This window comes from Mucilaginibacter sp. (genome assembly GCF_028288205.1).
Lineage (GTDB): Bacteria > Bacteroidota > Bacteroidia > Sphingobacteriales > Sphingobacteriaceae > Mucilaginibacter.
In genome coordinates this window covers 57,672-105,233 of sequence record NZ_JAQBOD010000055.1, presented here as the reverse complement: position 1 = coordinate 105,233, position 47,562 = coordinate 57,672, and the positions used below count along the sequence as shown (strand labels likewise).

General features: G+C 39.2%; 45 protein-coding genes (1 of these 45 cut by a window edge). 29 read left to right on the top strand and 16 right to left on the bottom strand.

Annotated features, from left to right (window positions below; all coding sequences use genetic code 11):
* The first annotated feature begins 232 nt into the window (after positions 1–232).
* Complete coding sequence (locus JWR23_RS12870; protein WP_299516556.1) at positions 233–1,585, top strand: GH1 family beta-glucosidase; 1,353 nt, start codon at positions 233–235, stop codon at positions 1,583–1,585.
* Here the strand turns inward: JWR23_RS12870 and JWR23_RS12865 are convergent.
* A complete protein-coding gene (locus JWR23_RS12865) occupies positions 1,553–3,346 on the bottom strand; it encodes an ATP-binding protein (protein WP_299516555.1) in 1,794 nt (597 codons plus the stop codon). The two genes, JWR23_RS12870 and JWR23_RS12865, sit on opposite strands and share 33 nt — an antisense overlap.
* Positions 3,347–3,761: 415 nt before the next feature.
* A complete protein-coding gene (locus tag JWR23_RS12860) occupies positions 3,762–4,943 on the bottom strand; it encodes an acyl-CoA dehydrogenase family protein (RefSeq protein WP_299516554.1) in 1,182 nt (393 codons plus the stop codon).
* A 131-nt stretch (positions 4,944–5,074) separates the two neighbouring features.
* Between JWR23_RS12860 and folB the strand changes: the two genes are divergently transcribed.
* Complete coding sequence (folB, locus tag JWR23_RS12855) at positions 5,075–5,428, top strand: dihydroneopterin aldolase (protein WP_299516553.1); 354 nt, start codon at positions 5,075–5,077, stop codon at positions 5,426–5,428.
* A gap of 401 nt (positions 5,429–5,829) precedes the next feature.
* Positions 5,830–7,239 (top strand): FAD-linked oxidase C-terminal domain-containing protein, encoded by a 1,410-nt coding sequence (locus JWR23_RS12850; protein ID WP_299516552.1) that lies wholly within the window; start codon positions 5,830–5,832, stop codon positions 7,237–7,239.
* Positions 7,240–7,400: 161 nt separating this feature from the next.
* On the opposite strand, the gene JWR23_RS12845 is transcribed toward JWR23_RS12850, so the two are convergent.
* Positions 7,401–8,030, bottom strand: a complete 630-nt coding sequence (locus JWR23_RS12845) for an MEDS domain-containing protein (protein WP_299516551.1) — start codon at positions 8,028–8,030, stop codon at positions 7,401–7,403.
* Between the two features lie 105 nt (positions 8,031–8,135).
* Between JWR23_RS12845 and JWR23_RS12840 the strand changes: the two genes are divergently transcribed.
* The 3 genes from JWR23_RS12840 to JWR23_RS12830 all read left to right on the top strand — a co-directional run bounded on the left by JWR23_RS12840 (position 8,136) and on the right by JWR23_RS12830 (position 12,875).
* Complete coding sequence (locus tag JWR23_RS12840; RefSeq protein ID WP_299516550.1) at positions 8,136–9,122, top strand: hypothetical protein; 987 nt, start codon at positions 8,136–8,138, stop codon at positions 9,120–9,122.
* A gap of 127 nt (positions 9,123–9,249) precedes the next feature.
* Positions 9,250–12,027 carry a PKD domain-containing protein gene (locus JWR23_RS12835; RefSeq protein WP_299516549.1) on the top strand — a complete coding sequence of 926 codons (2,778 nt, stop codon included), beginning with the start codon at positions 9,250–9,252 and terminating at the stop codon, positions 12,025–12,027.
* Between the two features lie 122 nt (positions 12,028–12,149).
* A complete protein-coding gene (locus JWR23_RS12830; protein ID WP_299516548.1) occupies positions 12,150–12,875 on the top strand; it encodes a hemerythrin domain-containing protein in 726 nt (241 codons plus the stop codon).
* 3 nt (positions 12,876–12,878) lie between these two features.
* On the opposite strand, the gene JWR23_RS12825 is transcribed toward JWR23_RS12830, so the two are convergent.
* A complete protein-coding gene (locus JWR23_RS12825; RefSeq protein ID WP_299516547.1) occupies positions 12,879–13,118 on the bottom strand; it encodes a hypothetical protein in 240 nt (79 codons plus the stop codon).
* Positions 13,119–13,712: 594 nt separating this feature from the next.
* Between JWR23_RS12825 and JWR23_RS12820 the strand changes: the two genes are divergently transcribed.
* Positions 13,713–14,621, top strand: a complete 909-nt coding sequence (locus JWR23_RS12820) for an alkaline phosphatase family protein (RefSeq protein WP_299516546.1) — start codon at positions 13,713–13,715, stop codon at positions 14,619–14,621.
* Between the two features lie 6 nt (positions 14,622–14,627).
* Here the strand turns inward: JWR23_RS12820 and JWR23_RS12815 are convergent, their stop codons facing one another.
* The 4 genes from JWR23_RS12815 to JWR23_RS12800 are packed head-to-tail and all read right to left on the bottom strand — an operon-like array spanning position 14,628 to position 17,188.
* On the bottom strand, positions 14,628–16,004 hold the full coding sequence (locus tag JWR23_RS12815; RefSeq protein ID WP_299516545.1) for an MATE family efflux transporter: 1,377 nt from the start codon (positions 16,002–16,004) through the stop codon (positions 14,628–14,630).
* A 31-nt stretch (positions 16,005–16,035) separates the two neighbouring features.
* Entirely contained in the window at positions 16,036–16,248 is a 213-nt protein-coding gene (locus tag JWR23_RS12810; RefSeq protein ID WP_299516544.1) for a hypothetical protein, read from the bottom strand.
* 4 nt (positions 16,249–16,252) lie between these two features.
* Positions 16,253–16,750 (bottom strand): DinB family protein, encoded by a 498-nt coding sequence (locus JWR23_RS12805; protein WP_299516543.1) that lies wholly within the window; start codon positions 16,748–16,750, stop codon positions 16,253–16,255.
* 12 nt (positions 16,751–16,762) lie between these two features.
* Positions 16,763–17,188: a VOC family protein gene (locus JWR23_RS12800; RefSeq protein WP_299516542.1), complete on the bottom strand. Its 426-nt coding sequence runs from the start codon at positions 17,186–17,188 to the stop codon at positions 16,763–16,765.
* Positions 17,189–17,331: 143 nt separating this feature from the next.
* Between JWR23_RS12800 and JWR23_RS12795 the strand changes: the two genes are divergently transcribed.
* Positions 17,332–18,303: a GlxA family transcriptional regulator gene (locus tag JWR23_RS12795; protein ID WP_299516541.1), complete on the top strand. Its 972-nt coding sequence runs from the start codon at positions 17,332–17,334 to the stop codon at positions 18,301–18,303.
* Between the two features lie 110 nt (positions 18,304–18,413).
* Here the strand turns inward: JWR23_RS12795 and JWR23_RS12790 are convergent, their stop codons facing one another.
* A complete protein-coding gene (locus JWR23_RS12790) occupies positions 18,414–18,836 on the bottom strand; it encodes a secondary thiamine-phosphate synthase enzyme YjbQ (protein ID WP_299516540.1) in 423 nt (140 codons plus the stop codon).
* A gap of 81 nt (positions 18,837–18,917) precedes the next feature.
* Between JWR23_RS12790 and JWR23_RS12785 the strand changes: the two genes are divergently transcribed.
* From JWR23_RS12785 to JWR23_RS12760, 7 genes are all read left to right on the top strand, one after another.
* Positions 18,918–19,145, top strand: coding sequence for a PLD nuclease N-terminal domain-containing protein (locus JWR23_RS12785; RefSeq protein WP_299516538.1), 228 nt, complete (start codon positions 18,918–18,920; stop codon positions 19,143–19,145).
* A 157-nt stretch (positions 19,146–19,302) separates the two neighbouring features.
* Positions 19,303–19,431 carry a YqaE/Pmp3 family membrane protein gene (locus JWR23_RS17775; RefSeq protein ID WP_367277555.1) on the top strand — a complete coding sequence of 43 codons (129 nt, stop codon included), beginning with the start codon at positions 19,303–19,305 and terminating at the stop codon, positions 19,429–19,431.
* Positions 19,432–19,628: 197 nt separating this feature from the next.
* Entirely contained in the window at positions 19,629–20,495 is an 867-nt protein-coding gene (locus tag JWR23_RS12780; RefSeq protein WP_299516536.1) for a fumarylacetoacetate hydrolase family protein, read from the top strand.
* A gap of 24 nt (positions 20,496–20,519) precedes the next feature.
* Positions 20,520–21,293 (top strand): alpha/beta hydrolase, encoded by a 774-nt coding sequence (locus tag JWR23_RS12775; protein ID WP_299516534.1) that lies wholly within the window; start codon positions 20,520–20,522, stop codon positions 21,291–21,293.
* A gap of 145 nt (positions 21,294–21,438) precedes the next feature.
* Positions 21,439–22,698 (top strand): amidohydrolase family protein, encoded by a 1,260-nt coding sequence (locus JWR23_RS12770; RefSeq protein WP_299516532.1) that lies wholly within the window; start codon positions 21,439–21,441, stop codon positions 22,696–22,698.
* 217 nt (positions 22,699–22,915) lie between these two features.
* The gene (locus tag JWR23_RS12765) at positions 22,916–23,347 is read left to right on the top strand and encodes a DUF1801 domain-containing protein (protein ID WP_299516530.1); all 432 of its coding nucleotides are present in this window, start codon (positions 22,916–22,918) and stop codon (positions 23,345–23,347) included.
* 98 nt (positions 23,348–23,445) lie between these two features.
* Positions 23,446–24,792 carry a hypothetical protein gene (locus JWR23_RS12760; protein ID WP_299516528.1) on the top strand — a complete coding sequence of 449 codons (1,347 nt, stop codon included), beginning with the start codon at positions 23,446–23,448 and terminating at the stop codon, positions 24,790–24,792.
* Between the two features lie 3 nt (positions 24,793–24,795).
* On the opposite strand, the gene JWR23_RS12755 is transcribed toward JWR23_RS12760, so the two are convergent.
* Positions 24,796–25,305, bottom strand: a complete 510-nt coding sequence (locus JWR23_RS12755; protein ID WP_299516527.1) for a hypothetical protein — start codon at positions 25,303–25,305, stop codon at positions 24,796–24,798.
* A 201-nt stretch (positions 25,306–25,506) separates the two neighbouring features.
* Here JWR23_RS12755 and JWR23_RS12750 point away from each other — a divergent pair, with 201 nt between their 5' ends.
* A complete protein-coding gene (locus JWR23_RS12750; RefSeq protein WP_299516525.1) occupies positions 25,507–26,196 on the top strand; it encodes a methyltransferase domain-containing protein in 690 nt (229 codons plus the stop codon).
* A 43-nt stretch (positions 26,197–26,239) separates the two neighbouring features.
* Here the strand turns inward: JWR23_RS12750 and JWR23_RS12745 are convergent, their stop codons facing one another.
* Positions 26,240–27,385 (bottom strand): dipeptidase, encoded by a 1,146-nt coding sequence (locus JWR23_RS12745; RefSeq protein ID WP_299516523.1) that lies wholly within the window; start codon positions 27,383–27,385, stop codon positions 26,240–26,242.
* Between the two features lie 127 nt (positions 27,386–27,512).
* Between JWR23_RS12745 and JWR23_RS12740 the strand changes: the two genes are divergently transcribed.
* Complete coding sequence (locus tag JWR23_RS12740) at positions 27,513–28,208, top strand: SIMPL domain-containing protein (RefSeq protein ID WP_299516522.1); 696 nt, start codon at positions 27,513–27,515, stop codon at positions 28,206–28,208.
* 383 nt (positions 28,209–28,591) lie between these two features.
* On the opposite strand, the gene JWR23_RS12735 is transcribed toward JWR23_RS12740, so the two are convergent.
* Positions 28,592–29,038, bottom strand: a complete 447-nt coding sequence (locus JWR23_RS12735; protein ID WP_299516521.1) for a thioesterase family protein — start codon at positions 29,036–29,038, stop codon at positions 28,592–28,594.
* Between the two features lie 134 nt (positions 29,039–29,172).
* On the opposite strand from JWR23_RS12735, the gene JWR23_RS12730 reads away from it, so the two are divergent.
* Complete coding sequence (locus JWR23_RS12730) at positions 29,173–29,610, top strand: Hsp20/alpha crystallin family protein (protein ID WP_299516520.1); 438 nt, start codon at positions 29,173–29,175, stop codon at positions 29,608–29,610.
* 198 nt (positions 29,611–29,808) lie between these two features.
* Here JWR23_RS12730 and JWR23_RS12725 read toward each other — a convergent pair whose 3' ends face one another.
* Positions 29,809–30,300 carry a YajQ family cyclic di-GMP-binding protein gene (locus tag JWR23_RS12725; RefSeq protein WP_299516519.1) on the bottom strand — a complete coding sequence of 164 codons (492 nt, stop codon included), beginning with the start codon at positions 30,298–30,300 and terminating at the stop codon, positions 29,809–29,811.
* A 180-nt stretch (positions 30,301–30,480) separates the two neighbouring features.
* Between JWR23_RS12725 and ppk1 the strand changes: the two genes are divergently transcribed.
* The 7 genes from ppk1 to JWR23_RS12690 all read left to right on the top strand — a co-directional run bounded on the left by ppk1 (position 30,481) and on the right by JWR23_RS12690 (position 38,018).
* On the top strand, positions 30,481–32,535 hold the full coding sequence (ppk1, locus tag JWR23_RS12720) for a polyphosphate kinase 1 (protein WP_299516518.1): 2,055 nt from the start codon (positions 30,481–30,483) through the stop codon (positions 32,533–32,535).
* On the top strand, positions 32,532–33,419 hold the full coding sequence (locus JWR23_RS12715; RefSeq protein ID WP_299516517.1) for an exopolyphosphatase: 888 nt from the start codon (positions 32,532–32,534) through the stop codon (positions 33,417–33,419). Before ppk1 ends, JWR23_RS12715 begins: the two co-directional genes overlap by 4 nt.
* A 163-nt stretch (positions 33,420–33,582) precedes the next feature.
* Positions 33,583–34,143 (top strand): UbiX family flavin prenyltransferase, encoded by a 561-nt coding sequence (locus tag JWR23_RS12710; RefSeq protein WP_299516515.1) that lies wholly within the window; start codon positions 33,583–33,585, stop codon positions 34,141–34,143.
* Between the two features lie 119 nt (positions 34,144–34,262).
* A complete protein-coding gene (gene mtaB / locus JWR23_RS12705) occupies positions 34,263–35,582 on the top strand; it encodes a tRNA (N(6)-L-threonylcarbamoyladenosine(37)-C(2))-methylthiotransferase MtaB (RefSeq protein ID WP_299516514.1) in 1,320 nt (439 codons plus the stop codon).
* A gap of 28 nt (positions 35,583–35,610) precedes the next feature.
* On the top strand, positions 35,611–36,783 hold the full coding sequence (locus JWR23_RS12700; protein WP_299516513.1) for a prolipoprotein diacylglyceryl transferase: 1,173 nt from the start codon (positions 35,611–35,613) through the stop codon (positions 36,781–36,783).
* Positions 36,776–37,261 carry a GtrA family protein gene (locus JWR23_RS12695; protein WP_299516512.1) on the top strand — a complete coding sequence of 162 codons (486 nt, stop codon included), beginning with the start codon at positions 36,776–36,778 and terminating at the stop codon, positions 37,259–37,261. The genes JWR23_RS12700 and JWR23_RS12695 overlap by 8 nt, the downstream gene beginning before the upstream one ends.
* Entirely contained in the window at positions 37,227–38,018 is a 792-nt protein-coding gene (locus JWR23_RS12690; protein ID WP_299516511.1) for an inositol monophosphatase family protein, read from the top strand. Before JWR23_RS12695 ends, JWR23_RS12690 begins: the two co-directional genes overlap by 35 nt.
* 111 nt (positions 38,019–38,129) lie before the next feature.
* On the opposite strand, the gene JWR23_RS12685 is transcribed toward JWR23_RS12690, so the two are convergent.
* Together JWR23_RS12685 and purB are read right to left on the bottom strand one after the other, a co-directional pair.
* On the bottom strand, positions 38,130–38,681 hold the full coding sequence (locus JWR23_RS12685) for a NifU family protein (protein WP_299498353.1): 552 nt from the start codon (positions 38,679–38,681) through the stop codon (positions 38,130–38,132).
* A gap of 174 nt (positions 38,682–38,855) precedes the next feature.
* Entirely contained in the window at positions 38,856–40,199 is a 1,344-nt protein-coding gene (gene purB, locus JWR23_RS12680; RefSeq protein ID WP_299516510.1) for an adenylosuccinate lyase, read from the bottom strand.
* Between the two features lie 149 nt (positions 40,200–40,348).
* On the opposite strand from purB, the gene JWR23_RS12675 reads away from it, so the two are divergent.
* The 4 genes from JWR23_RS12675 (at position 40,349) to JWR23_RS12660 (ending at position 46,982) form a co-directional block, all read left to right on the top strand.
* The gene (locus JWR23_RS12675; protein WP_299516508.1) at positions 40,349–40,960 is read left to right on the top strand and encodes a TetR/AcrR family transcriptional regulator; all 612 of its coding nucleotides are present in this window, start codon (positions 40,349–40,351) and stop codon (positions 40,958–40,960) included.
* A 93-nt stretch (positions 40,961–41,053) separates the two neighbouring features.
* Positions 41,054–42,412 carry a TolC family protein gene (locus JWR23_RS12670; RefSeq protein WP_299516506.1) on the top strand — a complete coding sequence of 453 codons (1,359 nt, stop codon included), beginning with the start codon at positions 41,054–41,056 and terminating at the stop codon, positions 42,410–42,412.
* Positions 42,413–42,439: 27 nt separating this feature from the next.
* Positions 42,440–43,543 carry an efflux RND transporter periplasmic adaptor subunit gene (locus JWR23_RS12665; RefSeq protein ID WP_299516504.1) on the top strand — a complete coding sequence of 368 codons (1,104 nt, stop codon included), beginning with the start codon at positions 42,440–42,442 and terminating at the stop codon, positions 43,541–43,543.
* A 25-nt stretch (positions 43,544–43,568) separates the two neighbouring features.
* A complete protein-coding gene (locus JWR23_RS12660) occupies positions 43,569–46,982 on the top strand; it encodes an efflux RND transporter permease subunit (RefSeq protein WP_299516502.1) in 3,414 nt (1,137 codons plus the stop codon).
* A 142-nt stretch (positions 46,983–47,124) separates the two neighbouring features.
* On the opposite strand, the gene JWR23_RS12655 is transcribed toward JWR23_RS12660, so the two are convergent.
* On the bottom strand, positions 47,125–47,562 hold the 3' portion of the coding sequence (locus JWR23_RS12655) for a hypothetical protein (RefSeq protein WP_299516501.1). The gene runs 108 nt beyond the window's last position; the window shows 438 of its 546 coding nt (coding positions 109–546); its start codon lies off the right edge, out of view — the gene reads right to left on this strand; the stop codon is at positions 47,125–47,127.

Sequence of the window (47,562 nt, the reverse complement as noted above, 5' to 3'; positions counted from 1 at the left end):
GGTTAACAATAACATAATATTAACGTCATCATAAACATATACAGGCAGCGTACCTTAGTATTGGACATAAAAATCACTGTTATGAAATTCATCGTCAATTTATTCAACAGCTTACGTGAATGGATGATCTTAAAAAGTATGAGATCTTCTTTTATACACTAAGTTTATTTTCACGAAATTTTTTCTATTACAATTATAATATACAATTTTGGGCATTGCGTAGCTCAATTTAATGGACTCTACTATTCAGGATACACCAATTAATAAACAACTTTTCGGCGAAGATTTTACGTGGGGGGTATCAACCGCGGCTGTACAAATTGAAGGCGCACATAATGCTGATGGCAAAGGCGAATCTATCTGGGACGTTTTTACAGCTAAAAAAGGTAAAATATTAAACGGGCACCATCACCGCATAGCTACCGACTTTTATAATCGTTATCAAGATGATATCGATCTGATCAAACAGCTTAACATTCCAAATTTCAGGTTCTCTATTTCATGGGCGCGTATTTTGCCTAACGGAACAGGTGCTGTTAACCAGGCTGGGATTGACTACTATAACCGTATAATTGATTATTGCCTGCAACAAGATATACAGCCCTGGCTAACTTTATATCATTGGGACCTGCCACACGCGCTCGAACTGCAAGGCGGCTGGACAAACCGGGCCGTGGTTGACTGGTTTACTGAATATGTAAAGATATGCGCCCATGCTTTTGGTGATAGGGTAAAGCACTGGATGGTAATGAACGAACCGGCGGTGTTTACAGGAGCGGGTTATTTCTTCGGAATACATGCGCCGGGTAAAACGGGCATTAAAAATTTCATGCCCGCTATTCATCATGCTGTTTTAAGTATTACGGCAGGGGCTAAAGTATTACGCGGCGCTTTGCCTGATGCGGAAATTGGCACTACCTTTTCTTGTTCATATATCGAACCCTATTCTGATAATCCTAAAGATGTTGCCGCGGCTGTACGTGTTGATGCTTTGCTTAACCGTTTATTTATTGAACCCATATTAGGTTTAGGTTACCCTGCCGAGCTTGCTGTATTAAAAGGCATGGAGAAATATATTTTGCCGGGCGATGAGGATAATTTAAAGTTTGATTTTGATTTTATCGGCATACAAAACTATACGCGCGAAATTGTAAAGTACTCTTTTTTTACGCCTTACATTCATGCCAGTCTGGTTAAAGCCGAAAAAAGAAAAGTACCTGTAACAGCCATGGGGTGGGAGGTTTACCCGGCCTCTATCTACCATATTTTAAAGAAGTATGATAAATACCCGCAGATAAAAAAAATATATCTTACTGAAAGTGGTGCCGCTTTCCCGGATGAGGTTATAAATAGCGAAGTTGATGACCCCAAGCGTGTTGAATACTTACAAAAGTACCTGCAACAGGTTTTAAAAGCTAAAAACGAGGGCTGTAAAGTAAGCGGTTATTTTATATGGACCCTTACCGATAATTTTGAATGGGCCGAAGGTTATAACCCGCGTTTCGGGATTATTTATGTTGATTTTGAAACGCAGCAGCGCATCATTAAAGCATCAGGACTGTGGTATGCTAACTTGCTGAGGTGATTTAGCAGGTACATCAGGATCGTGAAGCGGAAAGCTTATAAAAAATGTAGTTCCGGTTTTACTATCGCTGTCAAACCATATTTTGCCACCCGATTTTTCCATTATCTGCCAGCAAATTGACAGGCCCAGGCCAAAAGATTTTTCGCCTGCTGTACCCGGCCGTTGCGCTGTAGTAAACATATTGAAAACCTGGTCCTTTAATTTATCAGGTATGCCAATGCCATTATCTTTTACAGCTATAATAACCTCGTCATTCTGTGTAACAACCTTTACAAAAATTGATGCGCCGGTAGGGCTGAATTTTATAGCGTTACTGATAAGATTACTTATTACACGCCATATTTTTTCACGACAAATGTAAAGGTCCTGTGGTTTGCTTAGCGGTTCAAAGAATATTTTCTGGCCTTTTTCTGAAGCTTTAAATCGTAACAGTTCTACACTATTGCTCACAAGCGAGTTGATATCTATTTGCTCCAGGTTTAACTCTATCAAAGAGATATTTGTTGCTTCTAATATTTCTTCTATTAATTCTAACGAATTGTAGGAGGTTTCTTTAACCAGGTTTATTAATTCTTTCTGGTCATCAGTATATTCATCATCAGCCATTAAATTAGTTAATGATGCAATACCACCAATAGGGTTGCGCAAGTCATGAGCAACGGTACGTAATATCCTGTCTTTCTCCTGGCTGCTTATTTTAAGTTCATTTAAGGCGTTTTCTAAAATACTGTTTTGCTCATTTATTTGCTTGTTTAAAAGGTTAACAGTTTGTACATCTTTTTTAGACCTTATCCAGTTACGATAAATCAGCAATATAATAACCAGGGCCATTACAGCAAAAACTATTATTACGTATAATGATATTAGTTGTACCTTATTATTGCTGCTTAGTTTCTCAATTTGTTGCTGCTTTTCATAACTATCCAGCTGCTTATTTATATCGCTTTCTCTTAATAAATTAAGCTTTTTAATGTTCGAGTCTTTGAGTGTATTGTACGTTTGGAGATAACGTATTGCTTTTGGCAGGTTTTTTTTTCGAAGATAATACTTGCTCATTAAACGGTTCCAGTCTGTTTGAGCCTCCGCGTTTTTAACCTTATCCAATTGGGGCCGCATGGTATTTAATAAATCAATAAGAGCCTTATCCTTGTGGTGATCAAAATAAAGCTGGGCCAGTTTTACTTCTGTTAATTGGGCGTCGTTGTTGTCATATCCCTTTTGCAGATTAGTTTCAATACTCTTTTTTAATAGTTCAATGGCTTCTGTATACTTACCCTGTAAAACCAATACTTCGGCTTTGTTTCCACATATAACCCCTTTGGCCATATCAATCATTTTAAGCCGGTCTTTAAACTGAGAGCCATATTGATCCAGAAAATTTAAAGCCTTATTAAAATATACAACCGCACTATCCGGCTCATTATTGTGTTTGTAGCTTAATGCAATGTTATCCAGCAGTTCCTGTATATTATAAAAGGTTACAAACTCATTAGTAGTAGCGGAATGATAGCTATAACTTTTCTTAAAATAGTCTGTAGCAAATTTATAGTTACCCATCTTATAGGTTATCATACCCATACGATACATATATTCTGCAAGTGCTTTCCTGTTTAAATTATTTTTTCCAACAATATAGCCCCGGAAAAAATGCTTATAGGCCGCATTGTACTGCTGCATAGAGAAGTAGGCATCACCAATAGCAAAATTTGCTTCAGTATAAAGCGCCACGTATTGTTTTTTGGTTATGCTTTGGTTAGCCATGTTAAGCATGCTATCAGCATAAAGCAAAGCTTTTTTATTATCACCCTTTGTTTTGTGATTATAAACGTAATGAAACCCATACATTCTGAATTTATCTTCGATAGTGGGTTTACTGATTCGGTTTAGAGCTGAATCAAGAACGTGGAGCCCTTTATTAACCCTGTTGGTTGCAAATAAGGTATCTACTTTATTTAGTATAGATTTAAAACCGTCTGAATAACCTACAGAATCTGTTTTTTTTTGTTTGCAAGAATTTATTGCCAGTAATAAAACGCATAACCACAGCTTGTGAAAAGTGATTTTATAAGTAAAATATTTTTTCTGACTGATCAATGTATATTAACTATAGAGGACACAAATATAAGATTATCAGGCGTATATTTGGCTGTAAATGAATAGTCTTGTTGCCATTTTATTATTTAAATGCTTCTTCTCCGGTTATATCTAATCCTGTAATTAATAAGTGAATATCATGCGTGCCCTCATAAGTAACTACTGATTCAAGGTTCATCATATGCCGCATTATTGGATATTCGCCAGTTATTCCCATACCGCCAAGTATTTGCCGTGCTTCGCGGGCTACGTGCATAGCTGTTTCTACACTGTTACGTTTTGCCATTGATATTTGCGCAGGTGTAGCTTTGTTTTCATTCTTTAATGTGGCAAGCCGCCAAATCAGCAATTGTCCTTTTGTTATTTCAGTTATCATTTCGGCCAGTTTTTTTTGTTGCAACTGGAAAGCAGCAATTGGTTTGCCAAATTGTTTGCGTTCTTTGGCATACCGCAGAGCCGTATCATAACAATCCATAGCCGCGCCTAATGCGCCCCACGCTATACCATATCGGGCCTGGTTAAGGCACCCAAGCGGGCCTTTCAACCCGGATACATTCGGCAATAAATTCTTTTTAGGGATCTTAACATTATCAAACACCAGTTCGCCGGTAGCTGATGCACGTAATGACCATTTATTATGTGTTTCGGGCGTTGAAAAGCCTTCCATTCCACGCTCAACAATCAATCCATGTATTTTACCATGCTCGTTTTTTGCCCAAACAATAGCTATATCAGCAAATGGGGCGTTTGATATCCACATTTTTGCCCCGTTTAAAATATAATGGTCGCCGGCATCTTTAAAGTTGGTAGTCATGCCGCCGGGGTCAGACCCATGGTCAGGCTCAGTCAGGCCAAAGCAGCCAATTAATTCGCCGGACGCTAATTTGGGCAGGTATTTCATGCGTTGTTCTTCCGATCCGTAAGCATAAATAGGATACATAACTAATGAACCTTGTACAGATGCAGTTGATCTGATTCCTGAATCGCCCCGCTCAATTTCCTGCATTATTATGCCATAAGCCATATAATCTAAACCAAGCCCGCCATATTGCGCCGGAATAGTAGGCCCAAAGGCGCCAATTGCTGCCAGGCCTTTCAATAATTGTTTTGGAAACTCTGACCGCTGGGCATAGTCCTCAATTATGGGGCTTACTTCTTTTTTTACCCAATCGCGCACACTTTTGCGTATCAGTTTATGTTCATCTGTAAGCAGTTCATCTAATTGATAATAGTCTGGCGATTCAAAAAGATCAGTTTTTGGCATAAGGCATTTAATTAGTATTAAACAAATATAGCTGAATAGAAAATAGTGAGTAGTGAATGATGAATAAAAAAGTAAGCTAACTGCTCACTATTCACCACTCACTAAATCAACTAAAACAATTACTTTTGAAAATGATTGTAGCCTTGCACGGAGCGGAGTTTTTTGCCTATCATGGTTTTTACCCCGAAGAACAAAAAATAGGGAGTTATTTTATTGTTGATGTGGAGGTTGGCTTTACGCCAACCGGCAATATTAAAGAAGACAATTTAAGTAATACCGTAAATTACGAAAAGCTTTATGATATTGCCTGCGAAGAAATGAAGCTCCCCAAAAAAATAATTGAAACGGTGGCGCAGGCAATTATCAATGAGATAAAAAAACAATATGCCTTTGCAGATACTATACAGGTTGTTATTAAAAAGCTCAATCCGTTGGTTGGTGCCAAAACCAAATATTCAAGCGTTACAATTAATTACAGTAAATAATTATTTAGGATAATCTCATCATACCGGTAATTTTCTTTGGCCGGTTTGTTTTTGGTGAATTTTACCGCCACGCTGCTCATCCCGGTGATTCTTTCCGGTTGGAGTTTTATAAGTTAATGACATATAAATCAATTTATAATACATAAATCTATAATTTTGCAGGGCAGACGCATTAAAAAATCCACCATCCCAACCCTCTTTACCGCTTGCGGAAGAGAGGGTGATCGAGCGACTTAGCGATGATCGGGTGAGTACTAATAAAGCGACATTACCGCCAATGCACGGTGGCGATTACTCACCCCGACTACGCTACGCTGGTCGGCCCTCTCTTCGCTGCGCGGAAAGAGGGCAAAGAAATTTTAATACGTCTGCCCTGATAATTTTAGATTTTTTTAAATTTTATGACTTACAATAAAATAACCGAAGATATATTAATTGCAATTAAATTAATTGTAGGTGACGATGCGGTTATAATAACGCCTAATGACATGGAAAAATACAGCCATGACGAAACGGAAGATCTGCACTTTTATCCCGAGGTTGTTGCTAAACCCAAATCGCCGCAGGAAGTTGCAGCGCTGCTAAAACTTTGTAATGAGCATTTAATACCTGTAACACCAAGAGGTGCGGGTACAGGGCTAAGCGGTGGTGCCTTGCCTATAATGGGCGGCTTACTTATAGCCATGGAGCGATTTAACAAAATACTGAATATAGATGAGCAAAACCTGCAGGCCACTGTTGAACCGGGTGTAATAACAGAAGAATTTATGAACCAGGTTGCCGCTAAAGGTTTGCTTTACCCTATTGACCCGGCAAGCAAGGGCAGTTGTTTTATAGGTGGGAATGTATCGCACGGCTCTGGCGGGCCCAGGGTGGTAAAGTATGGTACCATACGCGAGTACATATTAAACCTGGAAATAGTTTTGCCATCGGGAGAGATAATCTGGACGGGTGCTAACACTTTAAAATATTCATCAGGATATAATTTAACCCAGTTGATTATCGGGTCGGAAGGCACATTAGGTATTGTTACCAAAATTGTGGTTAAACTTATTCCCGCGCCAACTACTGATGCCTTGATGCTGGCATCATTCAAATCGAATGAAGCGGCATGCGCCGCGGTACCGGCTATTTTCAGGGCCGGTATAGTACCATCGGCATTAGAGTTCATGGAGCGGAGAGGGGTAGAGTGGGTAATAGAGCATGACGGGATAATTTTTGATCTGAAAGATGATGTAGCCGCATTTTTGCTGATAGAAGTTGATGGTACCAATCCGGATGTAATATTTGGTGATTGTGAAAAGATCAATACTGTTTTAGAAGAATTTGGTTGTACAGATGTACTTTTTGGCGAATCGGCAGCACAAAAGGAAGAGTTATGGCGCATAAGGCGCACTATGGCCGTATCAGTAAAATCAAACTCCGTATACAAAGAAGAAGACACCGTAGTGCCCCGCGCGGCGTTACCGCAATTGATAAAAGGTATAAAAGATACGGGAGCTAAATATGGTTTTGAATCTGTATGCTATGGCCATGCAGGCGATGGCAACCTGCATGTAAATATTATTAAAGCCAACATGAGTGATGAAGACTGGAATACCAAACTGAAAGATGGCATACGCGAAATATTTGAGCTAACGGTATCTTTAGAGGGCACTTTATCCGGCGAACATGGTATTGGGCTGGTACAAAAAGATTTTATGCCAATAAAGTATTCGCCTATACACTTTGAGCTATGGCGTGGTATTAAAAAGGTTTTCGATAAAAATTACATATTAAATCCGGGGAAAATATTTGACCAAAAAAAGTAAAAACAGTGGATTGGACTTGTATATTTTGTAGGAGATCATTAAACATGAAGACGGAAAATATGGGTGACCAGCAGTATGGGAACGGGTTCAATATTTTGCTTCCCGCCGCCTTTCTTAATTATAAAACCAGTGATAATTAAGCAGTAATGTTTTTACTTTTTTTAAACAACATTTTTATATAGTATTTCTGAAGGAAATTTTTCGTCTGCTTCGATCAGTTTGGAGTGGGCGCTGCAAATATGCATTATTGCGGCGCTGGAGTCATTACTAAAACCACTTTTAGAGTAGGCACAAAACAGGCAAAAAGACTCTGTTGCACAAAACTTATTCCATAAGTGCTCCAGTTGTAGGGTAGCGCTACTGTTTCCGCGTTCCCACAATAATGCTACCATTTCGCCAAACGCACGTACCTGCCTTCCGTTTTTATTAGCTCTCTTCATAATAGGGCCTACCGTTTCCATGAAATATTTTTCATCGGGGTATCCATCTACCATAAACTTTGAAAGCGTTTCAACAGCATTTAATGGTATGTAGTCATCAGTAGCCATTAGTCTATTCAGGTCAAAGCCATATTTCACAAGCCGCGTGTTCAGTATATTCAAATGATTTGGAGTTGCAATAACAATTGCACAATTGTCCGCATTAAATCCCTCGATGACGTAATTAGTAAGTGTATTTAACAAAATGGAGTCGTCATCGTAAATTTGAACTATATGATTATCAGTTGCAATATCATTCCAGAAAATCTTGGTTTCACTACGGTACCACTCCCCAGTACTACTATTATCCATTTATTATCAGAAGTTAACTTGCATAAAACGCAAATCATCCGTAATTGTTTGTAATTATGTAAAATTTTATTCCTTTATATTAAACCAATTTGCACTGCCTCAATTATGAAAAAAATTAGTCTGATTATTTTTGTTATAGTTTGTTTGCTTGAGTTTAATGCTAATGCACAATTTAAAGGATACAACTGGGAAATTATAGCTACAAACGGCAACTTTATAGTAAGGGAAGAAGGGGATTTTGTAAATATTAAAGGGCTGTTTTACCTATTGGGCGGTCGGGGAATAAAAAATATTTCTGTATTTGATCCAAAAACATCCACCTGGACAAATGGTGCAAAACCGCCGATCGAACTAAATCATTTCCAAGCCATTGCATATAAAGATGAAATTTATATCTGCGGTGCCATGACGGGTGGTTTCCCGCACGAAAAGCCGGTTGCCAATATTTATATATATAATCCCGCATCAGACAGTTGGCGCGTAGGTGCAGAAATACCTAAAGACAGGCAAAGAGGATCGGGTGGGGTAGTTGTTTATAAAGATAAATTTTACCTGGTTAACGGGATATTGGACGGGCATTGGACGGGTAATGTTGCATGGTTTGATGAGTATAACCCGCAAACTAACCAATGGACCAAACTTAATGATGCCCCCAGGGCCAGGGATCATTTTAAAGCTGCCGTTGTTGGTCATAAATTATATTGTATTGCCGGTGTACAATCAAACGCAATGGAAAAGAAATTGTTAAATAATACTATTGCAGAGGTGGATGTTTATGATTTTAACACCGGTAAGTGGAGCACAGCAAATGCTAAGCTGCCCACGTTACGAGCGGGCAATGCCTTAGTAGTTATAAAAAATGAGATACTGATAATAGCAGGAGAAAGCACTGTCCAGAAAATATCGCATAACGAAGCGGAGGCCTACAATGTTAAAACCGACGAATTTAGAACATTACCACCGCTTATTGCGGGCAGGCATGCTACAGGAGCTATTTATTACGACAAGAAAATATATACCGCGGCAGGGGTAGGCAATAGCGGAGGGTCACCATTGTTAAATTCGATAGAGTGTTTTAGTCTCCGTCGTTAAAATTGCTTACGCTCATAAGTTGGTAATTGAATTGATAGCCAATAACTTTCAATTAATTCTATAGTGTATTTCATCTATTTATGATACTTTTAACATCCAAACCAAATTATGTTTACCGGGGATACCGATGTTTAAATACTTTAAAGGAATAGCTATTCGTAAAAATATTTACGCTGTTATCTTTATCAGTCTGATAATCTTGTTTTTTAGCAGTAAAGGATATACACAAAGTTTAGGCGATCCTATTGTTAATATAACTTTTGGCTCGGGCATAAATAAATATGCCGGCCCTTTACCAGCAGATTCGGGCTCAACTTCTTATACCTACAGCGCCGGTACACCTAACGATAATTATTATACCATTGTAAATACTTCAAGTAATACAAATGGGGGCTGGTGGATCACAACCGATCATACCGGAAACCAGGGTGGTTATTTTATGCTGGTGAACGGTAGTTATACACCCGGCATTTTTTATACCCGTACAGTTATAGGTTTATGCGGTAACACCAAATACCAGTTTGCAGCCTGGATGAAAAACCTGTTAAAAAACAACGGAATTTTACCTAATGTAACGTTTTCTATTGAAACTGCAGGCGGAGCTGTACTTGGCACGGGCAATACCAATGATATTCCGACTGGCGACGCATGGATACAATATCCTTTTACATTTACCACGCCGCCAGGTACCGACGCCATAGTTTTAAAAATGGTTAATAACGCTCCGGGAGGTATAGGCAATGATATTGCTATTGATGATATAACCTTTAGGCCGTATGGTGCCCAGGTGGCGGTAGTATTTGATCAATCTGTTACCTCACAAACGCTATGCTCGGGCACACCGCAAACGGTACATATTAATACAACCACAACATTGGCTGCTAACTATAATCAAAAACGTCAGATGCTGGTTAATGGTGTTTGGACAGACCAGGGACCGGCGGGTACTAATTCGTCCTTTAGTTTTTTATCACCAGCTATTGCCGGTACTTATTCTTACCGGATAGTTTCGGGGCAAGCGGATAATATTAATGTTTCCAATTGTGTAGTGTCATCAAACCAGCTCATATTAACGGTATTACCTTCGCCCGCGGCGGCACTATTAGCGCCCGATAATACCTGCTTTGGCGATTCAACGGCTTTTAAGGATAAGTCTACAGCAAACGTAAAAACATGGCTATGGAATTTTGGCGACGGTCAAACATCTGCCATACAAAATCCGTCGCACCTGTATGCAGCGCCGGGTACTTATATCGTACAATTAACGGTTACAAATAGTAATGGCTGTGCAGTGGCATCAACCCCTAAAAGTATACATATAGGGCAACCACCTGTTGCATCATTTAATTATTCAACACCCGATTGTGTTACTAAAGCCGTTACATTTAACGATGTATCAACCAGCGCGGAGGGCACAATAACCGCCAGCGCATGGAGCTATGGTGATGGCTTGACCGAAATCAAAACCGATAACCAGGCTTTTCGGCATATCTATGCTGCTACCGGTACTTATACAGTAAAATTGCTCATTACTAATGATAAGGGCTGTACATCAACCTTAATCAAAACCATTAAAATAAGCCCTCTACCCGTGGTGAAATTTGGTACGCCCGCGGTATGCCTGGCCGATTCATACGCTAAGTTTACAGACAGCACAACCATAGCCGATAATACCGCTGCCGGGTTTACTTATTTATGGGATTTTGGCGATGCAAACGCTACGGCTGCAAATCCTAATACATCAAACCTTAAGGACCCAACACATAAATATATACAGGCAAAACTATACCATGTTACACTCACTGTAACTTCGGTTAATGGGTGCCAGGTTACAACAGTTAAAGATTTTATGGTAAACGGCTCTACGCCAACCGCTATTTTTAATGTATTAAATGCCGCGGCGCTATGCAGTAGCCGGCCGGTGTATTTTACCAACGAGTCTGTGGTTGACTTTGGCAATATCACCAAAGTAATATGGTACTATGATAGCAGCGATATAACCATTCAAGAAACAGATAACAGCCCATATTCAGGAAAGCTTTATCAGCATACTTATCCCGAATTTCATACCCCACTGGCTACCCGGAATTACCAGGTACGTATGCTGGCTTATTCGGGTGGTACCTGTGTGTCAGAAATGGATAAAACCATAACCCTGCTGGCTACACCTGCTGTTTCTTTTAACACGCCCACTGCTGTTTGCTTAAATGCAGGTAAAATTCAGTTAAACGCGCAAGAGAACAGCGGCATTGCAGGATCGGGCGTGTACTCAGGTACGGGAGTAAGCAGTACCGGGTTGTTTGATCCTGCAGGTGCAGGCGTGGGCACATTTAATATAAAGTACATTTTTACAGCTAACAGCACCTGTGCTGATACCATAAGCAATACCATTATGGTTAAGCCGATACCAACTGTAAACGCGGGTACAGCAATTGCCATATTAGCAGGAGGCAGCGGCACCTTACATGCCACAGCAACCGGCGATGGTATTACCTACGCGTGGTTGCCAATTACCGGCTTAAGTAATGCTGCTATTCCTGACCCGGTGGTTAGCCCGGGGCAGGATATTACTTATACCATTACCGTAACTAATAGTGAAGGGTGTTCTGCAAGCGATAAGGTTACTGTTTCGGTATTAAAAAGCCCGGTTATACCTAATGCTTTTACGCCGAATGGCGATGGTATTAATGATGTTTGGGATATTAAACACCTTGATACTTATTTGGATTGTACGGTTGAGGTATTTAATCGTTACGGGCAAAAAGTTTATACATCAGTAGGTTATCCAATGGCATGGGATGGAAGGTTTAATAACAAGGACCTGCCCACGGGGGTTTATTATTACTTTATTGATCCAAAACATGGCCGTAAAATCATATCGGGCTATGTCACCATCATCAGGTAGAAGGCTGTTTAGCAAAATGTATCAGTCAGTTTTTCAGGGATTTAAATCCATCGCTTTTAAAGCAGCAGGCAGTAATGGTATTAATTTTGATAGTACAGTTATAAGTTGTTCAATATTGCATCATGGAGAATCTTAACAATCAATCTAACCGGTTAGATCAGCAAGACAAAGGCCGGCGGGACTTTTTAACTAAAACCAGCTTGCTTGCAGCAGGAGGCATAGCTTTAACCGGTATCAGCTCATGTGGATTGCAGAAGGGGGGAGACGATGATGTGACCACTAACGAGGACCTGATGCGCGAGCATGGTGTACTGAAAAGAATACTACTTATTTATGATGAGGCATCGTCACGGCTTATAAAAGGCAAGGACCTCAACCTGGAACTGGTTGGGCAATCGGCCAATCTTATTAAAAGTTTTGTAGAAGATTACCATGAGAAGCTGGAAGAAGATCACTTATTTCCACGTTTTGAAAAAGCCGGGCAGCTAACCGACCTCACCAAAATATTAAGAGTGCAACACAAAAAAGGCAGGCTATTAACCCTGCGTATTATTGAAAACGCAAAAAAGCCCAACCCTACACCTGATGAACGAAAGTTGATGGCGCAGGATATGCAGGCGTTTGTACGAATGTATAACCCCCATGAAGCCCGGGAAGATACCGTATTGTTCCCTGCCTTACATAAGCTCATCTCTAAACATGAGTACGATTCGCTGGGCGAAGATTTTGAGAAAAAGGAAAAGGAACAATTTGGTGGCGACGGCTTTGATATGGCCGTTGATAAAGTAACCCAAATTGAAAAAGGAATGAATATTTATGACCTTAACCTTTTTACCCCCAATATATAATTGTCAGGCAAATGAAGCGTTATCCGGCGACGAAAGCATACTATCAATATAATTGCCTATAGCCAATAAAGTACGGGCATCTAAATAATCTTCATGACGCTGCATCCACTCATTGCCTAATTTGTATAGCATGGCAACTTTTCCGTTCACCTGTACCCGCCACACGCGCCAGGTTTTAAAATAGTCGGCAGTTATTTGTATTATTTGAGTAGTACCGTCGGCTAACTTCATTTTAAATTTCATGTTGTGATGATTTTAAATAATTGAATAGTCCGTTTTCTTCAAATGGGCAGTGGGTTTTAGCGATTAAACATAATGCAAATAATACGCTATTCACCCGGTGGATATTGTGATTGTAAATGTTAAAATTGGTTAAGAAAAGTGACGGGTAGGTCATTTTTGATGGAGATTTGGATTGGAAAGCCTTACAGTACCCCGGGCAATTAAAACAACTCACCCAATAATATCCTGATCGGTAAATATACCTCGCCCTGAAAAATGTGAATAGTTAATAAGGCATCAGGGCAAACGCATTAAAAGAACTCAAAGCATATCGCATGTATAAGGAGGCTCCAATAGGGGCCAAAATAGGATTTGTCTTGTCTCCTTCTATAAACAGGGAGCTCCTCCGGAGCCAATATTTGCTGAAAACAAAGCGGACATTTGACTCCGGAGGAGTCCCCTCTTTATAGAAAATAAGCTATAAAGTTAGAAAAAGCTCCGTGGGAGCTTCCTAATGGTATGTGTTATTATTTTAATGCGTTTGCGCTGAATAAGATATATTATCCCACAATATTTGAAAGGATTTTTAGTTTCTTTGCAAAACAGTATTGAACTATGAAATTCCTTCCGAAACTACTTAGCATAACAGCCTTATCAGGCGTTGGGATAATATGCTTTTCTTTTAGTAAAAAGCCACAGGACCAGCCACATCGTTATGATCATGTAATTGTAGTTATTGAAGAAAATCATGGCTATAATGCACTTATTGGCTCGCCTAATGCGCCTTATATTAATCAACTTGCCAATGACGGCGCATTATTTACAGATTCGCATGGAGTAACGCACCCAAGTCAGCCAAATTATCTGGCCCTGTTTTCTGGCAGCGTACAAAATACCATAGGCGATGAGTGCCTGGTAACCATAACCCCGTATACATCACCAAATTTAGGTGCTGCTTTAATAGGTAGCGGTTTAACATTTAGCGGATATGCAGAAACTATGCCCTCGGCAGGATATTTGCCCTGTAATTATAAAATAAGCGATCTGACGCACCAATATTTATACGCACGTAAGCATGTGCCATGGGCAAACTGGTTGGGTAATAAAGTAAATGGCATATCGCCCGCGTTAAGTTTACCAATGGATGAGTTCCCTAAAAATTTTGATAAGTTGCCTACCGTTGCCTTTGTTATCCCAAACATGGATAATGATATGCATAATATAGGCGAATCTGGTGATGCAGCGGCCATACAAAGAGGGGATAAGTGGCTAAAGGATAATTTGGGTGATTACGTTAATTGGGCCAAAAAGCATAATAGCCTGTTAATAGTAACTTTTGATGAAGACGATTTTAAACCCGTTAATTATATCCCGACAATTTTTGCCGGTGCGAACATAAATAAGGGTAGATACAGCGAAAAGATCAACCATTATAATTTACTGCACACTATAGAAGCCATGTATAATTTACCGGTTAGCGACACCACAAAAGCTACGGTGATTACAGATGTGTGGAAAAAATAAACAGACTTACACCTTCACTGTTTTCCATTTCCCTTTTTTGAAATAGTACCATGCCGCTAAAGCAAGCATAGTTTCGGCAATGGGGATTGAAATAAAAGCTCCTGTAGCTTTCATACCCAGTGTTTTTGATAGAAAATAGGCTAAAGGTATCTGGATGAGCCAGAAACATACAAAATTTATCCAGGTGGGGGTTTTAGTATCGCCCGCGCCATTTAGCGCTTGTGTCATTACCATGCCAATGCCGTAAAAAATATAGGCAGATCCGAATATCTGCAAAGCCTGGATGCCAAATCTAACAACTGCTTCATCTTGGGTGAATATGCGGATAATAGGGTTTGAAAAAAACAGGAATATCACCATCACTATCCCCATAAAAACAGCGTTATACTTCGCGGTCATAATAACACTTTTTTCGGCTCTTTGGATTTCTTTGGCCCCAAGATTTTGACCCACCAGCGTAGCGGCCGCGTTGCTTAATCCCCACGCGGGCAGGATAAAGAAAACCACATTGCGTATAGCTACCTGGTAACCTGCCGATGCTGCCGTTCCACCTGTTTCGGCTACCAGCCGGGCTACAACTATCCAGCTGCCGCTTGCAATTACAAACTGCAAGGTAGCGGGCCAGGCAATGGTGATGATAGTTTTAATTATTGGCGCGTCAAGACTAAAATGTTTGGCTGTGAATTTTACAATACCATGCCCTTTTATTAAATGATAACATTGATAAAGCACACCCGAGCTTCTGCCTGTAACCGTAGCTATTGCCGCGCCTTTTAACCCAAAAAAATGAATTAAAATGGGGCACAGTATTATATTGGTTAAGCTGGCAATCCACAAGCTCTTCATGGCCATGGCCGCGTTGCCTGCCCCCCTAAAAATGCCGTTGATCAGAAAGATCAATATTATTACCAGACTGCCGCCAAACATTATGCGGGTAAATATAGCGCCCTCTGCAACAACGGCTTTACTTGCACCCATTAACGATAAAATATCGCCGGCATACACCATCCCGGCAACGGTTAAAAAGCCGCTGATAATAAAAGCTATAATTAATGATTGCGCGCCCGCATGTGCGGCACCTTCGGTATTTTTTTCGCCAATTCGGCGGGCCACAATGGCCGTGGCCGCTGTACTTAAACCTATGGCAATAGAATATACAATGGTTATAACAGATTCTGTAAGCCCAACGCTTGCAATGGCATTCTGGCCCAGCTTACTTACAAAAAATATATCCACCAAAGCAAAAACACTTTCCAGGCTTAGCTCTAATATCATAGGGATAGCCAGCAGGAACACCGCTTTGCGAATGCTGCCTTGCGTATAATCCTGTTCCTCGCCATTAAGCGATTGCCGTATGATAGAAAATATATTTTTGACGGTCATTAGTTGGGGTGAAAAAGGTATCGCCTAATTATCAGATCAAGACCTCACAAGAATAACCATTTGCGTTTAATACTTCAATTATTTTTTCGGGGACAATAGCCTCGGCTTCAATACGCAATATTTTGTCGCAGTCTTCCATATCAAAGTTTACCCGGCTATCCGGGAAATGATTTAACAATTGCTGAATTAATAACTCAGACAGCTTAATCTCCTCCACATTTGTTTTAAAAACTTCAACCACCATATTATTAATCGCCTAATGCTTTAGCTATATTTTTTAACTGATAGATATGTCTTTGAGCATGGAAAATATAGAACCATATAAACTCTGATCTTGTAAATTCACCAAATCCCGGCACTTCAAATGCCAGGCAGGTTAAGGATAGATCTAACGTTTTAGCCGCTTCAATTAATCTGGAAAAGGTATCATCAATCTTACTCAATATCTCTTGCTTATTTTGAGGCGCGTTTGATGGTAAAATAAAATCCGGAGATTTCATTTTGATATCCATATTCAGAAAGAGCTTAGCGGTTTCGGCTACTTTCTCGTCGCGGTTTCGCGCTGTTGGTTTGGTATTTCCGTAAAGCACACCAACCCCCACAGCTTTCAGAATATGATCTGATACTTGCCCGGGCGTCCAACTATCCTTAAAAGGAATAGTATTAAACTGGTCATCGCTAATTGAAGAGATGGCCAGTTCAAGCTCAGCCTTTGTGTCTTGTAATTCTGTTAAAACATCATTCATGCTAACTGCGGCTTATTTTTGGCTATCGTCATAATTCACCATCCATTGTACGCCATATTTATCAACCAGCATACCGAACCATGCACCCCAGAACATTTTCTCTAACGGCATCATTACCTGGCCGCCAACTGCAAGCCCATTAAAAAGACTGTTAGCCTCATCCATACTTTCAGGATCGATAGCGATGGAAAAATTATCGCCAAACTTTAAATTTTGTCCCATTGATTCCAACGCATCGGTACCCATTAATATATTGCCACCAATTGGCAGCGCTACATGCATAATTTTCTCTTTATCCTCTGCCGACATGCTATCGCCATGCGGCGTATCTTTAAAGCGCTGCAATGTTAAAAACTCACCGCCAAATACCGATTTGTAAAAGTTAAAAGCTTCCTCGGTCTTACCCAGAAAGTTTAAATAAGGATTGATCTTAGCCATTGTTTGTTGTTTTAAGTGAGCGTGATTGTTTTTACTAAGATACCTGCTTATAATGGTATTAAAAATGGTGTTAGCGGTCAATTATCGGGGGCATTTAAGACAAAAATTCTATATATTAGCCTTGCCATTTAAAACTTACGAATATGATACAATTAGGTCTTTTGCTCACCAATAGGTACCGGTTATTAAGCGTAGCCGCTATATTGGATGTATTTGAAAGCGTTAACCGGTTTTATGTTGCAGATAATAAAGAACCCGCTTTTAATATCAATCTTTTTTGTGCAGCTGATATAATAAAAGATAAAGCGATTGAATTTAACGGATATAAAATACAACCGGTTAATACGGCTCCAAAACAGGACCTGATATTTATTCCAGCGTTTAGGTCGGAGGATATTGTACAGGCAATTCGCGAAAATTATAATTATATACCCTGGTTGCAGCAGCAGTTTCAGGCAGGGGCCGAGTTGGCTTGTGTATGTACCGGCGCCTTTTTACTGGGCGCTACAGGGTTGCTTAACGGCAAAACAGCTACCACGCACGTTGATGCCTGTAAAGAATTTGCCAGCGCGTTCCCAACGGTAAAATTACAATCTGATAAAGTAGTGACCGGCGATGGTGGATTGTATACCAGCGGAGGTTCAACTTCAAGCTTTCATTTAATGCTGCACCTGCTGCAAAAATATTGCGGTAAAGATATAACCATACGTATAGCCAAATTATTTTCTATTGATATGGATAGGGACCAGCAAACTTATTTCAGCACATTCTCGCCATTACAAAGCCATAATGATGAGTTGGTAACTATGGCACAGCAAAATATAGCAGCAGCTTATCAAAATACCGGCACTATTGAAGAACTGATAAAAGAAATACCCGGGAGCCGGAGAAATATTGCCCGTAGATTTAAACTGGTAACCGGTATTACGCCTATTGAATATCTGCAAAAAACGCGTATTGAGGCGGCCAAAAAACTACTGATACAAACTAACCAGCAAATGACCGAGGTTATGATTAACTCCGGTTATAGCGACCCAAAAGCTTTCCGGAAAATATTTAAGAAAACAGTAGGGATGACGCCAACAGGGTATAGGGAAAAGTTTTATATGGGATAGGTAGCTGTCTGAACTATGATTTTGGGGATTAAAAGATTGCCTTGTTAGGAGTTATACAGGTAATCCTCAAATCTCGTAAATCATGGTTCAGCCAATAAATGCTGTAATAATTACTCTCCCCAGGCCGTAATCATCAAACTCCTTTGCCCACCATAGTTGCGGTGCTCACATAAATAAATACCTTGCCACATGCCTAAAGCTAATTTTCCGCTACGTATTGGGATGGTTACAGCGCTTCCTAATAAAGCGGCCTTTAAATGTGCGGGCATATCATCAGGGCCCTCATCGTCATGGATATAATCAGGATCATTTTCTGGTACGGTTTTATTAAAATACATTTCAAAATCTTTCCGCACGGTAGGATCGGCATTTTCATTAATGGTTAGCGAAGCCGAGGTATGCTGAATGAACACCTGGCAAATACCTGTTTTTAAATCAATGATCTGCGGTAGTGCTTGTATAACTTCTGCGGTAATCAAATGGAAGCCGCGCCTGTGGTGGCTAAGCTGTAATTGTTGCTGGTATATTTTCATGATGCTTTATTGATTTACCTGCAATAACAATGCAGATACTAAAATGTAATATAAAATAGTAATTTAGTAAAAACCTTTATTATGAATACTTTACTGTTTTTTGAATTTAACGGGGTCGAATTGATCTTTATAGCTTTTGCCCTGGCCTATCCGTTACTAAGTATAATTTGCTTAATTGATATTGTACGTTCAGATTTCAAAGATTCTGTTACTAAACTAATATGGGCGCTTATTGTATTATTTGCCCCTTTTATTGGCTCAATAGTTTACCTCATCATTGGGCGTAAGAGCAAAATATCTGTTCCTTAGTTGGGCAGCCATCACTTACAAATTAAATGTACTGTAACTATATATATTAAGCAAGGTCTAACATAAGTTAACATTGTATTTTATATTATGCGCTATTTCCTTTGCTTTTTATTACCCCCGCTTGCTATATTCACTACGGGCAGGATAGGGGGCTTTTATCCTAAGTATTTTCCTGACGCTGTTTTTTTGGATCCCCGGCGTTATACATGCCATATTAGTAACCAATGATTATTATGCCGTTAAAAGACATAGGCAGCTGGTGCGTGTAATGAAACGTAACAGGTAATACAGTTAGCAACATAATTATTACAATCGATTTCATTGTCTTTAAAATCTATCTTTTTACTGTATAAACAGGCAGTTTTTACCTTATTGCCGGTGAAAAACCAACTACTACATCGATTGAGAAAGCTCTTTTCGACAAAAATTATTTGGTTAATTGTAAAATAACCAATTAATTTATAGATAATTATAAACCTCTTAATGAAATTAGCCAAGTTTAAAGTTAACCAAGCTGTAAAGCTGGGTGTTGTTGACGTGGATAACGCTGTTATAAAAGTTATCCAATCGCCCGGCAACACTATTGACCCTATGATAGCCGTAATAGAGGGACTATCTAACGGAACATCTCCCGAATATACAGGTGAGACATTTGCTATAAATGATGTTCACCTTTTATCGCCCATATCCCAACCCAATAAAAATATTATTTGTGTAGGTAAAAACTATCATGCACACGCCAAAGAATTTGCCGGCAGCGGGTTCGACTCTAACAAAACAGATGTTATCCCTGATCTTCCTATCATTTTCACCAAGGCCCCAAGCTCACTTAACGGGCCCTATGATGATGTTGTAGTTCCGTGGACGTTATCAGAAAAAATTGATTATGAGTCTGAGCTGGGCGTTATTATTGGTAAGGGCGGTCGTACCATCAGCAAAGAAAACGCCTACGACCATGTTTTTGGTTATACTGTTATTAATGATGTTACCGCACGTGATACCCAATCGGCCCATAAACAATGGTTCCTGGGTAAATCTATTGATACCTTTTGCCCTATGGGTCCATGGATCGTATCGGCAGATGAGGTTGACCCAACCAATATGGAGATAACCGGCATAATAAATGGCGAAGAGCGTCAAAGAGCCAATACCAGCGACCTGATATTTGATATACCAACCATTATTGCCGCTATATCGGCAAGTATGACCTTGTCGCCGGGCGATATTATAGCAACCGGTACACCCGCAGGAGTAGGGATAGGTTTTAACCCGCCCAAATTCCTGAAAAAAGGCGATGTAATGAAAATAGCTATATCAGGAATAGGATATATTGAAAATACAATCACATAAAAATTAACCATAACAATTAAAAACATGTTTCTAACTATTAAAGGCAAAACAATTGCAGTAGATGTAACCGGCGAAGGCGAAGCTATTATCCTGGTTCACGGTTTAGGCGGCACATCAAATTTTTGGGCGCCTGCCACAATTGAATTTGGTAAACAATATAAACTGATAGCTCCCGATCTGCCAAGCGCAGGACGATCAGACAATGCCGAGGGAATTTCTATTCCTGAACTGGCTGAGTATATGTTTGCTGTTTTAGATGAATTAGGTATTGATAAAGCTAAAGTTATTGGTCACTCTATGGGTACCATAGTTTGTCAGCACATGGCTGCATCACAACCCGGCAGAGTTACGGACCTTGTATTGCTGGGCCCGTTAGCCGAAGCACCTGAGCCTGCGCGCCCTGCTTTAAAAGACCGTGCCGCGTTGGTACGTGAAAAAGGTATGACCCCGGTTGCTGACGCCATATCAGTAGGTGGCTTATCAGAAGAAACCAAGACTACCAGAGGGGTAGTGGTAGGTTATGTACGCGAATCATTAATGCGTCAAAATGCCGAAGGTTATGCACAAAGCTGTATCGCTTTATCAGAAAGCGTTAAAGCCGATCCTGAAAAAATTACCTGTAAAACATTACTGATAACCGGTGATGAAGATAAAACCGCTCCGCCTGCAAATGTTGAGAAGTTGCATGCAGCCATAAGCGGCTCACAATACGAGTTGTTAAGCGGTTGCGGCCACTGGACAATAAGCGAAAAGCCAAACGAGGTTTTAGCATTGATTAAAAAATTCTATACTGCTTAGTAGTATAGAATTTTTTGTTTACAGCCCATGTTATGGCTGCCTGTCGTTCTTTATTTCTTTCTTAATATTTCCTACGTATACAACACAGTAAACCAATTATAGTGTAACCCAAATACACGCAACAAACCAATTAAAATGTATAATTATGAAAGGGAATTCAATTTTATTTAAAAACGTAAACGTTATTGATTGCGATAACGAGCGTACCTTTAACGGCGATGTGCTGGTTGAAGGTAACCGTATTAAAAAAGTTGCCGAAGGTGGCGGCATTTTAGGTGATGGTGATACCAGAGTAATAGAAGGCAACGGCCGCACGCTGATGTCTACCCTATGCGATGCGCACACCCACTTAAGCTGGAACAGCGGCGATTTAGACTTTGTACAAAATATGCCGGTAGAAGAGCATATGCTGGTATGCGTCGAATCGGCTAAGATGTATATTGATGCCGGTTATACCATGTGTGTTGGCGCTGCATCGGCAAAAAACAGGCTGGATATTGTTATTCGCGATGCTATAAATGCCGGGCGTTTTCCCGGTCCCCGTTACCTGGCTAATGCTATGGAACTTGCTACCTCAAATGGCTTATTACTGCCAAAAGCATCAAACGTAGTTGATGGCGTTGACCAGGTACGAAAAGTTGCCCGTGAAATTATTGGCAGCGGCGTTGACATGATCAAACTAATATTAAGCGGCGAAGAAATTACCACCCGCGTTTGGGCACAACAAACATTTTTTGATGATGATGAAGTAGCTGTGGTTGTTAAAGAAGCACACAGGTGCGGTGTAAGGGTATCTGCCCACGCGCGTAGCGCCGAAAGTATAAAAATGTGCCTGCGTAATGGCGTTGATGTTATTTATCATGCAAGCTATATTGACGACGAAGGTATGGATATGCTGGAAGCTAAAAAAGATACTGTATTTGTAGCACCTGGCCTAAACTGGATAACCGCGACTTTAGAAGATGCCGGTCAGTTTGGCTACTCGAGCGAGCTTGCAGAAAAGGTAGGTTACAAAAGAGAGTTAGAAAATGCCGTAAGGGGCCTTACCGAAATGCACAAGAGAGGTATAAAAATACTTCCGGGCGGCGATTATGGTTTCCTATGGACACCGCACGGCACTTATGCAAAAGACCTGCAAATATTTGTTGAGCGTTTAGGCTGGAGTACTATGGACACCATTCGTGCGGCCACCGTATGGGGCGGCGAAATAATGAATATGCCAAACGACCTGGGTAAAGTTAAAGAAGGCTACCTGGCCGATCTGTTACTGGTTGATGGGGATCCGCTTAAAGACATCAAAATATTGCAGGACAAAAAGAGACTGCATGGCATCATGAAAGATGGCAAGTTCCATAAGGACCCTATGACGGTAGGCACCCCGTATGAAGAATTGGTAGAAGCATAACATCACAATTAATTATAGCAGGCCGGTTGAAGCGATTCTGCCGGCTTTTTTGTGTGTCTAACCATGATTTTTAAGATTGTTCTGATTAATTATAAAAAAACCTAAAATTCTTTAATCCTAAAAATCAGATAGTGTCTCAGTTTGAAATTAGTGTATAACTAAAAATAAAGCGAGATTTGAAAAGGCAGAGTAAACGACCCGTAATTTTATATTTTATATGAACGTACAAGAACAAATCAAAAACTATATTACTAGCCAACCTGAATCAAAGCGTAGTGATATGCAACAGTTGCACCAGCTCACACTTCAAGTTTTACCAGGTTGTAAATTATGGTTCGACAATGGTAAAAACAGCGAAAATAAAACTGTTAGTAACCCTACTATAGGCTATGGATTTTACACCATAAAATATGCTGATGGAAAGACCAGGGATTTTTTTCAAATTGGTTTGAGCGCAAACAAAACCGGAATCTCTGTCTATATCCTTGGTATCAATGATAAGACATACTTAGCCCAAACGTATGGAAAAAACATAGGCAAGGCGAGTGTGACTGGTTATTGCATTAGGTTCAAAACGCTAAAAGATATAAACATTGATATACTTGAAGCGGCAATACGATATGGGGGTGAGATTACAAGTGAAAATTAAATTTCAAACTGAGACACTACCAAAAATCATGGTTCAGATAAGAATTTATTGTAAATTTAATCCAACCAATTGCTAACCAGCTTTAAATCCCACGGGAAATGAAAACACGTAAAACTTACTTAAAGTATATTGTTGTATCAGTTACAGTATGCCTGTGCCTGGCATTAGTTTCTTTTATTTTTGCAAAGCAATTTAAAGCCGATGGGAATGAAGATGGCACTATTTACCAATTCGCCATAGCCAAAAAAGGAATAATGATTGATAATGCCACCTGTTATGCTTACATACCCGGCGACGTAGGGACGATACGCACAGTAATTGTACACCTGCATGGCTGTACCCGCGAAGGTGATGCCTGGCAAATGATGTTTGATGAGCAATGGAAAGAACTTGCCAAAAAATGGCATGCTGTATTACTGGCGCCAAAGTTTATTACCGGGGCAGGTAATGCGAAAACATGTATCAATTGGTACAATCCGGATAATGGTACAAACGAAGCTTTCCTGGAGATGTTGGATAAACTGGCAATAAAAGCTAATCACCCCGAAATTAAAACGGTTCCGTGGGCGCTATGGGGGCATTCGGGCGGGTCAATTTGGGTAACTTCCATGACGGGTAAGCATCCGGAAAGGGTTGCTGTAACCGTAGCCCAAGCCTGTGGGGTAGATATAGCTGATGTTCCGGCTGCATTAAAAGTGCCAATATTGCACCATAACGGTATACAGGATCTTTGTTATAATAACGCCACCTTATTTGCTAACGGGCGTAAAAAAGGAGCATTGTGGGCACATGCAGTCAACCCGGTAGTAGAGTCGGCAATGGATGGGCACCAGGTGCATGATATGCGTTTTTTGGCTATCCCCTGGATAGATGCTTGTTTGGCAATGCGGCTCCCTGCAAAAGCTGGCAATGCTAATCTGCGCGATATGGATGTTACCAATGCCTGGCTTGGCGATACAGCTAAAAGAACCGTTGCCCCGGCCGCGTCTTTTAAAGGCGATAAACTGGCTGCCTGCTGGTTCCCTGATAAAGAACTTGCAGAGAAATGGGTAGAATATATGGCAACCGGCAATGTAACCGATAAAACACCGCCGCCTGCGCCGCATGATCTGGTTGCAAATTTTTGGGGTACTAATTTAATGTTAAAATGGCATGCCTCGCCCGACCTGGAAAGCGGCATTAAAACTTTTATTATTTATCGTGATGGGGTTGAGCTGACGACGTTAACTTATAGAACCAAAACCACATTTAGTAAACTAACCGGTTACCAGCGATGGAACGATGGCGATCAACCGGCTCCAATACCGGCACCCGAATTAACTTTTACCGATAATAAAGTTGATGATAAAGTAACTCATACCTACCAGGTAAGTACCGTAAACTGGTCTTATTTGGCGAGTGAGAAGAGCAAGCCTGTTACATTAGAAAATGGTAAGATCAAATAGCTGTTATTGCCTGCTGTAGTAAGTATCTACTATGTATTTGTAAGAAGTATTTACATCAAGCCCCCAGCCGGGTTGTGGATTGCTTTGAAATATGGTTTCCAGCCCGAGGTCCATATCGGTTAACCGGATGATAGGCTTAGTTTCGCTTCCGCCACCATTTTGTTTAATGGTTAATACCGAACCTAAAATTGTGTAATGCAAATAGGAGGTTGTATCAGTACCATAAACCGATGAACCTGCTACTTTATGCGGGATAGTAGTTATGTAGGCAGAACCATCGTTATTAAATATTTCATACCATGCCTTCGGATTTGTGGAGCTAAACAACATGGTAGTGTCTTTTACAAGATCGGCGGTGTTCAAATCATATATCATAGTGTGCTGCTGGTAAGCCAGCCACTTGCCGGTTATTAACGCAGCGTGTGATTTTCCGCCAATTATTTCGCTTTTTTTACATGAAAATAAAGCGCATGCGAAAAATAATATTAGTGATAGGTAGGTTAGGTTTCTCATAGGTTAAGAAAGATGTAGGCAAAATTATCAAAACAAATAATTCTTCGGCAATTGTAACGAAATATTTAGTTTAATACAGTTTGAAATTAAAAAAGGGGGGTATCAGGTGTTTATACGTAACAATAAATGTAGTTGTTATGTTTTGTTATAAAAGTATAAGTTTACAGGCGAATGTAAGCACGTTTAATAAAAATGAACAAAATGAACGACATTTTAGGCCGGGCCCTACTTGATCATTACCACAATTTATCTAAAAGTAAACTTTGGATCAATAATAAATACGGGCCGCCCGAAGAAATGCCTATAGCTACTTATTTTAGGGAAGAGAACGATATGCCCGATATTGAATATATGGCCATGGAACAATGCCGGGGGAAGGTATTGGATATTGGTGCGGGAGCAGGCAGCCATGTGCTGCTTTTACAAGAACAGGGATTGGATATTACAGCGATAGATATTTCGCTGTTGTGTGTGCAGCTAATGAAGGAGCGGGGTGTGAAAAAAGCAGTTGAGGCTGATATATTTAATTATAATGCAGAGAAATTTGATACCCTGTTATTTATGATGAATGGTATTGGTTTGGCAGGTACACTTCAACAATTAAAACAATTGCTTACCCATTTAAAAACCTTGTTAACTAAAGGCGGACAAATATTATTCGATTCATCAGATATTGCTTACCTGTACGAAGGCAAGCTGCCCATGCAAGGCTATTATGGCGAGATACAATATCAATACAGCTATAAAAAACTAAAAACAGAATGGTTTAACTGGCTTTATATTGATGAGCATACCTTGCAGCAAATTGCTGCCGAAACCGGTTTTAGCATGGAAGTGCTATTGGAAGATGAGTTTGGGCAGTATTTGGTTAGGCTGACTTTAATGACTTGAAATTGCGGCTGGCACTCTGACACCAATCATTTAGCTCTTAATACTACCTCTTATTAGCCTTAAACACCCGTATAAAATTACCACCAAATATTTTGGCAACATCTTTCTTACTGTAGCCAAGCTTTAATAGTTCGGTTTTTATTTTGGGATAATCAGCAACGCTATCCATTTCCTGCGGAAATGATTCTGAACCATCAAAATCTGATCCTATGCCTACATGCTCAACCCCAATAAGTTTGGCTATATAATCAATATGTTTAATGAGCATGCTTAATGGCGGGCGCACCATGTCCGATTCTGCTTTATGTATCGCGCTTAATCTTTCGGTAGCCAGATCCCTATCTTTATAAATTTTTATAAGCGAGTCAAGTTCCGGGCGGTGTGCCCTTATAAAAGTACCTTCTTTTTGCGCATAGGTACTGTCAACAAAACCGCTATAAAAGTTAACAAATATTACACCGTCATTTTTTGCAAGCGCCTGTAATTGCGCGTCTTTCATATTACGGCGGTTTTTATTAAGTGTCCACGCGCAGCTATGCGATGCGATAACCGGTTTTGTACTGGTAGCTATTACATCATAAAAGGTTTGCTCGCCTACATGCGATACATCCACCATAACACCCAGATCATTTAAGTGATGTACTATCTGTTTGCCATAATCAGTAAGTCCTTTGTGTTTTAAAGAATCTCCCTTAGTAGTTTCATCAGCTGCTGATGTTGCCCAACTGGTGCTGTTATTCCAGGTTAGCGTTAGGTAAGCCATGCCACGTTTGGTCAACAGGTCAACATAACCTATACTATCCTCAATCATGTGGCCGCCTTCCACACCAATTAATGCGGCCAACTTATTTTGCTTAACCGCTTTGGTTAGTTGTTTAGGCGTAGTAACCATGGCTATCATATCCGGGTGCCGATTAATTAATGAGTATAACGAATCTATCTCGCGGTTAGCCATTGCGTAAGCTGTACCCTTACTATACTGCCCGCTGCACCATATAGAAAATATCTGCGCGTTTAACCCGCCTTGTTTGGCACGTACCAGGTCAAAATTACCAATTGGCTGTAATTTACCAAGGTCGGCGCCGGTAATTAATTGGTTTGATATGGCATCGTTATGGGTATCAACAAGCAGTTGCGCTTTTGTACTTAATGCTAAAGGTAGCAGCAGGATCAGGATCAGTTTTTTCATGTTGTAATTTAAAATAAAAATAAGTACAGTCAAACTTTAACTCCATTTATAGCCCGGCATATCATAATAATTACAAATGATTAAACTATAACCCGTTTCTTTGTTCTATATCTACAAAAATATATTTATGAAAAAGCTACTTATACTTGCCGCAATTATTATTGTTAGTTATAATACATTCGCCCAAAATGTTGACCTGCGCCGCAAAATTGAAGTTACCGGCACTGCCGAGCAGGAAGTTACCCCCGATATTATTAATGTTTCCATTTCTCTGCAGGAATACATTAATGGGAAAACAAAAGTTACTATAGATCAGTTAGAAAACCAGTTGGAAGCGGCTGTGCGCGATGCCGGTATAGCTAAAGATGATTTTACAGTAAATAATATGTCGGCCTATAATAATACTTACCAAAAGAAAAAGAACCCCGATTTTTTGGCTTCAAAACAATATGGCATTAAATTTCATGACCTGAATAAATTTAACCAGATACTAAGCAAGGTTGACCCTAAAGGCATACAAAGCACCAATATTGACAGCTACAACTACTCAAAAATAGATCAGCTAAAAAACGAGCTTAAGCTAAAAGCGTTGTTAGCGGCCAAAGCCAAAGCAACCTATTTGCTCAATGGCCTGGGCGAAAAGCTGGGCAACGTACTAAATATTACCGAAAATGATAACAGTAATTACCCGCAACCAAGGCAGGTTATGTATAAAGCTATGTCGCTTAATGAAGTTAGTATTCCTTCCGAATCGGACATTAATTTTAAGAAAATAAAATTAAGCTTCCAGGTAAATACGGTGTTTGAGATAGGGGTGAAGTAATTATCTGGATTTTCAATCCCGGTGTATATTGCTTGTAGTACGAGTGCCCGAAAGATTAAAAAAAAGCGGCGGGTTGTGCGATACTCCTCTTGAGAGAGCAATAACCATTAAAAGACAGTATGCAAATTTATATCAATAACATTGTCTTGGCGGGGTCGCAAATTGTAAAAAAAAAGTGTTTCACATCAGGTGTTTCACCCTATTTTTGTAAAAATCTTAAAAACAGCATAAAATACTTATTAAGGTATTTAGGTACATCTACCTAAAGTATTTGTACTGTTTCAAAGTGTTTCACTCATTTTGTCAAATTACTAAATATCAATAGGTTAACCTAAAAGAGTGTTTCATCTGTTTCATTATTTTGTGAAACACTACATCACCTTTTAATTAGTATTTAATATTAGCCTGGGCTCGTCATACTCAATCATTCGCTTGCGTTCGTTGCTGGGTATTTTTACGGATTTATTAGCCGAATAATCATAACAGATACAAACTGTTTTGCCGGTGGTGCAAATCTCCTCACCATGTGGAGTTATCTTAACCAGTACATGCATTACATCAAAACTGCTGTTACCAATACGCACCACGCGTACATAGCAGGCAATGTGGTCATGCAAGGTTATGGGCTTCAGATAATTTACTTCCGACCGGCCCACGATGATACCGTTCTCACTGAAATTCCAGTCGATGGCTTCTTTCCAATAATTAAAGCGGGCAATTTCAAAATAGGTTAAATAAATAGCGTTGTTAACGTGCCCCACCGCGTCTATATCCGAGAAGCGGATAGGGATATGGGTTTTGTACTTGTAATCTGATAGTTTTTCAGCCATTGTGTGCCATTATGTCTGGTAAAAATATAGTTAAACGACAAATTGTCTTCTAAATAACTTCAAAAAGCTATTGGTACAACAGTTGAACAACCACTGGCGAAGATAATAAAACAAAAACTTAGGAGGATATAAAAATGACTTTAGTAAAATTTGGCAAGGATCAAAAAAACAGTTTAGTGAATCCATTTTTTAATGATGTGTATTCATTATTAAACGATTCGTTTTTAAACGAAAAATTAGCAACCCGTACACCTGCGGTAAACATTGCAGAAAGCGATAATCAATTTGAAGTTGAATTAGCAGTACCGGGCTTAAGCAAAGAAGATTTTAAAATTAATTTGGATAAAGATGTATTAAGCGTTTCGGCCGAAAAGAAAACTGAAACCGTGGATGAGAATAAAAAATTTACCAAACGCGAATACAGCTTTAATTCATTTTCAAGGTCATTTACCTTACCTGAAAGCGCGGATCATTCAAAAATAGAAGCTGATTATACAGCCGGAATTTTGAAATTGACCATCGCTAAAAAAGATGAAGCTAAATTTCAATCAAGAGAACTAGCTGTAAAATAAGTTATATCGGGAAATCCAAAGGTCCGGTTTGTGGGGAAGCTTTATGAGTGAAGAGGACCGGACCGAGGAATACCGAAAAGAGAGTTTTCATAATAGTAATGTTGGTTTAGTTTGAAAAAGGCCGTTTCCGTTTTGGGGACGGTCTTTTTCGTTTTGGCCTCATCCACCCTCTCTAAAGGACAGGGCTTTATAAGCTGCTTAATCACGCATATTAATATACTGCAATGGCTGGTCAAAACTTTCTTTGCGGCAAAGGGCGATAACCGCTTGCAGGTCGTCGATCTTTTTGGCTTGTACGCGCACCTGGTCATCCATTATGCTGGCCTGTACCTTTAAGCCGCTGTCTTTAATTTTCTTAACAATTTTTTTAGCGGTATCCTGGTCAAGGCCTTGCTTTATCTTAATTTCTTTACGTATCATGTTGCCCGACGCGGCTATTTCCTTACCAAAATCCATTGCTTTTGGGTCAAGCTGCTGCTTTACCATACGGCTTATAATGGCGTCCTGTATGGCTTTAATACGCATATCGTTCTCGGTAACTACCGTTATTACGTTAGTCTTTTTATCAAGCTCTATGGTGCTTTTTGAGTCGTTAAAATCATAACGGTTCAAAATTTCTTTTTTAGCAATGTTGATAGCATTATCCAGCGTTTGGCCGTCTATTTTGCTTACTATATCAAAAGTTGGCATGGGTAATTGGTTTAAAATTGATGTTTACAAAATTAATGTAATGATAGTATATATAAAGCCATAAAATCAAATAGTAACTATTATTGTTAAAAACAAAAGCATAATATACCAATCACTTAATATTAACTTAACAAATAAATAAGCAGATTTGCATACAGTGCTGCAAAGCACTCAATTTATATGGATATTAAACGCATACCTTTAATTAACAGAGAAATTAGCTGGTTATATTTTAACGAACGCGTTTTACAAGAAGCAGCCGATCCAACTGTACCCTTAATTGAAAGGATAAAGTTTCTTGCTATTTTTTCGTCAAATCTTGATGAGTTTTACCGCGTTAGGGTGGCAACATTAAGCCGCCTTACCAACTTGAATGAAAAGGCTAAGGAAATTTTAGGTTATAACCCCAAAAAGCTATTAAACCAAATAAAAAACGTTGTTGTAAAACAAGAACGGAAGTTTAATAACCTGTATGAAAATATCATTGTTAAACAGCTTGCCGAAGAAAAGATATTCCTACTTAATGATAAACAGTTAAATGTAGCTCGGGGTACATTCGTAAAAAGCTATTTCCGCGAAAAACTATTGGCAACGCTGGTGCCCATTATGCTGGATAATACAAATATATTGCCAGAGCTGCGCGACCGTTCCATATACTTTTTTGTAAAGCTTACTAAGGATAAAAAAATAACATACGCTTTAATTGAAATACCGGATAATCTTTCCAGGTTTATTGTATTACCCGAAACTAATAACCTGAAATTTATTATTTTATTAGATGATATTATACGGTACAGCCTGGAGGATATCTTCTTTATATTCGAGCATGATAATATTGATGCCTATTCCATACAGCTTACCCGCGATGCAGAATTAGATCTGGATAAGGAAGTAAGCGAGAAATTTATTGATTCATTATCTAAAAGCTTACAAAAACGGCGTAGGGGTAAACCTATGCGTTTACTATATGACTCTGAAATGCCGCTGGATATGTTAAAGTATTTGGTAAGCAAAATGGGCCTGCATGGCGAAAGCCTTATCCCCGGCAACCGTTACCATAACTTTAAAAATTTCATTGCTTTCCCTAACGTGGGCGGGCCCGAGCTGGAGTATGTAAGATATGCAGCATTACCGGTTGATAACCTGACGTTTGATAAAAGCTTAATGGCTATGATAGCTAAGCAGGATTATCTAATCAACACTCCTTATCAAACGTATGATTATGTGATCCACTTTTTACGTGAGGCCGCTATTGACCCAAAGGTTAAAGAGATAAGTATCGCGGTGTATCGCCTTGCAGAAAATTCGCGTATAATGCATGCTTTGATAAATGCGGCAAAAAATGGCAAGAAAGTAAATTGTTTAATTGAGCTGCGGGCGCGTTTTGATGAACAAAACAATATTACCTGGAGCCGCAGGCTGGAAGAAGAGGGTGTAAATGTATTATACGGTATTGATGGGTATAAGGTACACGCTAAAATATGTTTAGTAAGCCGCACAGAAAAGGATAAACTGGCTTACTATGCTTGCTTATCTACCGGAAATTATAATGAGAAAACGGCGGGGATGTATGCCGACCACACCCTACTCACTTCCAATAAAAAAATAACTAATGATTTGGTAAATGTTTTTAAAGCTTTAAATAAAAACATATTACCTAAAGGGTTAAAGAGCCTTATTGTGTCGCCAATTGATTCGCGGCAGGCAATTTATAAATTGATAGATACCGAGATCAGGCATGCCAGGGCCAAAAAGCCCGCTTACATGATCCTGAAAATGAATAGCCTGGCTGATGAGCAGTTAATTACTAAACTATACCAGGCCAGTAACGCCGGTGTAAAAATTAAAATGATAATAAGAGGCATGTGCTGCCTGGTGCCCGGTATAAAAGGTTACAGCGAAAATATTGAGGTAGTAAGCATTGTAGACAAATACCTGGAACATGCCCGTGTACATATTTATTGTAATGGCGGAGACGAACTGATGTACTTAACATCTGCCGATTTTATGACCAGGAACATTGATACCCGTGTTGAGGTTGGTTTCCCTATCTATGATAAAAAAATCAAGAAAGAGATAAGGGATATAATTGATATTCAGCTTAACGATAATACCAAAGCACGCGAAATTAATAGTCACAATACCAACAAGTACCATAAAACAAATTCTGAGATACCGGTGAGGGCACAAATAGACATTTATAATTATCTGAAAAATAAAAGCAAAATAAATTGAGATACGCAGCAATAGATATAGGTTCGAACGCGGTAAGATTACTTATTGCTGATATAATTGAAAATGACGGATCAGTTTCATTTAAAAAAAATACGTTAATCCGGGTACCATTACGTTTGGGTGATGACGCGTTTTTAAATCAGCATATTTCTGATAGAAAAGCAACTGATCTGGTAAAAACCATGCATGCTTTCCGTAACCTTATGGATGTATACAAGGTTGGCGATTATATGGCTTGTGCCACATCTGCCATGCGCGAAGCTAAAAATGGTGATGATGTTGTAAAGCAAATAAAGGAGCAGGCAAATATCGATCTGGAAATTGTTCAGGGACAAGCGGAAGCACGGATCATTTATGCCAGTCACGCAGAGCAAAATATAGACAGAACAAAAAACTATTTATATATTGATGTAGGTGGCGGCAGTACAGAGCTTTCGCTATTTTCATCAGGCGATTTAGTAGCGTCTAAATCTTTTAACATTGGTACCATCCGCATACTGGATAACCAGGATACAGAGGAATCATGGAACTCCATGAGAGAATTTATACGGGAGCATACCAGGCATTTTAAAAATATATCAGGCATTGGTACCGGTGGAAATATTAATAAGCTTTATAAATTATCCGAAGAAAAAGATAACTCACCATTAACCTTTAATAAGCTTAAATCGCTTTACAGTTATCTTGATTCATTTTCGTTAAAAGACCGTATTAATGTGTTGGGCCTAAACCAGGATAGGGCAGATGTTATTATACCGGCCTGCGAAATATATTTATCTGTAATGAAATGGGCCGGCATTAAGAGCATGTATGTGCCCAGCGTAGGCATGGTTGATGGTATTATACAAACATTAATAGATAAAAATTACGTCAAATCACATTAAATTAATTTTAATAAATTGTTTAATAATTAAAAAAGTGTTATTACATTTGTAATGCCCTCTCAAAGGGCATGTTTTTCATAGGTAGATGTAGGGTCGGGTACTAGTTATTCGACCCTTTTTTGTACCCGTAACTTTAATCCCCTTGGTTTGTTAACCAATAATCATGAAGAAAAAAATTGTAGTTGCTATTACCGGCGCCAGCGGCGCAATATATGCCAGGTTATTATTGAACAAACTACAGCAGCTAAACAGCCAAATAGCCGAGGTTGCGCTAATTATGTCTGATAATGCAAAGCAAGTATGGCAATTTGAATTGGATAATGAAGATTATACCAATTATCCTTATAAATTTTATGCTAAAAACGATTTCATGGCGCCCTTTGCATCTGGCTCTGCAAAGTTTGATACTATGGTAATTATACCCTGCTCTATGGGTACTTTGGGTAGAATTGCAGGCGGAATATCTGACGACCTGGTAAGCCGCGCTGCCGACGTGATACTAAAAGAGCGCCGTAAACTGATTTTGGTGGCCCGTGATACACCATTAAATCTCATCCACATACGTAATATGGCAACCGTTACCGAGGCTGGTGGGATAATTTGCCCGGCAGTGCCTTCGTTCTACAACAAACCGCAAACAGTTGAAGAAGTAGCCTTAACAGTTGTAAATAGGGTAATAGATTTGATAGGATTGGACAATGATAGTTATCGTTGGGGCGAGTAAAATAATTAGTGAATGAGCGATTAGTGAATGATGGAATATTGATCTTGCGGTGTTAAAAACATTCACTCAACCACTCATTCCATCATTCGCTCATTATATTTATATTTGCAACCGGAAAAATGAATAAGAAAGTCGCTTTTTATACACTGGGTTGCAAACTCAACTATTCTGAAACGTCAACACTAGGCCGCCTTTTTAGTAACGCGGGTTTTGATACCGTTGATTTTACTAATACGCCCGATGTATATGTTATTAATACCTGCTCGGTGACCGATCATGCTGATAAAAAGTGCAGAAAGGTTGTAAAAGAAGCGCTTAAAGTATCACCCAATGCTTACATAACCATAGTAGGCTGTTATGCACAGCTAAAACCTAAAGAGATTGCCGAAATCCCGGGTGTTGATATGGTTTTAGGCGCTGCAGAGAAGTTTCAGATCATAGATCATATTACTGATCTTACTAAAAATCCTAAAACATTAATATATAATCAGCCGGTAACGGCGGCTAACGAGTTTATTCCTGCACATTCTTTTGGCGATCGCACGCGTACCTTTTTGAAGGTTCAGGATGGTTGCGATTATTCCTGCTCATTTTGTACCATACCATTAGCACGCGGCGCAAGCAGGAGCGATACTATTGAAAATGTAATTGAGCAAGCTAAACAAATAGCTGCATCAGATGTAAAAGAGATAGTGCTAACCGGGGTTAACCTGGGCGATTTCGGTATAATTAATGGCAAGCGCGAAACTAAATTCTTTGACCTGGTAAAGGCGCTGGATGAAGTAGAAGGTATTGACCGTATACGCATATCATCCATCGAGCCTAATTTATTAACAGATGAGATCATTGAATTTGTAGCTAATTCTAAAAGATTTGTGCCGCATTTTCATATTCCATTACAATCAGGCTCTAACAAAATACTAAGCCTGATGCGCCGCCGGTATAAACGCGAGCTATATGTAGATAGGGTAGCTAAGATAAAACAGCTTATGCCAAATTGCTGTATTGGAGTGGATGTGATTGTTGGCTTCCCGGGCGAAACAAGAGAAGATTTTATAGATACTTATAACTTTTTAAACGAGCTGAATATAGCATACCTGCATGTATTCACTTATTCTGAACGTGAAAATACTTTAGCGGCCGAAATGAGCGGTGTTGTACCCGGTTCAACACGGGCCGACAGGAGTAAGATGCTGCACATATTATCTGACAAAAAACGCCGCGCATTTTATGATACCCAATTAGGCCGGACAGAAGAGGTACTGTTTGAGGGCGATATTAAAGAAGGTTTTATGCATGGTTTTACCCGCAACTATGTAAAAGTTAAAACCAAGTACGACCCGGTATTGGTAAACGAATTAAAAAATGTTTATTTAACACAAATATCACCTGATGGTGATGTTGAAATAACCGAGGGCCAGGAAATATTAGTACATTAACTCTATATTCGCTGCAAATTATCTAACTATGTTTCCAAGTATTAGCTCGCTTATAAAATATCTTACCGGTTTAGATATCCTTCTGCCCATACAAACTTTTGGGTTTTTTGTAGCGATAGCATTTATAGCAGCCTATTGGGCCTTTAGTGAAGAATTTAAGCGCAAAGAAAAATTAGGCTATATCCATTCTTTCGAGAAAACAGTAACTGTGGGTTCGGCTATTACAATACCTGAATTAATAGGTAATGGCATTTTTGGATTTGTATTGGGTTATAAATTATTAGATATGGTATTTAACTACCATGCTTTTATTGATGATCCGCAGGCATTTGTTTTATCTACCCGCGGCAATTTTGTAGGGGGAATTATTTTGGCGGCAGTATTTGCCTACTGGGCATATGCCGAAAATAAAAAGCAAAAATTAGACAAGCCGGTAACCCAAAAAATAACAGTTCATCCGTACGAATTAATGGGTAACATATTATTATGGGCCGCAGTTTGTGGCTTTGCCGGCGCCAAACTGTTCAATGCTTTAGAAAACTGGGACGAGTTTATGCGCGACCCGGTAGGTATGCTTATTGGTTTTAGCGGACTTACCTTTTATGGCGGTTTAATATGTGGGGGAGCCGCGGTACTTTATATTGCAAATAAACATGGTATAAAACCATTAAATATGCTGGATATTGGCGGGCCGGGTATGATGTTAGCTTACGCTATTGGTCGCATTGGCTGCCAGATGTCTGGCGATGGTGATTGGGGAATACCTAATCATGCACCAAAACCACATTGGTTAAGCTGGGCCCCTGATTGGATGTGGGCATTCAAGTTTCCGCATAACGTAAGCATGGAAGACCAGGGCAATAAAATTGCCAATTGTGTAGGCAAGTATTGTAATGAACTAAGAGAAGCGGTATTCCCAACCTCATTTTATGAGTGTGTAATATGTTTACTTTTATTCCTGTTTTTATGGAGCATTCGTAGCCGTATTAAAATACCGGGTGTAATGTTTGGTATTTACCTGGTATTAAATGGTATTGAGCGCTTTTTAATTGAATTAATACGCGTAAATACACGTTACCATGTCGCAGGTATATCATTTACACAAGCCGAAATGATATCTCTCTGTTTGTTCCTGGGAGGAATGTACTTAATTATATCAGGATTGAATAAGGATAAAAAAGTAAAAGCACAGCATGGCTAATAATTCATTTAGGCAAAAGCTGTTTAAAAATCAGGTAGCTAGGTTTGTGTTTTCGGCAGGTGCAGGTTTTTTGGTTGACGTATTTGCTTTCTATATGTTCTATCATAATTTCCTGGAACAGCCAACTTATAATGTTCTTTCCTATACTTTCGATAACTATACAATTTCTTTAGCTATATCTTTCTTTTTAGGTGTGGTGGTTAATTTTTTAATAACCCGGTACATGGTATTTAACGAGTCGGTTTCATCACCGGCAAAGCAATTTATACGATTTGTTACAGTAGCTATAATTGGCTTTTTTGCAAATTTAAGTCTGTTAGATATTTTTATAAGGTCATTAAATATGTATCCACCAATGGCAAGGGTAGCGGCTGCGCTAAGTTTGTTTTTCGCGAGCTTTTTTGTACATAAATTTTTTTCATTTAGCCTATCATTAAGACATCATGCAGCTGGAGCAAGTAGCAAACCAAGTAATTGAGCTTTCTAAACAAGTTGGAGATTTTATCCGTCAGGAAAGAAAAACCTTTAATGCTGATAAAATAGAATATAAAGGGTTAAATGACCTGGTATCGTATGTTGATAAAACTGCCGAAGGGATAATAGTAGCCGGATTGGAGAAAATAATACCCGATGCCGGCTTTATAACTGAAGAACAAACCAAAAACAAAATAGCCGAAAGATATAATTGGATAATTGATCCGCTTGATGGTACTACCAATTTTATTCATGGCTTGCCGGTATTTTCTGTTAGCATAGCGCTTAAAGAATATGATGAGTTGGTTTTAGGTGTGGTGTACGAAATTAACCAGGACGAATGCTTTTATGCATGGAAAGGTGCACCCGCGTACCTGAACGGCAAAGAAATTAAAGTAAGCAAGGCCCCAAAAATTGGCGATAGCTTAATTGCTACCGGTTTCCCGTATTATAATTTTGAAAAACAGCCGCAATATATTGAACTGTTTACCTACCTGATGAAAAACTGCCACGGTTTGCGCCGCCTGGGATCAGCAGCTGTTGATTTGGCTTATACGGCTGCCGGGCGTTTTGATGCTTATTATGAATACAATCTTAATGCGTGGGATGCTGCTGCAGGCATTGTAATAGTAAAGCAAGCCGGAGGCCACGTAGTAAATTTTAAAGGCGGAGACGAAGTTTTAGATACCCGTGAGTTGTTGGCTACTAACGGGAGGTTTACGGAGGAGATGCTGCAGGCAATTCAACAGTATTTTAGGTAGAGGATTTCACTGATTTTGTTTGATTACACCGATTAAAAAAAGGATCACACAAATCTGTGCAATCCTTATTTTAATCGGTGTAATCCTTTTCTAAATCTGTGAAATCAAGAATTAAAGGGCTTCCGATACTACTTCTGTAACTTCAGGAACCATACGTTTAAGCAAATTCTCAATACCTGCTTTCAAAGTGATGGTTGATGACGGGCATCCGCTGCATGAACCGCGCAGTTCAACAGTAACCACACCTTCGGTAAACGAACGGTAGGAGATAGCGCCGCCATCCTGCTCAACAGCCGGGCGAACGTAATCATTTAATATTTGCTGAATTTTGATTTCGGTATCGGTCCCTTCAAAATCAACTTCGCCGGTTTGCTCTTCTATCTGTACTTTTAATTCAGATTCAACAGCGCCTTTTACAAACTCTTTTAATATCGGCTCAATATCTTCCCAGTCTGTACCTTCTGTTTTGGTAACCGTAACAAAATTACTGGCGAAGAAAACACCGTTTACAAATGAAAATTTATATAGTTCCTTAGCAAAAGGCGATTTTTCTGCACTTTCTTTAGTAGCGAAATCTGTACTGCCATTTATCAGCAACTTGTTCACAATGAACTTCATTGTTGCCGGGTTAGGCGTAGACTCTGTATATACGTTGATATTCATCTTGATCTTTATTTACTTAACAAAGTTAAATAGCTTTTTGATTAATATGCTACCCTAAAATAGTTATGACCTGTGTGTGACGTTATGATATGCAAATGTGCGGATGTGCAAGTGTGCAGATGAATTAAATAATTTATAAGCATCTGCACATCCACGCATTTGCATATTTGCACATTATATCCCCGTATAATTACTCGGCGTTATCTTCTTAATTTCTTCTTTAACGCTATCATCAACCTGTAAAGTATCTACAAACTCGGCAATAGTTTGCGCGTTAACCTGTGTATTGGTACGCGTAAGTTCTTTTAAAGCCTCGTATGGGTTAGAATAACCCTCGCGCCTTAAAATGGTTTGTATGGCTTCGGCAACCACCGCCCAGTTAGCTTCTAAGTGCGAACTGATCACAGCTTCATTCAGCAATAATTTTCCTAAGCCTTTTACTGTTGATTTTATGGCGATCAATGTATGTGCCACAGGTACCCCGATGTTGCGTAATACGGTCGAGTCTGTTAAATCACGCTGCAATCTTGAAATCGGTAGCTTAGCCGCCAAATGCTCAAATAAAGCGTTAGCTATACCTAAATTACCTTCAGAGTTTTCAAAATCTATCGGGTTAACCTTATGCGGCATGGCTGATGAACCTACTTCGCCTGCTTTAATTTGCTGCTTAAAGTAGTTCATAGATATATAGGCCCACATATCGCGGTCAAGATCTATCAGGATATTGTTTATTCTTTTCAAAGCATCGCATTGTGCGGCAAAATTATCGTAATGCTCAATTTGTGTTGTAAACTGCGAGCGGTTAAGCCCAAGTGTATCATTCACAAAGCTATTACCAAACACTTTCCAGTCTATTTGCGGATAAGCTATATTATGCGCGTTAAAATTGCCCGTAGCCCCACCAAATTTGGCCGACGATGGTATCTGTTTTAATAAATTCAGCTGATTTTCTAACCGTTCAATAAATACCTGTATCTCTTTCCCTAAGCGGGTAGGAGATGCCGCCTGGCCGTGTGTATGAGCAAGCATGGGTATTTTGTCCCAATCGGCAGCGTATTTTTTTAATAAGTTAACCAACTCATCAATTGCCGGATAGTAAACCTCGTTCAATGCCAGTTTAAAGGTATAAGGCACTGCTGTATTGTTTATATCCTGAGATGTTAACCCAAAGTGTATAAACTCTTTATAGGCTTGGAGGTTAAGCAAATCAAACTTTTGTTTGATAAAATATTCAACTGCTTTAACATCATGATTGGTTATTTTCTCTATGTCTTTTATGCTTTGCGCATCAGCTTCGGTAAAATTTCTGTAAATGTCCCGTAACTTTTCTAACAAATTTTTATCAAAACCTTGTAGTTGCGGTAACGGGTGCTGGTACAAGGCGATGAAATATTCAATTTCTACAAACACCCGGTATTTTATCAATGCATACTCAGAAAAATATTCGCCCAGTTCGGCAGTGGTTTTTCGGTAGCGGCCATCAATAGGTGATATTGCAGAAAGTGGTGTAAGTGTCATGGTTGGTGATTTTGTGCAAAGGTAATAAATTCAACATTATTTAAATGTGCAAATACCCATTGATCTGTGGTTAACAGATGTGGAAAACATTTTTTAAATGGAAACTTTGAAATCTAAAAATGTTTCCATAGTTTTGACTAATTAAGTCAATGATTCAAACAGATAGAATAATACAAGGCGGCGAAGAACTGTTTTTAACAGCAGGGATTAAAAGCGTTACAATGGATGATATAGCCAGGCACTTAGGCATGTCAAAAAAAACCATCTACCATTTCTTTAAGGATAAGAATGAGTTAGTGATAGCTTTAGTAAAGAAAAAGCTGCGGGACGATGAAGACCAGATGTGCGATATCATTGGCAAATCAAGCAATGTGATTGAGGAAATGATCAATATGATGAAGTGCTCCGAAGAAATATTTTCAAGGATCAACCCCATTGTTATACATGATCTGCAAAAATATCACCCTGATGCCTGGAAACAGTTCCAGCATTTTAAGGCTGATGTTTTGGTACGCACTTTAGAAGAACTTTTAACAAAAGGTATTAAACAGGGATACATAAGGCCCGACATTGATGTTAAAATTATTGCGCGTATGCGTGTAAGCCAGGTAGAAATGGGCTTTAATACATCTGTATTTCCACATAACGAGTTTAGTATATGGAAAGTGCAGTATCAGTTATTAGAGCATTTTAATTTTGGTATTTGCACACTAAAAGGATATAAACTATTAAATCAATTTAAAAATATTAATGATGAATAGTTTTTCTGTTGACATAGGGCTGTCATACCTGACTTGTTATTTTGAAATGAAAATAAATTAATGAACAACCAAACACACAATAATAATTTACCAATGAAATGTATTTTTTTAACAGCGACCTTAATTTGTACCATAGCGTTAAGCAGCTATGCACAACAGGTACCGCTACCAAACACGCCGCGTAATTTTAGCCTGGCCGATTGTATAAAATATGCTTATGAGCACCAGGATTCGGTAAAAAACGCCAATCTTGATGTAAAGAGCGCAGAATATAAGGTTAAGGAAACTATAGGCTCTGGTTTACCACAGATAAGCGGAAGTATTTCTTTTCAGGATTTTTTGAAACCACCGGCAACAGTAGGGCCTAACATTTTTGCTACGCCAATTGATTTGAATGCACCCTTGATAAAATTCCCATTTGGTGCAGTAAAGTATAATAACACCTATTCTTTACAAGCCAGCCAGTTGTTATTTAGCGGTACCTTTATAGTTGGTTTACAGGCAGTAAAAACATTCAGGGAGCTTTCTCAACGCAGCCTGGTACGGTCAAAAATTGAAACAAATGTTAATGTAACGAAAGCCTACTACCAGGTATTGGTTAGCGATGAGCAAATAAAATTGCTGGATGCGAATATAGCACAGTTAAAACAGCAATTGGATCAAACTACCCAACAAAACAAACAGGGCTTTGTTGAGAAGATAGATGTTGACCGTTTATCTGTTCAATACAATAACCTTGTTACTAACAGAGAAAATGTGGCACGCGCTTTAATATTAAACTACCAGATGTTAAAATTCCAGATGGGTATGCAGATAGAAGAGGAGATAACATTAACCGATAAGCTGGCAGATATTAAATTTGACCAGGTAGTTTCAACTACGCTTGATACTACTTTTTATCATAACCGTATCGAATACAAATTGTTGGAAACTAACGTTACATTAAATCAATTAGATGTTAAAAGTAAAAAGGCTACATTTTTACCTACTGTAAGTTTAAATGCCGGCTTTGGCGAAGTTTTCCAGGAAAACCAATTCAGGTATTTATATAACAATATGTATCCTAACAGCTTTATAGGTTTAGATATAAATATTCCAATATTTAGCGGGTGGCAGCGCAGTAATCAATTAAAACAATCGCAAATAAATGTACAAAAAGCCCAGAATGATTTGTACAATGCAAGTAATGGCTTTAAATTACAAGCCAGTGCTGCGCGGATTACTTTCTTTAACAGTCTGCAATCGCTAAATAACCAAAAACGCAGCCGTGAGTTGGCGCAGGAAGTATTGCGGGTATCAAAAATTAAATACGCGCAAGGGGTAGGCTCAAGCATTGAAGTTACACAGGCACAAACCGAATTAGAAAATTCAGATAATCAATACATACAGGCACTATACAATGCTTTAATAAGCAAAGTGGACCTGGACAAAGCATATGCACGCATCAACTAAAACTAAATCACTTATTACTCTATAAAAATGAAAAAATTAATATACATACCAGCCTTGCTTTTATTGGCAGCATGTTCGCAAAAGCCAGTAGATAAAGCAACACAATTAGCTGATCTTAAAAAGCAACAGGCAGAGATCAATTCAAAAATAGCTGCATTACAAGTTGGTAATTCTCCTCAGGATTCATCAAAAAGTGCTGATATAGGCATATTAAAAATTGTAGAAACCAAATTTACCCACTATGTTGATATACAGGGTAAAATTGATGCTAAAGACAACGTAATGGCATACCCGCAATCGCCGGGTGTTATTACCAATATTTTTGTAGCACCCGGCCAGCATGTAGGTCGCGGGCAAGTTTTAGTGCAATTGGATAATAGTGTGCTTAAAGAAAATATTATACAGGCAGAAACACAGGCAACTTTAACTAAGACATTATTTCAGCGCCAGAAAAATCTTTGGGATCAAAAAATTGGTACCGAAGTACAGTTTTTACAGGCACAAACACAAATGCAAAGCGCCCAAAAGCAAGTTGATGCTTTACGTCAACAGGCAGATCTTTATCGCATCACTTCACCAATAAGTGGCACTATTGACCAAATGGACCTTAAACTTGGCCAGGTTGCGCAGCCGGGTGTTACAGGCATTCGTATTGTTAATGCTGATAATTTGAAAGTTAAAGCTGATGTTCCTGAATCATACGCAAGCCGTGTAAACCAGGGCGATAATGTAAAAATTGTTGTGCCTGATGGTAATGATTCATTAACAGCTAAGTTAACTTTTGCTGCTAAAGCTATCGACCCAACATCACGTAGTTTTGCTATAGAAATAGCTTTACCTGCCCGCAAAACCCTGCGCCCTAACATGACAGCGATTATTAAAATTGCTGATTATAATAACAGTAAAGCTATTGTTATTCCGCTAAACTCGGTTCAAAAATCAGAGCAAGGCGATTACGTTTATATTAACGATAACGGTATAGCTAAGCGCAAAAATGTTAAAGTTGGCGCAAGTTATGGAAGCCAGGCCGAAATAATATCCGGCTTAGCTAATGGAGACCAATTAATAACTGCCGGCGCCAGCGATTTGAATGACGGCGACAAAGTAACAGTATTACAGTCTGGTAATTAATCACACATAAATAATTTGATCTATAATGAAAGATCTTAACAAAGAATTTGGGCCATCAAGCTGGGCCATTGATAATAAGACTGCCATATACGTACTTATATTTTTAATTACAGTACTGGGTCTTATCAGCTACAATAATTTGCCTAAGGAAAACTTCCCCGATATAGCACAATCAAAAGTTTTTGTGAGTACGCCATATATTGGCCAATCGCCACAAAATATTGAGTTGTTAGTGACCAGGCAATTAGAAAAGCAATTAAAATCACTTAAAGGTTTAAAAAAGGTAACCTCAAACTCAAAACAAAATATCTCTGTAATAACGGCCGAGTTTAATGCCGATGTTAAAATTAGAGATGCTAAGATCGATGTAAAGGAAGCCGTTGATAAAGCCAAGCAGGACCTTCCGCAAAATGATGCTAACTTAAAAGAATCTATTATATCTGATATTAACGTAGCTGATATTCCTATTCTATATGTAAATATTTCTGGCGATTACGACTTGAAAAAGTTAAAAGAATATGCCGATAACTTAAAAGATGATATTGAAAGTTATAAAGAAATATCGCGGGTTGAAGAGGTTGGAGCATTAACGCCTGAGATTCAAATAAATGTCGACATGAATAAAATGGCGGCAGTACAGTTAAGTTTTAGTGATATTACACAAGCGATTGGCAATGAAAACATTATAGCATCTGCCGGTAACGTAACTACTGATGGTATACGTCGTAGTATCGATATTAAAAAAGATTATAAGAGCGCTGCCGAAGTAGCCGAAATGGTAGTTAGGAACCCTAAAGGGCAACCCATATACCTGCGTGATATTGCCGATATAAAAGATTCATTTTTAGAGCAGGAAAGCTATGCGCGTTTAAAAGCAAATGATAGCAAAGATTTTAAAAATGTAATTACGCTTAACGTGAGTAAGCGTACCGGCGAAAATCTTATTGAGGCTTCTGATAAAATAAATAGTCTTATTTCGCAGAAACTAAAAACAGTTTTCCCTAAGGGCCTAAAGATAACCGTGACCGGTGACCAGTCAGACAAAACACGTACAACGTTAAATGATCTTATCAATACCATTATTATTGGTTTTATATTGGTTACCATCATCCTGATGTTTTTTATGGGCAGCACCAACGCCATATTTGTGGCGCTATCTGTACCGCTGTCATGTTTTATTGCATTTTTAGTAATGCCGGCCATTGGCTTTACATTAAATATGATTGTGTTGTTCTCATTCCTGCTCGCTTTGGGTATTGTGGTTGATGACGCGATTGTGGTAATAGAAAACACGCACCGGATATTCAATAACGGAGCCATACCTATAAAACAAGCAGCTAAGATAGCTGCCGGCGAGGTATTTTTACCTGTATTTTCAGGTACCATGACCACGCTTGCACCATTTATTCCGTTGGCTTTCTGGAACAGCCTGATAGGGCACTTTATGTTTTTCTTACCTATTACGCTTATTATAACACTATTAGCGTCATTGGTTGTAGCATACTTGTTTAACCCGGTATTTGCTGTTGATTTTATGAAACCGCATGTTGAGGGCGAACACGACAATCCAAAATTTGACAAAAAAGTACAGCGTTCACTGTTGTACCTGGTTATAGCTACTGTAGTTGGATATTTAATAAACTTTGGCTTTGGTAACTTTATGGTGCTGGTTATAGCGCTGTATCTATTAAACCATTTTGTTTTATTACGGGCAATAGACAGCTTTCAAAACAATTTATGGCCACGATTTAAGGATTGGTATGCCAGATGGCTTGAACGTGCTGTTAAAAGGCCGGTATGGGTATTAGGCGGCACCGTTATGCTGTTTATATTCACTATATTTTTCCTTGTAGCCCGGTCACCAAAGGTTGAGTTTTTTCCGGCAGGCGATCCTAACTTTGCATTCGTTTATATAACTATGCCTATTGGTACAGATCAGGCTTATACTAATGAAGTTACCAAAAAGTTAGAGAAACGAGTTGCAGAAGTGGTTGAGCCCGATAAGGATATTGTTTCGTCTATCATATCAAACGTTACAGCCAGCGTGGCCGACCCAAGTGATGAAGACCAGGGCGATTACGAAAACAAGAGTAAGATAACGGTTGCATTTGTAGAATTTGGCAAACGTAATGGCAAAGATACCAAGACAGTATTGGCAAATGTGCGTAAAGCTGTTGAGGGAATAATACCGGGTGCAAAAATAGCCGTGGCCCAGGAAAACGGCGGTCCACCGGTACAAAAAGACATCAGTATTGAAATTGCCGGGGACAACATAGATACATTGGTAAAGACAGCCAATAATTTGAAAAGTTACCTGGCTAAACAAAACATTGCCGGTATTGAAGGTTTAATAGCTGATGTGCAGACCGATAAACCTGAAATTGTATTTGACGTTGACCGCGAACGTGCCAACCGTGAAGGTATAAGTACCGGTCAGATAACACAGGCATTGGGTACCGCGGTATTCGGAGCTAAAGCAGGCGATTTCAGGAATACACGCGAGGACGACTACCAGATAAAAGTACGCGCACTGGAGAGCCAGCGCAGCAATCTGGACGCTTTAAAGAACTTAAAGATTACTTACCGCGATCTTGCTACAGGCGGCGCTATACGTCAGGTTCCAATATCTGCATTTACAGATGTTAGATATACCACAACTTATAGCAACATTAAGCACAAACAACAAAGGCGCGTATTAACATTAGGTTCGAACGTTATTAAGCCGAATAATATAAATGAGGTTAACGCTAACATTTTAAAAGCAATAAATAACTTTAAGAAACCGACCAGTATTTCCATAAAAATGGGTGGCGGACAAGAAGATCAGGCAGAAGCTATGAACTTTTTGTTAGGCGCGTTGGCTACCTCATTTGGATTGATCCTGATTATTCTGATGATACAGTTTAACTCTACTGGTAAAACGCTTATCATATTAAGTGAAATATTGTTCAGTATTATAGGTGTGCTTTTAGGTGTGAGCATATTTAAAATGACCATATCAATTGTAATGACCGGAGTAGGTATAATTGCCCTGGCAGGTGTAGTGGTACGTAACGGTATCTTACTGGTTGAATTTACAGATATGCTTATGGATCAGGGAGCCAGCGTTCATGATGCAGTTGTTGAGGCTGGTCACACCCGTATGACACCGGTATTATTAACAGCTACATCAGCCATATTAGGGCTTATACCATTGGCAGTAGGCTTTAATATTGACTTTGTGGGATTATTCACTCACTTTGCGCCGCACATACATTTTGGCGGTGATAACGTAGCTTTCTGGGGGCCATTAGCCTGGACAATGATATTTGGTTTAGGCTTTGCAACAATCATTACTTTAATTTTGGTGCCTTGTATGTATTTGATCCGTTACAGGCTTAAAGAGCGTTTCAGGAAAAAAGTTAAACCAGAAGTTAGACAGGTAGAAGCAGTTTATTAACATTTACCAGGCTATTTTTGCCATTTCTGACGATGAACGGGGAAAATCTTATACGCGCGATTATAGCGTGTTATAAGATTTTTCGCTATCGTTTAAGAGATAGTTCTCATTATCGTTCGAAATAATGGGTTTTGTGATTCAATTAAGCGCTGAATTTTTTTAATAATCCTTTCAGATGTAATTGTTTTATAAGCTTGTTTAATCGTCTTTCATTTTTACTGCCGGCATCAAGCGCGTCATAAACAAGGGTAGCTGTTAAAGCATAAACTGCATGATGAAAACCGTCAATAGCTATAGCTTTAGGTTCTTGTTCATCTATAGGCTTGGCAGCATTAAATTGTGGTAACATAACCATTGAAGTACCCCAAATAGCCGTAAAGTGTACCAGCGCGGCAGGTAATCCTTTTAGACCCGTAAGGCCAATTAAGCCACGCGATACGCCCCAGACTGTACCGTAGGCCCAATGAATTTCTTGCGATAGTTTTTCTTTGTCTTCTTTTACAACCGGTTTAGCGCCTATGGTTTCAGACACCACCTTAACAGGGGCATCACTGGGTTCTCTTTTGGTGAGCTTCATTTC

Bases quoted from the DNA above. Each gene is read 5' to 3' on its own strand.
- JWR23_RS12795 (WP_299516541.1), top strand. From the start codon at position 17,332: ATGATACAATTAGGTCTTTTGCTCACCAATAGGTACCGGTTATTAAGC.
- JWR23_RS12845 (WP_299516551.1), bottom strand. From the start codon at position 8,030: ATGGATAATAGTAGTACTGGGGAGTGGTACCGTAGTGAAACCAAGATT.
- JWR23_RS12865 (WP_299516555.1), bottom strand. From the start codon at position 3,346: ATGGCTAACCAAAGCATAACCAAAAAACAATACGTGGCGCTTTATACT.
- JWR23_RS12755 (WP_299516527.1), bottom strand. From the start codon at position 25,305: ATGAGAAACCTAACCTACCTATCACTAATATTATTTTTCGCATGCGCT.
- JWR23_RS12690 (WP_299516511.1), top strand. From the start codon at position 37,227: ATGCAGCTGGAGCAAGTAGCAAACCAAGTAATTGAGCTTTCTAAACAA.
- JWR23_RS12710 (WP_299516515.1), top strand. From the start codon at position 33,583: ATGAAGAAAAAAATTGTAGTTGCTATTACCGGCGCCAGCGGCGCAATA.
- JWR23_RS12670 (WP_299516506.1), top strand. From the start codon at position 41,054: ATGAAATGTATTTTTTTAACAGCGACCTTAATTTGTACCATAGCGTTA.
- ppk1 (WP_299516518.1), top strand. From the start codon at position 30,481: ATGGATATTAAACGCATACCTTTAATTAACAGAGAAATTAGCTGGTTA.
- JWR23_RS12790 (WP_299516540.1), bottom strand. From the start codon at position 18,836: ATGAAAATATACCAGCAACAATTACAGCTTAGCCACCACAGGCGCGGC.
- JWR23_RS12750 (WP_299516525.1), top strand. From the start codon at position 25,507: ATGAACGACATTTTAGGCCGGGCCCTACTTGATCATTACCACAATTTA.
- JWR23_RS12800 (WP_299516542.1), bottom strand. From the start codon at position 17,188: ATGGCTAAGATCAATCCTTATTTAAACTTTCTGGGTAAGACCGAGGAA.
- JWR23_RS12740 (WP_299516522.1), top strand. From the start codon at position 27,513: ATGAAAAAGCTACTTATACTTGCCGCAATTATTATTGTTAGTTATAAT.
- JWR23_RS12665 (WP_299516504.1), top strand. From the start codon at position 42,440: ATGAAAAAATTAATATACATACCAGCCTTGCTTTTATTGGCAGCATGT.
- JWR23_RS12760 (WP_299516528.1), top strand. From the start codon at position 23,446: ATGAAAACACGTAAAACTTACTTAAAGTATATTGTTGTATCAGTTACA.
- JWR23_RS12805 (WP_299516543.1), bottom strand. From the start codon at position 16,750: ATGAATGATGTTTTAACAGAATTACAAGACACAAAGGCTGAGCTTGAA.
- JWR23_RS12660 (WP_299516502.1), top strand. From the start codon at position 43,569: ATGAAAGATCTTAACAAAGAATTTGGGCCATCAAGCTGGGCCATTGAT.
- JWR23_RS12850 (WP_299516552.1), top strand. From the start codon at position 5,830: ATGACTTACAATAAAATAACCGAAGATATATTAATTGCAATTAAATTA.
- JWR23_RS12810 (WP_299516544.1), bottom strand. From the start codon at position 16,248: ATGGTGGTTGAAGTTTTTAAAACAAATGTGGAGGAGATTAAGCTGTCT.
- JWR23_RS12835 (WP_299516549.1), top strand. From the start codon at position 9,250: ATGTTTAAATACTTTAAAGGAATAGCTATTCGTAAAAATATTTACGCT.
- JWR23_RS12840 (WP_299516550.1), top strand. From the start codon at position 8,136: ATGAAAAAAATTAGTCTGATTATTTTTGTTATAGTTTGTTTGCTTGAG.
- JWR23_RS12765 (WP_299516530.1), top strand. From the start codon at position 22,916: ATGAACGTACAAGAACAAATCAAAAACTATATTACTAGCCAACCTGAA.
- folB (WP_299516553.1), top strand. From the start codon at position 5,075: ATGATTGTAGCCTTGCACGGAGCGGAGTTTTTTGCCTATCATGGTTTT.
- JWR23_RS12770 (WP_299516532.1), top strand. From the start codon at position 21,439: ATGAAAGGGAATTCAATTTTATTTAAAAACGTAAACGTTATTGATTGC.
- JWR23_RS12775 (WP_299516534.1), top strand. From the start codon at position 20,520: ATGTTTCTAACTATTAAAGGCAAAACAATTGCAGTAGATGTAACCGGC.
- JWR23_RS12825 (WP_299516547.1), bottom strand. From the start codon at position 13,118: ATGAAATTTAAAATGAAGTTAGCCGACGGTACTACTCAAATAATACAA.
- JWR23_RS12830 (WP_299516548.1), top strand. From the start codon at position 12,150: ATGGAGAATCTTAACAATCAATCTAACCGGTTAGATCAGCAAGACAAA.
- JWR23_RS12725 (WP_299516519.1), bottom strand. From the start codon at position 30,300: ATGCCAACTTTTGATATAGTAAGCAAAATAGACGGCCAAACGCTGGAT.
- JWR23_RS12870 (WP_299516556.1), top strand. From the start codon at position 233: ATGGACTCTACTATTCAGGATACACCAATTAATAAACAACTTTTCGGC.
- purB (WP_299516510.1), bottom strand. From the start codon at position 40,199: ATGACACTTACACCACTTTCTGCAATATCACCTATTGATGGCCGCTAC.
- JWR23_RS12745 (WP_299516523.1), bottom strand. From the start codon at position 27,385: ATGAAAAAACTGATCCTGATCCTGCTGCTACCTTTAGCATTAAGTACA.
- JWR23_RS12860 (WP_299516554.1), bottom strand. From the start codon at position 4,943: ATGCCAAAAACTGATCTTTTTGAATCGCCAGACTATTATCAATTAGAT.
- JWR23_RS12785 (WP_299516538.1), top strand. From the start codon at position 18,918: ATGAATACTTTACTGTTTTTTGAATTTAACGGGGTCGAATTGATCTTT.
- JWR23_RS12815 (WP_299516545.1), bottom strand. From the start codon at position 16,004: ATGACCGTCAAAAATATATTTTCTATCATACGGCAATCGCTTAATGGC.
- JWR23_RS12685 (WP_299498353.1), bottom strand. From the start codon at position 38,681: ATGAATATCAACGTATATACAGAGTCTACGCCTAACCCGGCAACAATG.
- JWR23_RS12780 (WP_299516536.1), top strand. From the start codon at position 19,629: ATGAAATTAGCCAAGTTTAAAGTTAACCAAGCTGTAAAGCTGGGTGTT.
- JWR23_RS12675 (WP_299516508.1), top strand. From the start codon at position 40,349: ATGATTCAAACAGATAGAATAATACAAGGCGGCGAAGAACTGTTTTTA.
- JWR23_RS12695 (WP_299516512.1), top strand. From the start codon at position 36,776: ATGGCTAATAATTCATTTAGGCAAAAGCTGTTTAAAAATCAGGTAGCT.
- mtaB (WP_299516514.1), top strand. From the start codon at position 34,263: ATGAATAAGAAAGTCGCTTTTTATACACTGGGTTGCAAACTCAACTAT.
- JWR23_RS12700 (WP_299516513.1), top strand. From the start codon at position 35,611: ATGTTTCCAAGTATTAGCTCGCTTATAAAATATCTTACCGGTTTAGAT.
- JWR23_RS12820 (WP_299516546.1), top strand. From the start codon at position 13,713: ATGAAATTCCTTCCGAAACTACTTAGCATAACAGCCTTATCAGGCGTT.
- JWR23_RS12735 (WP_299516521.1), bottom strand. From the start codon at position 29,038: ATGGCTGAAAAACTATCAGATTACAAGTACAAAACCCATATCCCTATC.
- JWR23_RS12730 (WP_299516520.1), top strand. From the start codon at position 29,173: ATGACTTTAGTAAAATTTGGCAAGGATCAAAAAAACAGTTTAGTGAAT.